The sequence below is a fragment of the Marinisporobacter balticus genome (assembly GCF_004345705.1).
Taxonomy (GTDB): Bacteria; Bacillota; Clostridia; order Peptostreptococcales; family Thermotaleaceae; genus Marinisporobacter; species Marinisporobacter balticus.
Window position 1 is genome coordinate 1 of sequence record NZ_SLWV01000016.1, and the last position, 57,671, is coordinate 57,671.

Here is a 57,671-nt window from a genome sequence, read left to right on the forward strand (position 1 = left end):
TACTGGTGTTGTGATATCATTTCCTAGTACCATATCTAAATTGGCTTCAATAAATTGCCCTGCTTTTACATTTTCAAGCCCTGCATGTGCTGCTAATATCTTTTGTGTCATCGTCATTCCCATTGTTTTCTCCTCCTTCACTTTCTTCTAAATCTTTTATCAATTTATATTCAATAGAATCAGCAAGAGCAATCATACTTGCCTCAACAATATTAGTAGATACCCCTACTGTACTCCATAATTCTTTCCCATCAGTAGATTCAATAAGTACCCTTACCTTTGCACCTGTAGCTTCCTCTGCATTTAGTACCCTAACCTTATAATCTGTCAAATGAACAGCTTTAAGACTTGGATAAAACACTTCTAATGCTTTTCTTAACGCCTTATCTAAGGCATTTACAGGTCCATTGCCTTCTGTAGCAGTCATTTCTTCTTTTCCATCAACTCTTACTTTTATTAGCGCAGAAGAACTAAATGCATTCCTTGCAGGTTCTTCTTCAATTACTTTATAATAATTTACTTCAAAGAACGGTTTATATTTCCCTAGATACTTGCGCATAACCAGTTCAAAAGAACTTTCTGCACCTTCAAATTGATAGCCTATATGTTCTAACCGCTTTAACTCATCGATCAGTTCTTGTGTTTGTGATGAATTTTTTGTTAAATCTTTATCTATTTTTTGTATCATCGGCAAAATAGTTGTTTTTCCTGAAACCTCAGACATCAAAAATCTTCTCTTATTTCCAACATCTTCAGGTTGCATATGTTCAAACGAATGAGATGCTTTTTTCACACCATCAATATGCATGCCACCCTTATGGGCAAAAGCACTATTTCCAATATAAGGAGTACTCGCTTCTACTGTAACGTTTGTGATTTCTGCTACATATCTAGCCGTAGCGGTAAGGTTCACTATATTTTCTTTTGGTATACAAAAAAAACCTTTTTTAATTTGTAAATTCGGTATTATGGTAGAAATATTTGTATTTCCACATCTTTCTCCAAGCCCAATATACGTTCCTTGAACATGGTTAGCTCCTCCTTCTACTGCCATAATTGAATTCGCAACCGCCATGCCACAATCATTGTGACAATGAATGCCTACTGATACTGCTGGAAATGTTTCTACTACTTTCTTTGTTACTTCATAGACTTCATTTGGAAATGCGCCTCCATTTGTATCGCACAGCGCAAGGCAATCTGCACCTCCATCTCTTGCAACCTTTAATACTGCCAATGCATAAGCAGGATTTTCTTTATATCCATCAAAAAAATGCTCTGCATCAAATATAACTTCTTTTCCTTTTTCTTTTAAAAATCTTATAGTTTCTTCGATCATTCTCAAATTTTCTTCCAAAGAAGTTTTAATAATATCTGTCACATGGAAATCCCAAGCTTTCCCGAAAATAGCTACTACTTCAGTATTGGCTGTTAACAAGGACTGTACGTTTTCATCTTCTTTAACGGAAATATTTTTTCTTCTAGTACTTCCAAATGCAGTTAATTTTGAAGTTTTTAAGTTTATTTCTTTCACTCTTTTAAAAAATTCTAAATCCTTAAAATTTGATCCTGGATTTCCTGCTTCAATATAGCTTACACCTAAACGGTCTAAAGATTTTACGATTTTCAACTTATCTTCGACAGAGAAAGAAACCCCTCCAGCCTGCGCGCCATCTCTCAACGAAGAATCAAATATTTTCACCTGATGAGACATTGTTATCCTCCTCTCTTTACGTTATTTGGGTAAAAAAACATCCCTGAACAATATTTTTATTCAGGGACTAAAATTTTTCCGCAATACCACCCTAGTTTACTTCCATTTAGAAGTCGCTCTCCAGATTCTATCAAATCCTAGCCTATAACGGAGCTTACCGTTCATATCCTACTCAATTTTCGGAAGAATTGCTCAGGAGGGATTCACTTTTTACCACAGTATCGATTTACACCAAGCACCGACTCTCTGAAACTGCCTCTGTAAAAAATCTGTCTCCTTCACAGCTTTTATCTGTATATATTTTTCATAAAAAATTCTACCGATACAGGTATATAAAATATTTGTAAACTATTCTAAAATAATATGATTAATAGGTTTTCCAGGTGGAACCATAGGAAATACATTATCATCCTTAGATAAAATACATTCTATTACAGTAGCTTTTCTCGTCTTTACAGCTTCTTTTAATGCATCTTCTAAATCACATATTTTGTCTACCTGTCTGCCTCTTAAGCCATAAGCTTCTACCAACTTCATATAGTTCACTTCTCCTGTAATATCTGTTTCTGAATAGCGTCCATTACAAAACATTTGCTGCCACTGGCGAACCATACCTAATGTAGCGTTATTAAATAGAAGGGTAATAATAGGTAATTTGTATTTTGATACAGTCGCTAATTCATTACAATTCATTCTAAAACTTCCATCTCCAGCTATATGCAGTACCTTTTTATTAGGATTACCAACTTGAACACCAATGGCTGCGCCTAATCCATACCCCATTGTCCCTAATCCCCCGGATGTTATAAATGTTCTAGGTTTTTTAAATGGGAAGTGTTGTGCTGTCCACATCTGATGCTGCCCTACTTCTGTTGTAACAACTGTATCTTCCCCTAAAATATTCCATGCACACTGAAGAATATCTTTGGCTTTAAATGTTTTCTCTTCTGCTATTTTCTTTACTTTCCAATCGTCAATCTGCGCGAGCCATTCGCTTCTATCTTTATTTACAATGATTTTACATAAATCAACTATAACTTTTTTCACATCTCCTAATATCCATAAATCTACATCTTTATTTTTTCCTATTTCAGATTGATCAATATCTATATGAATCACTTTTGCCTTAGCACCAAATTCTTCTGCTACACCGATCACACGATCACTAAACCGGGCACCAATTGCAATAATCAAATCACTACCACAAACAGCCATATTTGATTCTTTCATCCCATGCATACCAACAAGTCCGAGAGAAAGCGCATGCTCTCTTGGGAAATTTCCTAAACCCATTAAGGTATTTACTACAGGAATATTTCCCTTAGTAGCTAATTCGTATAATTCTTGTGAAGCCTCTGATAAGATAACCCCACCCCCAGCATAAATCACTGGTTTTGTTGACCCATTAATGAGGTTTGCCGCTCTCATTAGCATATTATTATTTGCTTCATTAGAAAAACTTTCATTTTCTTTTGTTCTTTGCTTTTTCACATAGGTTACTTTTTCTAAAAATACATTTTTAGGAATATCTATTAGTACAGGTCCAGGTCTACCACTTCTAGCTATTTCAAAAGCGTCTCTAATAACATCTGCTAATTTTCCAATATCTCTTACAAAATAATTTTGTTTTGTAATCGGTAGCGTAACCCCTGTAATGTCTATTTCTTGAAATGAATCCTTCCCTAGTAAATTAGCTGGCACTTGACCTGTAATTACCACTAAAGGGACTGAATCCAAATAAGCTGTCGCAATACCCGTTACCGTATTTGTAGCACCAGGGCCTGAAGTTGCAAAGCAAACGCCTACTTTACCTGTACTTCGTGCATATCCATCTGCACCATGAGATGCTCCTTGTTCATGGCAGGTCATTATATGCTGAAAATGATCCATTTGATCATATAGCGCATCATATAGGGGAATAACTGCTCCTCCTGGATATCCAAATATTTTGTCTACCTCTTGCTCTTTTAGACATGCTAATACAAGTTCTGCCCCAGTAAGTTTCATATTAATCCTGACCTCCTATTTTCTGCCTTTTATTTTTTCAACCAAGACATCATTGATCTTAACTCTTTTCCTACGTTTACAATCGGATGTGTTAATTCTGCTTGTTTCATTGCATTAAATACTGGACGATTTGCCATATTCTCTACAATCCAATCTTTTGCAAAGTTTCCTGTTTGGATTTCTTTTAATACTTTTTTCATTTCTTTTCTTGTTTCTTCATTCACAATTCTTCTACCAATCATGTAATCTCCATATTCAGCCGTATCGCTAACACTGTAGCGCATATTTTCAAATCCACCTTCGTATAATAGATCTACAATTAATTTCAATTCATGAAGACATTCAAAGTATGCAATCTCTGGTTGATATCCCGCTTCAACCAATGTATCAAATCCAGCTTTGATAAGTTCTGTAGCGCCACCACATAATACAGCCTGCTCACCGAATAAATCTGTTTCGGTTTCTTCTTTGAATGATGTCTCAAGTACACCTGCTCTTGCTGCTCCTATTCCTTTTGCATAAGCTAATGCAAAATCACGTGCTTTTCCTGTATAATCTTGATGTATTGCATATAATGCTGGAACTCCGCCACCTTCTTCGTATACACGTCTCACTAAATGTCCTGGTCCTTTTGGTGCTACCATGAATACGTCTACATTTTCAGGCGGAACAATTTGATTAAAATGAATATTAAATCCATGCGCAAAAGCGAGTGCGTCTCCATCATTTAGATAAGGTGCTACAGATTCTTTATAAAGATTTGCTTGTCTTTCATCTGGCACAAGCATCATCACCACATTACTTTCCTTTACTGCTTCATGAACCTCCATTACCTCTAGTCCGCTATTTTTCACTTTATCCCATGATTTGCTACCCTTATAAAGACCTACTACAACTTCTACACCACTTTCCTTTAAATTCAGTGCATGTGCATGTCCTTGGCTACCAAATCCTACCACTGCTACTTTTTTTCCTTCAAATAATTGTAAATCAGCATCTTTTTCATAATACATTTTTGCCATTTTCAATCTCTCCTTTATCTCTCTATAGTTATTTAAATTAATAAAATTAATTTACATGACTCTATACAAATCAGTTTCTTTTGTCACTGCATGTTCAGATAATGCTTCCTCCATCGTTTTTACATGATGCACATCAACAATCTTTTCTATTAAATACATAGCTCTCTCAATATTGTAGTCATCTTCTTTTGTTGTAATCATCAAATGTGCTAATGACGGATTTTCTGTTTCTACCATACTGATGGATTTCATATGGAATGCTCTTCGTCTCAAAAGACCTACAACACGCATCAAAACCTCTGGTTGATTATTCACTTCTACAAATAAAATTCTATTCACGGGGTTCACTCCTTCATTTATCCATTTTTTCAATATTTTTCCAATTTCAATTGTGAGAATTGTTCCTTTAAAATATTTGTCTTATGGCAAATAAGGATAAATAAAAAATCCCCCATCCCTAAGACACAAATCCTTGTATCCTAGGGACGAGAGATTTTCTCGTGTTACCACCCTAATTTACAATTCACTCACATGAATTGCCTCTTCAAGTCAAAGATAAATTTTTCTTTAACCCTAGCCATATAACGGTAGCACTTCTACAAATTGTAGAATCCCGGCCTTGTTTACTCCAACATGTGTTTCAACTCGGCAGTTCAGGAGTGATTATTATATACTACTTTAACACTGATTTTCAGCAACCATCAGCTCTCTGTAGTTAAAGAATTAGCATTTTTCTCTCCTTCGTAACTATTAGAAATATTCTGTTAAATAAGTTAAACATATTGTACTATCTATCAAAAGATTAGTCAACCTATTTTTCAATTTTTTTAAAAATTATTTTTTTTGTTTTATTGATAGTCATTTCAATACACGTGTGTATTTCAAAGTTGCAAACGTTATCACCAGAACAACCTTTTTGTTCATCATCCAAACCTCCTATTGATATTTAATTTCCTTTATATATTCGTCAAAAGATAAAAATTGGAGCAGTTTTTATCTTTTCCAATTCTTTATAACCCTATTTCATTAGCAATTTCTACCATTGCGTTTAAGGATAGTTCTGCAAATTCAGAGAATTCTATCCCCAAATGGTTAATAGATTTCATCGCTTGTCTATTTGCTCCTGCTGCAAATCTAGTATCTTTCATTCTTTTTATAATGGATTTTACTTTTACACTTTTTATCTTTTGATCAGGATAAACAAGTGTAATGGCTCTAATAAATCCTGTTATAGGATCAGCTGCATATAAAGCTCTGTCCATTATGCTTTCTATTTTTGAACCATTTGCTGGATTATGCGCACAAATTGCACTATACATAGCTTCATTTCCAAAACCTTCTTCTTTTAATACTTCGATGGCTTTAGGTCCATGTAAAGACATATCTGTTTGCCAATCTACTAAATCATTATCCAAATCATGAAGTAATCCTGCCATTCCCCATAGGTCTTCACTATCTGGTTCTAATTTTCTAGCCAATGCTCTCATTACATTTTCAACAGCATAAGAATGTGTAATAATATGCGGTGTTGTCACGTACTTATTTAGCATTGCTACTGCTTTCCTCCTATCCATATAAGGCCCCTCCAAAGTTATAATATATTCTAAAAAATTGTTTATTCCCTTTGTAAATACCTAAATTTGTAACTGACGCCGAAATATTATTTTTCAAATTTTCTTAATATATATAAATCGCAATAATACCTTTACATACCAAACATAACCAGCAAATAAATAACTCGCTCTATGGTATTATGTAAACAAATAATACTCTTAGAACAGATGGTGAATTATAATGAGTAAACTCACTAAACTTTTTGAACAAGATAACAATAATTCACAAATACAAGAAATAAAGAAAACTATGAAGCAAACTAAAGAAAAGCGGATGTATTTGAGATATTTGGTTATTTATTATCATCTCAAAGAGTATACAATTGTTGATATATCAAAAATAGTTGATCCTTGTGAACATACTGTAGGTAGTTATATTAAAAAATATAACTCTCAAGGAATTGAAGGTTTAGTCCCTGGTTGCAGTCCTGGTGCTCCACGTAAGCTTACACAGGAACAAGAACAACTTCTCAAGGAAATTATTATTACTAAAACGCCTGATGAAGTTGGATTTCCATCAAGAAAAAATTGGGATTTAAATATTGCCAGACAATGGATACAGAAAAAATTTGGAGTTGAGTATAGTTTACGTGGCATGCTTGAAGTATTACACCACCTAAATCTTAGCTATACAAGACCAACATATACCTTAGCAAAAGCCGATCCAGAAAAGCAGGAAATTTTCAAACAAGAGTTTGAACTTTTAAAAAAAGCTGATTGACGGAAAAATTAAATTGACCATCTTCTTTTTCAAGATGAATCTATGATTCGTGATTACCAAGCTATTGCAAAAACATGGTTTTTAAAAGGTAAACAGCGGATAATCCCTACTTATGGAAAACATCATGGGGTTAAACTTTTAGGCGTATTAAACTATGAAACCGGGCATATTTACTGCACTGAAGAAGAAAAATATGATGCGCAAATATTTTTGGAATTTCTCAAGAAAATTTTACAAGTATATTCAACAGGGAAAATTGTTATGGTGTTAGATAACGCGCGTATCCATCATGCAAAACTACTACAACCATTTTTACAGGAACATAAAGATCGATTAGAGTTTGCATTTCTACCACCATATAGTCCTCAACTAAATTTGATAGAAGGACTATGGGGATGGCTTAAAAGTGATGTCCTATATAATGTTTTTTATTCTACTGTCAATGATATTCGTACTGCTGTTGAAGGTTTTATTTCAAATATTAACGAATCACCTCAACAAATCATTAATCGGTTATGTGTACGCATGTAAAATGTTTGTTGCGTTATATATATCATTAATTCTAATATAAATTTCATCAAAAATCAATTAGATAATAAATATGAAGAACTTGATAAATATAGTAAGGCATTAGAACGTGTAAATGATGCATATGATATGGGTGATTATTCGAGAGATGAATGGACAGAAAGAAAAATAAAATGGGAATTAAAGATTCAAGATGCCGAAAATGAAATTAAAAAGTTTGAAAGAGAAATTAATAGTGTAAAACTTATTACAAATGAAGAAAGGATTTTTTATTTAAAAAGAGCATTGGATGAGTTAGATACTACATTAAACCCATCTGAAAGAAATAAAATTTATAAAGACGCAATAGAATGGATAAGATGGACAAGATTGAATGATGATAATCCTAAAATTAAAGTAAATTTTATATAAGGGGTTAAAAGTTGAAGATAAACTATTTTTTTAAGTTTATGAGTTATAAGTACAATGGTTTATTACACCAACATGGCACCAATGACAGGTACTGTAGCCTATTGATAAAAAGATAGGTTTATCTTCATTTTTTGCTTTTTCAAAAGCTTCGTCCCCCCAGGGGTACCAGTTAACCGGATTGTCGGCATGCTACAGAAGATAGGGTGATTTTTCATCTATTAGCTTATTTGTATTATTATAGGTCATAATAAAACCTCCAATTCATGCATCAGTTGATTTACATTTAATTTTAGTTTTAGTATACCAACAAATTTAATCATGTATTCAACACTATATCCTTTACTATTTTTTATTTTCAACATTATTTTATCGAATCCTTTATCTGAAACTAATAAAATTGTGAAGTAAGGATTATTTATATAATGTGGTGCGACAAGAAGTCGCTAATTAGTAGTATTTCGTAAGAAACTGCGTTAGTTACTAAGCGCATCCCCCCTTGAAACTGCACTCCGAGTAATTGGTTTGTAGGTTGCATGAGAGGTAAGTACCTAAGGTCATTGCTTTACGTAGACGCAATGCTGGGTTAGGGGAAAAATGGAAAGTATAAACGAAAGTTGAACCTTTGTAATCTTCGTTAAAGAAGATAAGCGTACTGCGGAGTAACAAGCTTAATATGGATAGGAAAGATTGAATCGCATTCCAATCGTGCAGTAACCCATATATCCATCGGAGTAAAGAAGGATGCTTACCCATTTGAATCTACTATTAGTGGAACTTGGTAAACCCTTTGTGTTCCTCGATAGAGGTAGGGCAATCGTAAGAAAGCTACAATACCAGAGGGTAAAGGATTGTGGAGAAAGCAAATGCCAGTAGGACGAAAGTTCAGGGGAAAAATAACCCGCTGGATAGAGTTTTATAGCTCACTCTAAAGAGGGCAGACTTCCACGTGGTCATCAACACGAAAGGAAACGTAAAGAAGAATCTTTTTAAGGAGATACATGTTTTGAAAACTATTACTAAAATTAATACGTCGGCTGTTTCTCCACATATACAGAGCTGGTCATTAATAGACTAGAAGAAAATATACAAATATGTGAAGAAACTTCGCCAACGGGTTTTTCGTGCCGAACAGTTGGGACAGAAAAGAAAAGTAAGAAAGCTTCAAAGGCTAATGATTAGAAGTAATGCTAATTTGCTACTGTCAATAAAGAGAGTTACGCAAATTAATAAAGGCAAAAAAACAGCTGGTGTTGATGGTCATATTGCACTCAATTCAAGTGATAGATTGAGATTGTATAACCTTCTCAAAGAATATAACATTAAACATATTAGACCAAAGCCAGCAAAAAGAGTATACATACCTAAGAAAAACGGTAAAATGCGTCCTTTAGGAATACCCGTTATAAAAGACAGGATATTTCAAAACATTGTTAAAAATGCACTGGAGCCACAATGGGAAGCGAGATTTGAAGCTTCTTCATATGGATTCAGACCTAAACGAAGCACTCAAGATGCCATTGTTAACCTATTTACCAAACTGTCATCAAGGAGTACACGGCAGTGGATATTCGAGGGAGACTTCAAGGGTTGCTTTGATAATCTCAATCATCAATACATTATGGAATGTTTAAAGGGGTTTCCTGCTAAAAAAACTATATACAAATGGTTAAAAGCAGGATATGGTGATAATAACTCATTTAATAATACAGATTCTGGAATTCCACAAGGAGGACTTGTCTCCCCTTTGTTAGCAAATATAGCCCTGCATGGTATGGAAGAAGAACTTGGAGTAAGATACTACCGAGATAGATGAAATCATATATTAGCTAGGAATTCAGTTGGAGTAGTAAAGTATGCTGATGATTTTGTAGTTGTATGTAAAACAAAAGAAGAAGCCATAAATATGTATGAAAAGCTTAAACCATACCTCAATAAAAGAGGACTAACACTTGCAGATGAGAAGACTAAAGTTTCGCATATTAGTGAAGGATTCAATCTAAGACAGTACAAAACTAATAATGGTATGCGATTATTAATAAAACCATCAAAGGCAAGTATAAAAAAAGCCAGAGAAACAATAAAGAATATGTTTATACAACTACGAGGGAGACCAGTCGGGGACTTAATAAAAAAATTAAATCCAATAATAAGAGGGATAGGAAACTGCTGGTCAAGTCAAGTTGCAAAGAAGATATTCGGCAATATTGACAGGTATATATGGATTAAGGTAAGAAAACATCTGGAAATTTTACACTCTAACAAGTCATTTAAATGGATATACAGAAAGTATTTCAGAGCAGACTATACAGGTGTAAGTAAAGATAAATGGATACTAACAAATTCTCATGATAACAAGACCCAGTTATTTAAAATGAGTTGGATACCAATAGTGAGGCATGCTGTAGTTAAGTACAGAAATAGCCCTGATGATGCCAGTTTAAAAGAGTATTTTGAGAAAAGAGATAAGAAGGAGTTCATAAAAGACAATGTTTTAAGCAAAAGGAAGTTAGCAAAATGTAGTAATTATAAATGTAGAGTATGTAAACAATCATTAGTGGGAGAAGAGTCTTTAAAAATTAATCAAATTGTACCTTATAAATTAGGCGGTGATGAATGCTATGACAACCTAGAATTATTACATCAAAGTTGTCAGCAATATCATCGAATACTCCTTGAAAAATATGGAGGAGGAAGAGATTTATCCAAAATCGTTACCCACTTCAAGAATAATCAAGTAGAACCTAACAGCAAAGAAGGATATGAGTTGATTAAGAAGGCTTTCAAAAAATTCAAATACCAATCTGTTTTAGATAAAAAGATGGCTTGAGCCGTATGTGTGGAAACATACAATTACGGTTCTTAGGGGGGGAAGGAGCCGAAAGGCTCCCTACCTACCCGACTATAAAGAAAACGGCTTAATATAAGCGTTGCAACTGATAGTTGCGAAATCGCAAGTGCTATTTGGTGGTATGCAACCATAAAAAATGTTAAACTTATTCCATAAAACAAAGGAGGTATTTTAATGTCATTAGGTGAAAAAATTCAAATATTGAGAAAATTAAAGGGCTTATCACAAGAGGAATTGGCTTCTGCTCTTGGCGTGTCCAGACAAGCTCTATCAAAATGGGAGTGTAATACTTCAATTCCTGATATTAGTAAAATCGTTGCATTAAGCAACTATTTTAGTGTTTCCACAGACTATCTGTTAAAAGATGAGTATATAGATGAAAATGTGGTCTTAAGTACGGAAACAAAGAAACAAAGTGGAAATATCCCTATTGCTATTTCTACCGCAATAATCACAATAGGTCTTATTATCGCATTCGCAATGGCTAATGATGGAACTCTGTTTTTCTATTGGGAATTCAGTTCTGCTGCATTAGGCATAGGCATCCAAATCATTGGAATATGTATTTATGAGGTTTTATATTTTAGTAAGCATTTTGAAATAAAAAACCAGTATTTATTTTGGGGCATCAATACTTGGCTATTATCCGCTATGCCGACTATTCTTTCATCAGGTGTATTATCAAAACTATTAAATGGATTTGAAGTTTTTCATTATTCCTTCAATATCATGTTATTTTACCTTATTTTTAATGGAGCACTGACATTCTATTTTTTTATTCTTTCAAAGAGATGGTACAATACAAAATGAGCAAAATCCGTACTTAGTCAAATACCACCGGCATAGCCGGTGGCTTGATTACGCCCTATAAGGGCACTGTTACTTGCAATCCTATAAGGATTTACAATAAACTATTTTAAAATCAGCCTTACTATATCATATCTTTTTCTATTTTGTTTATTTAACTTCTTTACATTTTGCCGTATTTACTTGCTCCCTTAAAAAGGGTTACTTTGGTTTTTGTTAACATATTTTTCTTCAGCTAAATCTTTATTTTCTTGATTTTTCATATAATTTCTTATAACCTGTTCATTTAGACCTACTGTACTAATGTAATATCCTCTTGCCCAAAAATGTTGTCCTTTAAAGTTCTGGCGCAATTTACTATGTCTCTCAAATATCATAATTGCACTCTTTCCTTTCAAATAACCTACTATTGATGATACAGAATATTTAGGTGGTATTTTTATACACATGTGTATATGATCAACGCACGCATGTGCTTCAAGTATCTCAATACCTTTATATTCGCATAGCGTGCGTAATATTTCCCCTATATCTCTCCTCAATTTCCCATATATTATTTTTCTTCTATACTTTGGTACAAATACTAAATGATATTTGCAATCCCATACTGTATGTGCTAATTTATTACTATACATTTTTAATCCTTTCCTATAGCATAGTAAGACCTTAACTATGTATTATAGGTGAGGATTTTTTATGTTCAATATTTCAGCATAGCTTTTGTTACTCTCCCCAGCATAGCTGGGGGTTTAGCGATTTTAATTAATACACTTTTTTATATACTATGAATTAGAATAAACATAGCCATACCCACTTTGCCGTGCACAGCAAAGTTAGGGTATAACACTCGTTCAAAATTGCTTATAAAAAATCTTATTACCCGAAAGATGCTTCTTGATGCAATGTTTTCCTAAATTCAACAATTACAAGACACATTGCCGTAATAAATACAATTATATCTGTAATAGGTATACTATACCAAACTCCTATTCCACCAAAAAATTTTGCTAATAGTAAAGTAAGTGGTATAAATAAAGCAATTTGTCTTAACATAATAATTAAACCCGCACTTCCTGCTTTTCCAATTGCCTGAAAAAATGTAATACTCATTATGAATATTCCAGATACAAAAAATGCCATGTTTCCTAATTTAAAATATTCAAAACCATATTCTATAAGCATTTGATCTTTTGTAAACAAGCTTAGAATCCACTTTGGTGCTAATTGCATTGGTATCCAGAAAACTAGACATAATCCAGTTGCTCCTATAGAGAACATTTTAACACTCTTTTTTACTCTATCAAATTTCTTAGCACCATAATTTATTCCAGCAATAGGCTGTAATCCTTGTGACATTCCCCAAATAGGAATAAAAGAAAACATCGTCACTCTCATTGTTATACCCATGATAACTAGTTGCTGATCATTTCCATATATTGTTATCATTCTATATAGAATCGTTTGTTGTACCAAGGTCATTACTTGCATCAGCATTGCTGAAAATCCTACTGATAAAACATCTGGAAGCACTTCCTTTTTAAATGCAGGTTTTTTAAGCTGAACCATATTGCTATATTTTTTAAAATATACTAAAGTCATTATCATTTGCATAATTTGAGATAACACTGTTGCATATGCAGCTCCACGAATACCTAAGTTGAGTACTTTTATAAAAATCGGGTCTAAAATGATATTCAGTATTGCACCTGCTCCCATAATAAGCATAGCTTCTTTCATCTTACCTTCTCCACGAATAATCATATTTGCACTTTGTACAAAATTAACAAATATTGACCCCACAAAAATAATTCTTAAATAGGCTTTAGCTAATGTAAATATATCCCCACTTAAACCTGTAAATCCTATTAAATAATCTGTAAATATTACGCCTATAACTGTCACTAACAATGATAATACAATATTACACATACTCATATTACTCATAATATCATCAATCTTTTTTATATCATTACTTCCAATTGCTCTAGACAGTACAGAAGCTGAACCTATTCCTATAAGCACTGCAATTCCATTATTTATAAGTGTCAGTGGATAAGTAACTGACACAGCAGCTAAAGCCTCTGATCCAACCAATCTACCTACAAATATCGCATCTACAAAGCTATATAAGCCTATTACAAGCATTCCAATAATTGCAGGTACAGATAACTTTATCATTAACTTAAAAATACTATCCTTCAATAACTCTTCTCTTTTTTCATCCATCTTAATTTCTCCTTACTTTATTTGTATAAAACTATCTTCTCTTTCATATGCAACACTTCTTTTAATCATTAAACGCCTTCTTAATCATCTTATTAAGAAGGCGTTTTTATACTTTTTAAATACGCTTTCCCTTCTTTAGAAACCATCCATACATGTAGCTCATTTTTTTTCATATCCTTTTTACTGCATCCCTTACAAATATTACAACCTGTATTATACCTTTGTAAATAGCCCATATTATAAAGCTGACCCACAGCTGTCTTAATAAGCATTTTATCTACATCTAATTTTCGCGCTAAATCTTCATAAGATAAAATTCTTCCTGTCTTTAATGCAACTAATATTTTATCTAATAACAATCGAATCACCTCTAAAAAATAATTGTTCCTATTCGATAAACAATGCCCCCTATAAAAAGTGCACTCACCATATAGTAACTTACAATTTTAATCGTCCATTTTAACGAATGTGTCTCAGCATTAACTGATACAATGGCTGCCATACATGGAATATTGAAATAATATGCAAACATAAAAGCAAGTGCAGAAGCCTTTGAAATAGATTCTAACATGACGGTTGATAAAGCAGATTGATCAAATTCAACAGCTCCTGAAATCATAATCCCTGAAAAGCTTGATATTCCTGTTCCTACTCCAAATAGCATGGATAGCACTCCTAAAGCACCTTCCTTGCTCATTATAGAAACAATCAATGCAATAAATAGTCTCCAATCTAATCCTAAAAGAGCTGCTACAGGCTCTACCGTTTTACCAATTGCATAAATTGGACTATTTTCAATATTTCCATCAGATGTATAGGACAAAGCCCATATTGTAACAGATACACCCACAATTACAACAAATGCTTTTTTCATAACATCTTTCATTTTACTCCAAACATGAAGAAAAATTCCTTTCCAGTTAGGTTTGTGATAAGGCGGAAGTTCCATAATCAGTCCCGTCCCCTCTTCTTCTTTTATAAACTTTGTTCTGAAAATCCAAGAGGTAAAAATAACATGGAAAATAGAACATATAAGTAACGCTACAATAACCCATATAGCATTTACACCAAAAAATAGACTTCCTACCAATCCTATCACTCCCCACATACTTGCACATGGCACAACCATACTAGTAGTAATTGTAAGAAGCCTTTGTTTCCATGAATCTATTACTCTAGATCCAGTGATCCCTGCCATATTACAACCAAAGCTCGTAACAAATGGCATAATAGACTTACCATGTAAACCAATCTTGCTCATAGTTGCATCAAATACATAAGCAACTCTTGCCATATATCCTATATCTTCCATAAAGCCGAAAACAAACACAACACCTGCAATAAATATTCCCATAAGCAATGCCATAGAGACTGAAGGGATAACAGCTTCTGTTACTAATGAAGCAATCCAATAAGAACCTGTCTTATTTAATAAAATATTTCGCAAGTTTAAACAAATCAGTGGAAGTATACTCCCTATCCCTATCATAAATGGCATAGCAATTGCCATACTGGCAATAAATCCTGCTAACATCATTAGAATTGCAATAGGTTTTCCAAAAATTCTATGTGTTGATAGTTTATCAAATCCAATTCTTTTTAAAGCATATCCTTCTTTTTTTGTCAAAACCCCATCTAAAACACTTTCTATCCATGCATATCTACAATTTGCTGCTTTTAAAGGTCCATCTATATTCCTTTTGATAATATGATGTATCACTTCCCATTGTTCTTTTGTAACATTTTCTTTAACAATCTCAACAATTTGTCTATCATTTTCAAGCAATCTTGCACTAATCCAATTACTACTACAATTTCCGATTCCTTCATCGGGTAGGATTTTTATAAGATCATTTAGTTCTTCTTTAAAAACATCCTCATATATTTTAAACAAAACATCTGTATGAAGAATCTTTTGATTTTCTTCTATTGTTTTGATTTTTCCTAATAGATTTTCAACGCCTTCTCCTTTTGCAGCAACCATAGGCACAATGGGTATTCCTAATTTTTCTTGTAGCTTTTCAATGTTAATCAGTTTGCCTTGTTCTTTCGCAATATCTATCATATTTAATACTGCAATTACGGGAACATTCATCCCTACCATCTCTGAAAGCAAATACATACTTCTCTCTAGCTGTGACGTATCCACCATTGTAATAATCATATCTACTTTATCAGAAATGATGAAGTCTCTAGCAATAAGCTCTTCTGCCGAATTAGCAGTCAAACTATATGTTCCAGGCAAATCTACAAGACTGTATTTTTTATGATTAAAATGAAATATACCACTTTTTTGCTCAACAGTTTTTCCAGGCCAATTTCCTACATGCTGTCTTGCACCAGTAAGTCTATTAAAAAGCGTTGATTTTCCTGTATTTGGCTGTCCTGCCAGCCCTATTTTTACAGGTCCTACTACAGCTACACTCTCCATTTATAATACCTCCTTTACAATTATTTTTTTAGCTTCTTCTTTACTTACAGCAATCATCGTGTCTCTAGCAAACAATAAAACTGGAGACTTTTTATCATTTTGAACAACTTCTATCATTGTTCCATTTGTCAACCCCATAGCTGTTATTTTACTTATAAACTTATTTGACCCTTCCAATTCTACGATTTGACATATGGTATTTTCCTTTTGTAAATTTAAACGAATCACCTGATCACCTCATATTTAATTAAATTAATTTTTTAAAATGTACCTTTAATCAATTTTCATATTTAAATAATAATCATTTTCTATATCTGAATAGGAAGTTACTTCATCAAGTATGACAATAGAACTATCCTTCAATATGGCTCTTGCAATAGATATTCTTTGCTCTTCTCCTCCACTAAGTTTGATACCATCTTCTCCAAGTAATGTATTATATCCCTCCGGTAGACTCATTATAAAATCATGGATTTATGGATTCAATAATTTCTTTCATGCTTTTATCTGAACCCATTCTAATATTTTCTGCTATACTATCATGTAACATAAAAACATTTTGAAATACAAAGGATACTTTATCCATCAATTGACCGAGTGTCGTTTTTCCTAATCCTGAAGGGCCTACAAGTGCAACTATATTTTTAGATTCTACCGTTAAGGGTAGATTTTTTATTACTTCTTTTTTATCATATTTAAATGTTATATGATGAAATGCTATTTCCCCTTCAATGTCTCCATCTAACCTTTTATTTCCTTCTCCTTGCTCTTCTTGTTCGATAATCTCTCTGACTTTTCCAGCTTCTTCTAGCAATAATGAAAAGTTTGATCCAAATTCTAATATAACTTTCCCCTTTCCTTATTGTTATGTTTATTTATTCTCTACAACTATTATATTGATAATGATTATCATTTTCTACTCCAAAGCAAATAAAAAATGCTCCGAAAAATAAAAAATCAAATTTGATTTTTATTTGGAACATTTTATCCTTCTATTATTAGATTTTTTAAAAAATATATCTAACCTAATCATTTTGATTTCCTATATTTTAGTGGTGTTATATCATTATATCTTTTGAATAAATTTGAAAATTTACTAGGATTTTCATAGCCTATTTCATTTGTAATCTCTAATATGGACATATCTGTATTTTTCAGTAAATATTTTGCTTTTTCGATCTTTACCTTTTTTATATATGCATACACAGTATCCCCTGTAATATCTTTAAATCCTTTTTGTAATTTATATACACTTGTATTTAATTTAACTGCCAATTCTTTCACAGAAGGTGTATTTTCAATGTTTTCATCAATAATTTCTTTCGCTTTCGTGATTCTTTGTACTTCTTTATTTTTAATATGTTTAAAATTTCCCTTTGCTTTTTCTTCAAGAAAAGTAGCTAAAAACTCAATTGTTTTTAATTTTAGCTTCATATAGCCTATCATATTATCACTAGAAATTGCATCTATCTGTTGTGCTATTTTTCTTAAATCATAACTAGCTTTTTCAATTATCAATATATTTTCATTAAATATACTTTTTATATTTTTTTGCCAATCGGTTATGAGTTGATCTTCCCGAATTGAATTTATAGCATTTTTAATGATATTAAAATTCATATGAATAGATATAGCTTTACAATTTATATATTTAAATTTAAAATAATCTAACTTATTCAATGTTTTATAAATGAAAAGATCTCCTTCTTTAAATCTATATTCTTTATAGTCTGGTAAGGATAAAATTTTTGTATCTCCACTATAACAATATCCTACTTCTAAAATATCATCATCTGATGCTCTATTATCAAAATCCATCTCCATTTTTAAGATATTAAATCCCGATATTTCTAATCCATCTTCTATTTTTATTCTAAAAAAATTTCCTTCCCCTAATTGATCTTTGATAACATATTTTTTTCCCAGCAATTCATCTAATGTTTTATAGCAGTATTTATCTTCAATATATTTGTAATAGTCATCCATTATATTTTTTTTGATTTTCATTTTAATCTAACACCCCCTTTTTAAAATCTATTTACTCTTCATTACTCATTATTTTTTTTATAATGATCTTGTCTACGCTATCTTTAATGAACTATAGCATTAACTTAATTGGCTCCAAAACGCATCGTCTCCTCTCTTTAAATCCACTTAATATGTTTATTCGATAAAATACAATATTTACATTTTAGCAATTATCATATATTTTTAAATATATAATATGTGGGCTTTTCGGAACATTCCATGTTTTTTTATGCGTCTTTTGTCATTACTACCTGTTTTATAGCTTACATACTTCGTCAGCTTTTATTGATTCTATTTCTTTTAATATTTTCATAAAAGCTGTAGGAAAAACATATTTTTCTATCTCATCGTGTAAAATCCATTTTATTTCTGGATCATCTATAGGACTTTCTTCAATAAGTTTAAAGAAATAAATTTTCATCTTCCATTTTAAATGGGTAAATATATGTTTCTTTTCAAACTGAAATTTCCCTTCTGTTACCTTCATACCATAGTTTTCTTCTAATTCTAATCGTATGCTTTTTCCATTTTCAAAATTCAATTCCCGTTCTGTAGCAGGTACGGCCCAAAGATTGGCAAGAAGGCCTTGTGTAGATCTTTTCATAATCAGTAATTTCTTCTTTTTATATACAATCGCCATTTCCACTTCAACTGTTTTTACTTTTGGTTTTTTCTTTTTTATAGGTAACGTTTCCTGTACCCCTAAGCTTTTTGCACTACATTCTAAAAAAAGAGGACAAGCAATACATTTTGGTGAAGTAGGTGTACAAATCAATGCACCTAATTCCATAAGTCCTTGGTTAAAAAAAGAAGGATTTTGGGGAGATACTACATGTCCTCCAATCTTCTCCATCTCTTTTCGTGTTTTACTTTCCGCTATATCTTCTTTTATATAGAATAACCTTGAAAAAACCCGCATTACATTTCCATCTACTGCAGCTGCCCTCTTTCCATAAGCAATACTTAAAATAGCCCCTGCCGTATAAGGGCCAATCCCTGGTATTTTTTTTATCTCTTCTAAAGTATCTGGCATATTTCCATTAAAATCTTCTACAATTACCTTTGCTCCTCTATGAAGATTTTTAGCTCTGGAATAATATCCTAATCCTTCCCACATCTTTAGTACTTCTTCTTCATGTGCATATGCCAAACTTTCAATATTGGGGAATTTATTGATAAAATTCAAGAAATACGGAATCACTGTATCTACTCTTGTCTGTTGTAACATGACCTCTGAAATCCATATATAGTAAGGATTATTTGTTTCTCTCCAAGGCAACTTCCTATGATTTTTTTCATACCACAAATTTAAATGTTTTTGTATATTTTCTATTTTTATTTTATTTATATTTTTCCAAGCCCCTAGTGTATAGCAAGTCATAATAATTGTCCCCTTCGCATAATTTTTACTTATTATATCATGTAAAAAGGATTTTAAAATTTCCAAGTATGAGATTTTATAAAATTCAGTAGAAAAAAAGTACAATACGCCTAAAAATGTATTGTACTTATCCTAAAACCACTTCCACTTCATGATCTTTCTGATCATTGATCAAAGAAATATACTTTTCTTCTTTTCGTTGCCCATCTATGATCACATAATCTACATTTCTATTTACGCTATTCGGATTTTTAATAAGAATATAATAATAAGTATCTTTATGTCTATACTTGATTCTATACTCCATCCATTCTTTTGGTATACACGGCTTTATAATCAATTTATTATCTTTTTTCTTCAACCCTAAAATATGTTCTAATCCTACTTTATACATCCAACCAGCAGCTCCTGTATACCAAGTCCATCCCCCTCTTCCTGTATGAGGGTTTACTGCATATACATCTGCTGCCATTACATAAGGTTCTACTTTATAGGTAGCACACTCTATAGATGTTCTTGTATGATTGATTGGATTAATCATGTTATAAAGCTCCCATGCGCGATCTCCTTCACCCATCATTGCAAAAGCATTGATTACCCACGTTGCTGCATGGGTATACTGTCCACCATTTTCTCTTACCCCTGGTACATAACCTTTTATGTATCCTGGGTGTAAATCACTTTGGTCAAAGGGTGGTGTAAATAAAAGAATCATCCCTTCTTCTTTTTTAATCAGATACCGCTGTACCGAAGCCATCGCTATATTTTTTCTGTCATTTCTTCCTGCACCCGATATAACGGCCCAAGATTGTGCAAGAGAATCAATCATGCATTCTGTATTCTCAATCGATCCTAAAGGCTTTCCATCATCAAAGTAAGCCCTTCTATACCACTCACCATCCCAAGCATTTTCTTCTATTGCATCTGCAATTTCTTTTGCAACATTTATGTATCTTTTGCCACGTTCAAACTCTTTCATTTTATTACAAACAATTGAAAACTTATTCAATATATCATACAAAAACCATCCCAGCCAAATACTTTCTCCTTTTCCTTTATTTCCAACTGTATTCATCCCATCGTTCCAATCTCCAGAGCCCATAAGCGGAATACCATGTTCACCAAACTTCAGACCTCTTTCTATGGCCCTTATACAATGTTCATATACAGAAGCCCTTTCTTCTGAAACCTTAGGTATGCCATATCTTTCATCTTCTTCCTCCCCTAAGGGTTCATCTTCTAGAAAATAAACTTCTTCCGTCAATATGGAGTCATCTCCTGTATAGTTTATATACTCTGCTGTCACCAGAGGTAACCATAATAAGTCATCAGAAAACCTGGTCCGTATTCCCTTATCTCCAGCCCCTGCATGCCACCAGTGCTGTACATCGCCTTCAACAAATTGATGGGCGCAGTGAAGTATAATCTGTTTTCTTGTAGCTTCTGGCATTACAGATATCGCATTCATTGCATCCTGAAGCTGATCTCTAAAACCATAGGCCCCTCCTGACTGATAAAATGCCGACCTTGCCCAAAGTCTACAAGATATGTTCTGATACATTAGCCAATAATTTAGTAGTAAATCCATTGACAAATCTGGTGTTTTTACTTGAACCGTTCCTAAAATATATTTCCAGTAATCTTTTACTCCTTCCAACGCATTTTTACATGTATTCATATTTTTATATTTTTTTACAATAGGGTCGATTCCATCCACTTCTTTTTCATGTCCAAATATAAACACAAATTCTTTTTCTTCATGAGGTTCTAGTTCAATAAAATTTTGTACTACAGCACAAGGATCATATCCGCCACCCACACGATTCGAAAAACCTTCTCTCATGAAAGATTCTGGTGTGCTTAAATCCCCCTTTTCTCCTATAAACTCTTTTCGATCGCCGGTGTAGCTTACAATCTTCTGTGATGAAGTGATATACACTATCCTATCTGGAAAATCAGAACTATATCCATTTTTAATAAAAAATGTTCCTTTCTTTTCATCCATTTCACTCGTGATATATGGCTGTGTAATTTGATCACTAACGCCTAGTACAGGTCTAATAAAATAAGTAGCAGATAGCTTTCTTTTTACATTTGAATGATTCTTCAACTGAATCAAGTTAATTTTTATGGATTCATCCTTTGGCACAAACATCGTAAGGTTTTGTGCTATGCCATGACTCTCATGCATAAAAGTAGTATACCCAATCCCATGATGAATCGTATAGCTTTCTTTTTCTCGTATAGGTAGTGGCGTAATCGACCAATATGCACCACAATCTTCATCTCTTAAATAGATGATTTCTCCTTGTAAATCTGTTACAGGATCGTTCGACCATGGTGTTAGTTTATTTTCTCGACTATTTTCAGCCCATGTAAATCCTGATCCATTTTCTGTTACTAAAAATCCAAACTTGTCATTGGCAATTACATTTGTCCATGGTGCAGGTGTATTGGCTTCATCCTTCAATCTTATAATATACGCCATGCCATCTTTACTAAAACCACCATACCCATTAAAATAATCTACATCAATCGGTTCATCCTTGCTCGCATAGCTTATATTATCGCCTTTAAATTGCTTTTTCTCTGGTAATTTTACTTTTTCTTTTATTTTTATCTGTGTTCTTAGCGAACCTTCTTCTCCCTTTAACACAATTTTTGCTGCTGTATAAAGAAGCGTGCGATCTGCTTCAGACATAACATGTGCATTTCTTATATACACACCGCCTAATTGATTCATCCTATCATGACCATATTTTGCAAATACGATATCGTTTAATTGTTCTTGTAATGGCTGTAAATAACTACTTTCATCTTCATTCAATATTACTAAATCTACTACTAAACCTTTCATTTTCCAGTATTCATGCGCTTTAAGTACCTCACGAACAATTTCTATATCCTCTATACGCTTAATACTGATTAAAACAATCGGAAGATCTCCTGATATGCCATAAGCCCAAAGTCCTGATTGTCCTTTTCTATTTTCTTTGAGTAGTGCTTCATTTCTTCTTCTATTTGGACTTAAGAAAATAATATGCCCAATCATATCCTGATAAACTTCAATTTCATCCGATTTTAAGTTAAGATAAGAGGCTTCCACAACACTTCTTGTATAAGCTAAATTAAACGTTCGAAGAATCGAAGCATGTTCATGATATTTTTTCGCCATATTTATGGCTTCTTTTCGGTTGCTTACGACTGAAATGATAAAAGAAACGGAAACAGTTTTTCCAGGCTCTATCTTCACTCTTCTTCTCAAACTCATAATTGGATCAAGTACGGGTCCTACTGTATTCGTAAGAGAATTTGTAATAGCCGATGGATTAGATATATTTCTTCCTCTACCAATAAAATTTGCTCTATTTGTTTCATATTCTAAATTACCAATTGTTTCACCTTCTACTACTACCGTATGACACATCCATACAGGGTCTTTTTCTTCAAGCCTTGGTCTTCTCGAAGCAATAATGCTATCATGTTCAAGAATTGCCTCTGTTCTTATAAATAAATTACTAAATGCTGGGTGTGCTATATCTGCTGCTTGCTGTGCTAACACAATTTCAAAATAGCTAGTAAGTTCTATTATGGTTGCCTTATCTTCATGATTTGTTAAAGAAATTCTTCTAATTTCTGCGTTGTCTTCAGAGGATACAACGATTTCTGCATGCGTATCTATATTATCATCTGTTCTCATATATTCTGCTTTATCAAGAGAAAACTTTATGTTATAGCCATCTGGCTCATGATTGATTGGTGCAAAGGTAGATGACCATACTTTATTTGAATGTATATTTTTTAAGAAAACAAAATTTCCATATATTCCTGTAAGTGAATCCTCTCTCCATCTGCTAACCTGCAAATTTTCATTTTTGCTATAGCCAATGCCACAATCCGTAACTACAACGGAATATTTTCCATTTGAAAGGATATGGCATCTAGGCAATTCTTTTTCTAATTCACTATAGGTTCTAACAACATAAATATCTTCTTTTTTTAATACTTCTAAAGGTTCTATTCGCTCCTTATATGCTTTTGTAATAATTACTCTTACAGGTATCTTTTCTTGCAGTAGAATTTCAGCTGATTTTATAACAGGATCAGCATGAAATCTTTCTTGAATAATATTTTCATTCAAATAGTTATTAAGAGATATCAAACTCATTCCTTGATGATGCGCCATAAAGCTTTTAATTACGCCTTTTTCCTTTCCAAAGGTCAACCGATCAGGTGTATAATCAATGGCTTCATAAAAACCATATTCTCCCTCTACTCCATCAGATATAAGCTCTCTTATATTACGCATGGCTCCTTTCGTATCAAAAGGAAGTGCTAGAAGGGTTGAATAAGGAGATATAACCATATCATTAATTAACCCCCGCTTAAGTCCAAGGTCTGGTACACCAAAAGCTTTATACTGATAATTTAAATTTATATCAAAAGCATAATAACCAGATTCTGACGTTCCCCATGGGACATTTCTCTTTTCACCATACCGTCTCTGTGCTTTTATAACGGTCCCATAAGTTTCATCCAAAAGGGTATTCTTATAATTTTTCATAAGAAGTGGCGGCATTAAGTATTCAAACATGGTTCCTGTCCATGAAACCAATCCTCTATATCCATCCACAACGGATAAGGCTCTTCCTAACTTTTCCCAATGCTTTTTGGGCACTTCTTTTCTTGCAATGGCGATATAACTTGTAAGTCTTGCCTCTGATGCGAATAAATCATAGTAGGAGTTTGTAAGCTTTTCATCATCTACACTATACCCTATTGAAAATAAATTTTGTTTCTTATCATATAATTGCGTAAAATCTGTAGCATCTACAACCTTTTGTATTCTATCTGTAAGATCATTTATTTTTTCTAAAATTTCTTTCACATGATTGTTTGCTACAACAATTTTTTCTTTTATTGCTAACCAATATGCGTCATCATCTTCCTTTTTTAAAATTTTTTCTATAGAAAAGATCATATTTTTATAAAGATTATTTAATGCAACTAAAGATACATCCCCTTCTATTTGATTTAACTGTTCATTTAATTTTTTATAGCCATCTTCTCTTATTTCTATATCTATAAAAAGTGTATTTATTTCTTTATGAAATCCATCCAACATCCTATCGAATTTTTCATGCCAATTCGATGATTCATCAGAAATAGTGAAACTTTTTAATAATTTTTTTAATGCTTTTAAACTTATTTCTTCTTTTTCTATAAAAGAATCTAATATTTGCATATATGCGCTATTTTTTTTATCTAACAAGCCTATGGTATCTTTTAATCCTAACAAATGTCTTTTATCAAAAATAGGTGCCTTTACCGTTTCTAAAAGTCCTTGTTTTAATGTAATCATGTATCCAATGAAATTCCCACTATCAACAGTTGATACATAAAAAGGTCTTAATACTTCTAAAGTTTTTGTGTCATACCAGTTATATAAATGCCCTTTCCAATTTTCCAATTTTTCAATCGTAGATAATGTATTTTCAATCCGATCTATCATTTCTATGATTGACATATACCCTAAATCTCTCGCAGAAAGAGTGGCAAGTAACAAAAAACCAATATTCGTTGGCGATGTTCTATGTGCTATACCATTTGGTGGATCTTCTTGATAATTATCTGAAGGTAAATAATTTTCTTCTTCTGTTGCAAAATCTTCATAATAGGCCCATGTCTTTCTTGCTAATCTTCTCAATATCTTTTCATCTTTATCTTCTAATACATTTTTATGTATATCTTCTTTACTTACTTTGTATGCAATTACAGGTGATATTGCCCATACAAATCCAATCAAAAGGACAACTACCAAATTTCCAGGTGCTTTTACAAGCACCAATATAACCAAGATGAACGAAATAGATATTGCTGCCTTCATTCGCTTAATAAAGCTATAGGTATCATTTTCAAGCCTCTTTTCAACATCTGCAGCAGTAATCCATTCTAGTAAATTCTTTTTTGAAATATACACACGGTATAAGGTTCTTCCTATACCATCTATCATCATATAGGCTTGATAGGGTAAAAATATAAACATTAATAAAGTTTGATAAAAAACTGCTTTTAGGCCATACATACAATTTCCATTTTTTTTCTCTCCTAGCGTTCTATAATATCTGTTTACGATACAATGAAAAAACTCCATAAAAACAGGAAAAGTTATGGTGAGAATTGAAAATCCTACCCATACAAAAGATTTCCCTGGAAAAATTGTTAATCCCAAAATAAGAAGCATCAAAATACTTACAGAAACAAGACTTCTCCTTAAATTATCAACTATTTTCCATTTTGATAGGTTTGAAAGAGGATTTTTAATCACCTCCCCCTCTCTATTTTTTATCCTCGGGAATAACCATCTAATAATTTGCCAATCTCCTCGAATCCATCTATGTAATCTCATCATATATGAATTATACTTTGCTGGATAGCCATCAACCAATTCTATATCTGTAGCAAGACCTGTTCTTACATAACTTCCTTCTAATAAATCATGACTAAGTACCGTATTGTCTGGTACAGCGTTATTTAATACTTCATTAAATATTTGTAAATCATAAATTCCCTTCCCTGTAAAAATTCCCTCTCCAAATAAATCCTGATATATATCAGAAGTAGCAGTGACATAAGGATCTACGCCTCCTTGCCCTGCGAAAACTCTTGTAAATGTAGATTTACTGGCACTTTCAACATCTATACCGATTCTCGGTTGAATTAGTCCATATCCCTCTTTTACAATTCCTTTTTCTTTATGGAATATGGCTTTATTTAAAGGATGTGAGATTGTACCAATTAGTTTTTTTGCAGTATCTAACGGAAGATTAGTATCTGCATCCAGTGTAATAACATAGGTAATATTTTTTACAATATTTGATATGTCTCCTGAAACAATCATATAAGATGTGTCTTTCGATCCTGTGAGTAGCATATTTAGTTCAACGAGTGCTCCTCTTTTTCTTTCCCAGCCCATCCATTTTTGCTGTTTTTCGCAAAACTGTCTATCCCTATGAAAATAAAAGAATAGGTCTTCTTCATTAGCATATTTTTTATTTAATCCTTTTATTTTGTCTCGTGCATAATCTATAATCTTTTTATCCTGTGCCATACTTTTACTATCAGCATCTTTAAAATCTCCTGCTACTGCAAAGTATAAGTTTTCGCTACGATTTGCTAAAAAATATACTTCTAATTTTTCCAATAATGATTCTACCGTTTTTTCATTTTGAATAAGTGTTGGAATCACAACCATTGTAGTGGCTTCTTTGGTAACGCCTTCTTTGTATTCTAACTTTGGCAAAGATATAGTTGGAAATTTATGTGTAACAATCCAGTTAACAATAGTTACCCCAATATCACTAGCTGGTATCAGCACAGTTACACATACTATCAAACTCAATAAGATGCTTAGTGATATACTATACGCATACATGCCTAGCAATAAGGATATTCCTCCCGTGAGTAAGATCACTGGCATTAAGTATATAGCAATAGGATAATCATGAAAATATTGATTGATCCCTTTACACCCTAATTCTTTTAGTAATTTTTTTCTACCTTTATCAATAAGGTAATACCCTACATGTTTTGCTTTATCTTCATCATTTTCAATCATCGCATTTTTTGCATATTCTATTGCTTTTCTTGCAATCTGCGTTTCAGAAACTTTGCATTTTTTAGATATCTTTTCAATTTGATTACGATAATAATCTCTTGATGCAAAATCCATTTTTGAATAAATGTCCAAAGGGTCTTTCCTCAATATTTCTTCCACGATAGACAAAGATTCAAATAATTCATTCCATTCCAACTTTGAAACAATATTCAAGCTAATAATTGCATTTCCTATTGAATTTTTTCTTGCTGCTTGTTCTTTATGTTCCAAATCAATTACCTTATTAATCGATGTATCAAATTCTATTAATTTTTTTTCTATAGAATCTATCAACTGTCCAGATTCTACCCCTTCTTGTCTAAGCTTTTTTAATAGATATTCAATATAAGAAGTACTTAGCATATCCATACTTCCCAAATCATCTTTTATATCATCCAATAATGCTTGTGGATCTTTTCTTTTTAATCTTTCAACTTTTTCCCATTCTTGTTGATTTTCATCGATCGCGTCACTAATATTTCGTATTTTTTCAATCAGCGCAAATCGAATCATGAGAGAAAGTGCCCAAATCTCTCCAATCGTAAGTATTTTATGATATTGATAATCTTTTACAAAATTTACAAGTAAATCTTCATCTATTCTCCCATCCGTATGTGAAACCAACTCAAGCGCTATCGCATAAACTCTTGGATATCCCTTCAAAAATCCACTCTTTAAAATATGAAGTTTTAAGGACCTATCTTGTGTAAATGTATGTTTCATTACTTGATATTGTTCTTCAATTTTATAAAAATTGTCAAGTAACCATTCAGAAGCTGGAGATAACTCTTTTCCATCTTTCATTGTGTTATTTAAATTTTTATAGATGGCATGAATCATTTTAAAGTTATGATTGAGCCTATTCATAAGAGATTGAATACTTCTTGTTTTTTTGTATACCCTATGATTTTTTGCAATTTCTATCGCATGATCATGTAGTCCTTCATGATTTAAGTAAACATCTTTCATTTCTATCTTTTCATATTTATTGATGAGATCATTATTTTTGAGGAACATAATGGATTTCATCCCTCCATCATTATTATTTTATTATTCATGCTTATTCTTTAATATCTGTTCTACTTTTTCGCTAAATTGTATTGAAAGTTCCTGCGCATATTCTTCTGAAAACCCTTCCGTATAAACATTAAATATAGCTTTTTCCTTATCCGGAAGTATTAAAGCCCATCCCTTATCATCATGAATCTTTACCCCTTCAAACAACTCTATATCTCTATCTCTATGATTGATAATAATCTCTTTAATGACTCTTCCCTTTTCCTGCCAATCACAGGCAATTTCTTTTTTGATTAAATAAAAATCAGGTATTTCATCTACTAAATTACTTAATTTTAAATCCTGATCAATCATAAAATCAACAATTTTCCCTACTGCCCAAATGGCATCATAATTAAGAATATATTGTAAACATATACCATTAGCTCCTTTACTCTTTAACATTTCATTCATAATAGCATCAGAAGAAGTTTTTGTTCTTACGACTTGTGCATCATAAGATTCTGCCATCTTATCAATAATCTTCGGCGCTGTATACGGTACAACAATTTTGTTATCCTTACCTATTTTAAGTAAAATCAGTGTAATAAATACCAAATACATTTCTCGGTCAATGATTCTCCCTTTTTCATCAATTAAAATCATTTTCTCTCCATCACTACTTAAAATGATGCCCATATGCCCTTTATTTTTTAGTACTTGTTCAGATATATGCGCTACATATGTATCAGCAGACTTATGTTTATCGCTAGCATATTCGCACTGGATTTGGCAACCAATATATTTAAGAAACATTACTGCCAAATCTAAAAGATTGTTACATCTAGAACTTATAATAATTTTAGGGTTTTTTCTTTTAATTTTAGATAGATCTGTAATTATTTTTGCTCCATTTTGGATATATAATGATGAAAAATTATCAATTTTCACAGCACTTTTTACTTTTTCTCCATTACATCTTTGAAAATCATCTCTGTTAAATAAGTTTTCTATCTTTCTCTCTGTATTTCTATCTATATTTGCACCATTTTCATCTACAAACTCAATATGCGCTCGGTTTTTATTAAAAGGATCGATTCGAATATGAATCCCTCCATTTGCGCCATAATTTTTTACTGCAAATCGATTTATAGACATGACAGCATCTTTCATATGAATAACGCCTGCCCCTGTAGAAAGAATTCCGGATATAAAAGAATTTTTTATAATATGGCATGCATTGGATCTATCACTACTTACAACAATGGTCGCTTCTTCTTTTAAATTAGATGTATATGCTGAACCTAATCGTGAAGCAAATTCTGGTGTAATATCCATATTGATATCTCCTGAAATACCCTTATATCCAAAAATAGTCTTTGATATTTTTGTTCCCCATACAAGATTTTGATTGACAATACTATCTTCACCAATCTTTTTATCAGGCCAAATCTTCGTATTTGGTTTAACCATCACTCTATTGGATAAAATACTTCCACTGCCTACAGCAGAATGTTCATATATATTTACACCACTTTTTACTTGCGCGTTGCTACATATAGTTGTTCCACTAGAATGACTATTTTCTCCGATCCTTACATTTTTCCATAATATGCTTCTTTTTAAAACAGCTGTTTCTCCTATTTCACAATTCTCACCAATAATTGTATAAGCATCTAGATTGGCGCGATTGTGGATGGTACAATTTTTTCCAATATAGAGTGGCGGTGTCAACTTTATATTTTCACCTAATTTTGTTCCTTCTTTTATCCAGATTCCTTTTTTGACTTCTTCGCAGTTCATAGATATTTTCACTTTTCTATCTAATATATCAAATTGGGTTTGCATATAAGAAGGTAAATCTCCAATATCATTCCAATAATCTTCCATAATATAACCATACATAGGTATTTGATCTCTTAATAGTTTTGGGAAGAGATCTTTGCTAAAATCAAAATTTTCTCCTCGTTTGTAATAATTAAGTACCTCAGGTTCTAGTATATATATCCCTGTATTTACAGTGTCACTAAATACTTCTCCCCAACTTGGCTTCTCTAAAAAACGGATAATTCTTCCTTCTTCATCTGTAATGATTACACCATATTCAAGAGGTACAGGCTCTTTCTTAAGAACCAATGTAGCTTTTGACTTTTTCTCTTTGTGATATGCAATTGCTTTCTGAAGATTTAAATCTGTTAACGCATCTCCACTAATTACAATAAATGTGTCATCTAAAAATGCTTCTGCATTTTTTACACTTCCACCCGTTCCTAAAGGTAAATCTTCCGTAAAATAATTCAGATCAATCCCCCATACTTCTCCATTTCCAAAATGATCCGTTATTACTGAAGGTAGATATGCCATTGTAACAGCAATCTGATCTATTCCATATTTTTTTAATAGTTCAATTGAATATTCCATTACAGGCTTCTCCAAAATTGGAACCATCGGTTTAGGCATCCCACAAGTAAGAGGTCTTAATCTTGTTCCTTTTCCACCTGCCATAATTACTGCTTTTATAATAATCACTCCTTTTTTTCTCAAACTTCTATTTTAAACGCTTGTTTTGCGGTTAAAGCAAGATAGTACTTCAGCATACCCTTACAAATTCTTAGAATGTAAGCCAAGTACTATCTGTATTTTCATGATCGCCTGCACGCCTTAAGACATTCTAATTATTATATTCAATTGCTATAAGGAATATGCGCCTGATTTTCAACGATTCACCATTTTTAAAATATAATCACATTGTTTTAAAATTCAATACTTTATTATATTATTTCCCAAGCACCTCTCCATCTATTCTTTCTCTTATGCACAAAAAAAGATCCTATACATAAAAGTATAAGATCCATCTATCTATTTCACCCAAGGAATTGGGTCCGTATATTGTCCATTTTTTCTAACTTCAAAGTGTAGATGAGGACCTGTAGACATTCCTGTACTACCTGATTTTGAAATAACTTGACCTTTTTTCACTTGTTGACCTTCCTTTACAATGAGGCTAGAATTATGTGCATATAAAGTTACAATGCCACCGCCATGGTCAACCATTACTACTTTCCCATATCCGCCTAACCAATCAGCATGAATAACTTTACCATTTCCTGCTGCTACAATACTTTTTCCCGCTGGAACCCCTATATCAATTCCTGTATGTAGCTTCTTTCTCTTAAGAATCGGATGAATTCTATATCCATAAGGGGATGTAATTCTTGTATAACCAGGAGCTGGCCAAGCCAGTTTTCCACCTGTGTATTTTCCACCGGATTGTTTTTTTCTGATCTCTGCAGCAATTTTTTCTGCATAAGTGTTCAATTCATCAATTTGATTTTCAAGGGCCTTACTATCTTTTTTCAATTCTTGTTTGATCCTATCCATTTTCCCCCTGCTCGTAGCTAACTCTTTTTGCTTTACTTTCATGTTTTTAAGCATAGCATCCATTTGATTCTTATGACTTTCTAACGTCTTTTTCTTTGTATTGATTTCGTCCCTTTGTTCTTTCATATATTCTAATAAATCCATATCTTGGTTAAGAATTTTTTTAACCATATCTAAATTTGATAAAAGATCCACAATACTCTCTGAATCAAACAAAACTTCCGCATATCCAACATTTCCATTTTTATACATTGCTCTTAATCTATTATTTAATACATCATTCTTGTCTCCAATATTTTTCTCTTTTTCTTGTAATGCTTGCTTTGCTGTATCAATTTTCTTTTGGGTTATATTGATTTGGTGATCAATTTCACCTAGCTCTTGTTCTGTCTTATCAATTTTTCTGTCTAATTCCTTAATTTGAGACGATAGATTTTTTTCTTTCTTTTTGTTTTCATTCAATTTACTCTGTACGTTCTTAATATTACTGTTTACTTGATTCAATTTTTTCTGATTACTTGTCACATCCTGTGCAAAAGTATTCCCTGTAATCATCAAAGAAAATATAATCATAAAAAAAAGTACAATTCTTTTGTTCAATTTCAGCATTTTCTCCCCCCCTAAATCAATTTTTATACTTTTAAAAATTTCCTCATAGAAAAAATACTTCCTAAAGCCCCAATCCCCATACCTAATACAATAAAAATAATAGCTAAATTCCCCATAACTACAGATGCTGGAATCATATATGCTGCAATCATAACGTATAATTTTTGTGTAACTAAATCAAATATACGTTTATAACCCAATCCAACAATACCTAATGCAATCAATGATCCCAATAGTCCCAATAGCATTCCCTCTACCAAAAAAGGCCATCTGATAAACCAATTGGTCGCACCTACATATTTCATAATATTAATTTCTTTTGATCTTGCAATAACAGTAAGTTTAATAGTATTTCCTACTACAAACATTGAAATGAATATTAAAATACCAATAATAATCACCCCTGCTATACGTATGAAGTTTGTAATGTTAAGCAATTTTTCTACCACATCTTTATAATACTTAATCTCTTCTAACCCTTGTAACCCTTTTATTCTACTAACTACAGCATCTGCATCAGAAATATCTTTTAGCTTAATCACATATGAATTTGGAAGAGGATTTTTTTCTAACCCCTCTAAAAGATATCCATTTTCTCCCCAACTCTTTTTCATATTTTCTAAAGCTTGTTCCTTAGATAAAAAATCCACATAGTCTATTCCGTCTATTCTCTTAATAATATTTCCTATATTATCCATTTGACTCTCTGTTAAATCTTTTTCTAAATACACTTGTATAGAATCAAACTGTCCTTTGGCTGTTTCTGCCAAGCCATTTACATTTAATATAATCATAAATACAATTCCTAAAATCATTAAAACAGAAGCAATAGATCCAACTGAAGCCATCCCCATCATACGATTACGCCATAATCCTTTAAACCCTTCTTTTATCATATATATAAACGTTTTAACTTTCATATCCATACACACCCTTCTTGTCATCTCTGACAATTTTTCCTCCTTCTATTGCAATAACCCGTTGCTGCATCATATCTACAATTTCTTTGGCATGTGTAGCCATAACAATCGTTGTACCCCTTCGATTAATTTGTTTCATAAGCTTCATAATTTCCCATGCTGTATCTGGATCTAAATTTCCAGTAGGTTCGTCCGCAATTAAAACATCTGGACTATTTACAATAGCACGAGCTATAGCTACTCTTTGTTGTTCTCCTCCAGAAAGTTCATGAGGATACATCTTCGCCTTACCACTTAATCCAACCATAGCAAGTATTGTTGGCACTTGCCTTCTAATTTCCTTCGGTTTTGCGCCAATAATCTCCATTGCAAAGGCTATATTTTCGTAGACTGTTTTATTTGGGAGCAGTCTAAAATCTTGAAAAACCACGCCTATTTTTCTTCTTAAATAAGGAATCTTTCTCGTGCTTAAATTGGTTATATCTAGCCCAGCTATCGTGATTTTTCCGTTTGTTGGTTCTATTTCTTTTAATAATAGCTTAATAAAAGTCGATTTACCCGCGCCACTAGATCCTACAATAAAAGCAAAATCTCCTTTCTCGATTTTAACATTAATATTAGAAAGTGCCACTGCACCCTTAGCATACTGTTTTGTTATATTGAAAAAATTTATCATATTATCAACCCCTAAGTTTGTATAATTCTACATATCCATCTAATTTTCCTCTATCATTTTACCATGAATTTTTTATTTATTTGTCTTATTTCTTCAAAAAATAGCAAACGATACTATATATCTATTATATTATGATTCTTTAAAATTTCCAAATACTATTACGCGTTCCTGCTTTGAATTTTTTTCCACTTTCTTATATAATTGTTTTAATATAAAAATTGAGAGAAGGATTTATAAATGAAAAAAAATATTCGCCAAGAAATATTAAAGAAAAGGGAAGTACTTTCTTTAGATCAGGTAGATGCTAAAAGTCAAACGATCTTCCATCAATTAACCACGCTTGATTTCTATAAAAGCGCAAAAACTGTTATGATTTATATTGATTTTCGCAATGAAGTAAAAACCCACTGCATCATTGAAGATTTACTTAAATCAAATAAAAATGTTATCATTCCTATTAGTGTCCCTACAACAAAAGAAATGATTTTATCTCAATTATTAGATCCTAAAGAAGAACTAGTAAAAGGAACTTATGGCATTTTAGAACCGAAGGAAAGATATATTCGAAAAGTAGATCCAGCTATTTTGGATTTAATCATTATACCAGGCGTAGCTTTTGATCGAAAAGGTTATCGAATTGGTTATGGCGGTGGGTACTATGACCGATTTTTAGATAAGATTTCAGAAGCTACCCCATCTATTGCGCTTTCTTTTGATTTACAAATAGTAGACAAAGTACCTAATGATTCTTTTGATTATCCTGTTGATTATATTATTACAGAAACACAAATACTTACATGCAAATAGGGCAGAATCTTTCTGCCCTATTTATGCTTTTTATCTTTTTTTTCTTTGCTTTTGTTCGTTTTTATTTTCTTTAGAAAATGCTTCTAGTTTTTTATTTACAAGATCATATACAGTTTCTTCTATATATGCTCCTGTTTCATTTCTTACGCCTGCTTTTTTATCCGTTAAAACTGCAATACCTTCTTCGATTGTTTTTACAGCATAGATATGAAACATTTCATTTTCTACGGCTTTGATAACTTCATCATTCAACATAAGGTTTTTTACATTTTGATGTGGAATCATTACCCCTTGTTTTCCTGTTAGTCCTTTCGATTTACATACTTTGAAAAATCCTTCTATTTTTTCGTTGACCCCACCAATAGGCTGTATTTTCCCTTTCTGATTCACTGAACCCGTTACAGCAATAGCTTGTTTTATGGGTATACCTGAAAGGCTTGAAAGTAATGCATATAATTCTGTACTCGATGCACTATCTCCATCTACACCTGAATATAATTGTTCAAACACAATGCTAGCAGATAGTGATAATGGTCTTTCTTGTGCAAATTTTTCTCCCATATATCCATTTAATATTAGTACGCCTTTATCATGGCTACTGCCACTCTTTTTGACTTCTCTTTCTATATTGATAATACCCGCCTTCCCTTTGTAAGTAGTCACTGTAATTTTACTTGGTTTTCCAAAGGAATATTCTCCTGTACCTGTAACAGCCAATCCATTTATTTCCCCTATTTTTTTGGCTTCTACATCAAGAAGTAAAGTCTCATCATCAAACATCTCTAGTACTTTCTCTTCATATTTGTTATTTCTATGGTTCTTCTTACTTATGGCTTTTTCAATATGTTCTAGTTTTACAACACTTGATCCCATCATTTCTGCAAAGTGATCTGCTTCATACAAAAGTTCGACTACTTGATTAAATCTAGAACTAAGTTTTTCTTGATGATCCGCAAGTCTTGCACTATATTCTACAATTCTGCCCACAGCACTTTTATCAAAATGCTTAAGATTCTCTTTTTCACAGTGCGTTGCAATAAATCTTGCCATTTTATAAACATTTTCCTGATCTCGATTCATTTCAACTTCAAAATCAGCCATAATTTTAAATAATTTTTTAAAATCTTCATCATACTGATAAAGCATGGCATAAGTATAGGGATCTCCAATAATAATTACTTTTATATCAAGTGGAATTGATTCTGGTTTCAATGTAGATGTTACCACATATCCAACCTGTTTGTCTAAACCTTCAATGGTAATTTTATTATTTTTCAATGCTCTTTTTAGAGCATTCCATGTAAATGGATTGGTAAGTAAGTCTTTTGCCTGAAGGATCAAATATCCACCATTGGCTTGATGAATGGCTCCTGGTTTTATTTGTGTAAAATCTGTTTTCATAGCCCCTAATTCGTTTTTATACTCGACTCTACCCATTAAATTATAATAACTTGGGTTTGTTTCATTGATAATCGGTGCTCCTAATTTATTACTATTGTCAATGAAAAGATTGACTTCATATTTATCAAAAAAAGTCTCGGAAGATTTCATCTGAAGCATAGCAAGAGGATTATTCATTTCTTGCTTCTTATCCCCTTTAAATTTATCAATATGCTCTATGATATCGCTTTTGAATGTGTCTAAATAGTCTATAACACATAGATGCTCTTTAAATCTTTTTTTTAATCCATTTATGTGGAAATCCACAAGATCCAGTACCATTTTTTGATCTAAATCTTTTACTTGATTCCTATATTCTTCTTCTAGCTTTCTAAGTTTATTAAAAATATCAACCGTTTCTAAACTCAGCGCACTAGAATTTTTTCTTATTACTTCTAATTCCTCTGTAGCAAGGTCTTGGTATTCTTCTTCTGATATAGATTGTCCATCTCTTAATGGAACCGTAATGAGTCCACGCTCTGTTTGCTTAAATAAAAATCCATACTTTTTGCCCATTTCATTTAAAACATCAATGGTTTGTTGGGTATAACTTTGAAATTGTTGCACCAATACGCTCTTTTGGTTTTCATATTCTTTACTAGTAAAAACGTTTGGGATTTCCTTTTTAAAGGATTCAATCATGTTTTCCATATCTTTTTTGAAAACCTTTCCCGTACCTGCTTTTACATGTAGTGCAATAGGACTGTCTGGATTTTTAAAATTGTTCACATAGAGCCAATCATCTGGTACCTCTTTTATTTCAGCTTTCTTCTCCGCAATAGACAATGTATAGCTATTTCTTCCTGTACCACTTTGTCCTGACACAAATATATTATATCCCTTTTTTTTCATATCCAGCCCAAATTCTAATGCCTCTGCTGCCCGCCTTTGGCCAATAATCCCTTGTAAAGGATATAAATCAGCTGTTGTATGAAAATCAAAACCACTCGTTTCACATTTTTTTTTCAGTTTTTCTACTGGAACTCTATAATTTTCTAACATGCATATGCCCTCCTAATTTTATTGACAAGTCAACTTGAGTTCATGTGTCTTATAATTATTCATCCAAATTAATTGTTAGGCTATCTATACCCTTTATCCATAAATATAAAAGTTACCTTCGTATTTTTTCTTCATCCTTTTAACGAACACTTTCCTTAAGTCTATAAAAAAGTTCCTCTACTATATCATACTTGCCTTTTCGTGCTGACAAAACCATCCTGAATGCTATTTTTTTTGCTTCTACAATCTCTAATTCCTCTGCAATGTGTTTTATATCACTTACGAACTTCTCAATTAGTCTAGAATCTTTTTGTTCTAATGCCCCCTTCAATTTTTTCATCGTAATTATTAATTCTTCTTTCAATACAGATATGCTTTCCTGTGTCTGCATCACGCGATATATTGAATCTATTTCCTCGGATAAATTTTGTTTTTTATACTTTAAAAGTTTTTCAATCTCATTAAATAATTTTTCTATTTGAATAGGCTTTGATACATATCCATCTAGGCCCATCGAAATAAATTTTTCTCGATCTCCTTTGAGTGCATGTGCTGTGAGCGCAATAATAGGTGTATATACACCTGCTAATTTCTCGTGATTTCGAATCATTCTTGTCGCTTCTATTCCATCCATTTTAGGCATTTGAATATCCATAAGGATCATATCAAAATCTTTTTTTTGTGTTATCAGTATTGCTTCTTTTCCATTGTTTGCAATTTCACTCCCATATCCTTTTTTATTCAACATAGCAGTAATCACAATCTGATTTAGTTCATCATCTTCCACAACCAAAACCCTTTTCGTTTTTAAATCTTTCTTAAATACATTTCCGCTAACTGTTAAAACAGGATTATATACTTCCTCACCAATTCCTACACCTATTGTAAAATAAAATCTACTCCCTTTTCCACTTTCACTTACTACCCATAAATCCCCACCCATTAGTTCGACCAATTCTTTTGAAATAGCAAGACCTAAACCTGTTCCTGTATATTTTCTTGTATAAGAACTATCTACTTGACTAAAACTCTTAAATAATCTGGCTCTGTCCTCATCTGCAATACCTATACCCGTATCCTGAATCATCACTTTTAAACTACATTCTTTCGTTAAGTCTTTCTCTTTTTCAAAACAAATCTCGACAAAACCTTCATCTGTAAATTTAATCGCATTGCCAATGAGGTTATTCAAAATTTGAGTCAACCTTATTGGATCTGAAATAATGATATTTGGAATATCTGGCGCAATATTATAATTTAATACTATTTTTTTTTCCAACGCTTTTGCTAAAAAAGATTTTGTCACACGATCAACTAATTGTTGAAGATTAAAAGGAATTTCTTCAATAGACATTTTCCCTGCTTCAATTTTAGAAAAATCTAAAATATTATTAATAATATTTAATAAAACATCAGCACTATCCTTTATAATCAATAAATTTTCTCTTTGTTCCTTTGAAAGCTTTGTCATCAATGTCAAATCAACCATTCCAATAATTCCATTCATAGGGGTTCGAATTTCATGACTCATATTCGCTAAAAATTGACTCTTTATATGATTTGCTGTTTCAGCCTCTTTTCTTGACCATTTAAGTGCTTCTTCCATTTTCTTTCGTTCCGTAATATTTTCTTTTATAGCAATATAATGGGTTATTTCTCCTTCTATATTCTTAATCGGTGAAATCACTGCATGTTCCCAATAAGGTTCTCCATTTTTCTTCCTGTTGTGAAATTCTCCTCTCCAATCTTTTCCACTCAATAAAGTTTCCCACATTTTTTTATAGAATCCTTTATCCGCATTGCCTAATTTAAAAATTCTAGGGTTTTTTCCTATTACTTCATCCGATGTATACCCAGTCATTTCTGTAAACCTAGCATTTACATAATCAATATTCCCGCTCTTATTCGCGATCACAACGACACTTGCACTATGTTCTATTGCTCTAAAGAGCATACTCAATTTTTCCTCTACCAAACGAATTCTTGTAATATCTCTAAATACGATCACCACACCAGTAATTTTGCCTTCATTATTTAAAATAGGTGCACTACTAGCAGAAATAAATTTTTCTTCATTTGTTATCATTCTTAGAACCGTATAATTTTTCAGTCCAACTGTTTTTCGATATTTTATTGCTTTTTTTACTGGATCTTCTGCTAAATGATCATTTCTTTTATTAATGATTCTAAAAACTTTTATAAAAGGTTTTCCTTTGGCTTTTGCAAATGTCCATCCAGTAATCTTCTCTGCTTGATTGTTCATCATCAAAATATTCCCATAGATATCTGTCGTCATTACCCCATCACCCATACTACTTAATGTAAGAGATAATTTTTTGTTTTTTTCTTTTAATCTATGGTTCTCTATTTCTTTACTTTTTAAAATACGATCATTCAAAATTTCTCTACGTACAACAGGCCCTAATCGTTTTAAGTTACATTTTTCGATACAGTCCCTTACTCCTTTTTCCATTGCAGACATCATAAAATCTTCCGTTATATGCTCCCCTAAAATAATAACAGGCATCAATATTTTTGATTCAAGGACTACCGTATGCACTTTTAATACATCTAAACCATTAAAATGATCATTTACAATAACAATATCCCAAAACTTTTTGGTTAAAGCTAACCTGATCTCACCTACATTGTTTATGCATTCATGCGTAACAATTAATCCATTTTTTATTATTTCAAAAAGAATGGTTTCTACATCTTCTATGCCAAATCCCACAAGTAATAGATTTATTTTTTCTTTCATGGTAATCCCTCATTTATATTTTAAATGGATATAAAATCAGCTTCGATGTTCTTATTTCAACATCCATTTCTAAAGTCCTGAATAATCATACGAATAGCTTCCTTTTACCAAACTATACATTAAATGGGGTATACGATTTAATGCAACCTGTCTTTCAACCGCTCCTCGTTCATAAGCAACTTTTGGCATTCCGTAGATAATGCAGGTTTCCTGATTTTGTCCAATCGTATGCGCACCAGCTTGTCTCATCTTTAATAATCCACGCGCACCATCCGCTCCCATCCCTGTAAGAATTACACCTATTGCATTATTTTTTGCCACTTCTGCCACAGATGTAAATAGGACATCTACTGATGGACAATGTCCATTTACTTTATCTCCTTTTTTACATTTTACTGCATAATAATTTCCTTTTCTAATCAGTATCATATGGTAATCTCCTGGTGCCAAAAGTACTCTTCCCGGATATAAAATATCTCCATCCTCAGCTTCTTTCACTTCAAGCATACACGAATTATTCAATCGATTTGCATACATTTTTGTGAAAACAGGAGGCATATGTTGCGTAATAACGATTCCGGGAATTTGTTTTGGAATTGCTTTAAGTATCTCAAATATCGCCTCTGTCCCTCCTGTAGAAGCACCTATCGCAATCACTTTTTCGCTAAAATCACTCCTTAATTTCCCCTTAATCAACCCTGCTGATGGTTGTCTTTTCCAATGTGAAACCTTTGATATCGATGCAATTTTTATTTTTACAATCAATTCAGAGATAAATATATCCTTGCTCCTATGATTTTCAGCGTTAGGCTTTTCTACAAAATCTACCGCACCATATTTTAACGCATCTAATACATTATCCTTCACCGCACTTACCACAATAACAGGAATAGGGTATTGAGGCATCAATTTTTTAAGGAATTCTATGCCATTCATTTTAGGCATTTCAACATCTAATAGCATTACATTCGGTTCATATTCAATAATTCTATCGCGTGCCATATAAGGATCTGTTGCAGTAGCCACAACTTCTATGTTCGAATCATTCGCCACTCCTGTCGTCATTATCTCTCTAAAAATTAAAGAATCGTCTACGATCAATACGCGAATTCTCTTTTTAATCATTTTTCTTTATTCCTTTCTATAGACAGCAGGCATAATATATTTATATGCAGTTTCTTCTCGATTTATAGACTCAGAATGTCCTATAAAAAGATATCCTCCTGATTCTGTAAATTCATAAAACCTATTGATTAATGCTTTTTTTGTTGCTGCATCAAAATAGATCATTACATTTCTGCAAAAAATAACATGGAATTTTTTTTTAAATGGGAAAATTTTATTCATTAAATTGAACCGTCTAAATATCACTTCATTTCTAATCGCATCTATCACTTTACTATTTTCATAATCTATTTTCTCAAAATAATTTTTTTTCCACTTTTCTGGTAAATGGACCAATTTTTCATTCAAATAAATACCATTGACTGCAGCTGTAAGCACTTTATCTGAAATATCCGTAGCTAGTATTTTAGCATCCCATAATTTTTTTTGATCTCCTAAAAAATCATTTTGAATCATTGCTAATGTGTAGGCTTCTTCACCAGAAGAACACCCTGCACTCCATATTCTTAAATCTTTCGTTTTTCTTTCTTTCACAAATAGTTCAGGTAAAATTATTTTTTTATAATAATCAAAATGTTCTGTTTCTCGCATAAAATAGGTATGATTTGTCGTAAGTTTGTTCAAAAGATTTTTTACTGCTGCTCCTGTATGATCTATCATGATATATTCAATATATTGAGAAAAATTTTGAAATTGATTCTGTATTAGATGATTTTGTAGCCGACCTAGAATTAATGCTTTTTTATGCATTAAATTGATTCCAAAATTTTCTTTCACATAAACTACAAACCGCATAAATTCGCTGTGTGTAATTTTCATACACATCCCCTCAACTTACTTTTTCTTTTCATCAATTAATTTCAATTTTTCTAATACCTCTATAAGTCTATTTGTATCAATAGGTTTCGCTGCATAACCTTCACAGCCAATTTGAAATGCTTCATGCACGTTTTTTGTATCATTTAAAGCGGTTGTCATAATAATTTTTACCCGTTGATTTTGTGGTATCCCTTTTTCAATTTCTAAACTGCGAATTGTTTTCAGTGCAACGATGCCATCCACCTTTGGCATCATAATATCAAGGCATATTAGATCGTAAGGTTCTTCATCCTCCCACGCTAACAAAAATGCATCAATCGCTTCAATTCCATCTACTGTAATATCACATTCTCCATACTTTGATAAAAATTTCGAAAGGAATTTTCTACTGATTAAATCATCTTCTACAATCAATATCTTCATTTTTTTCATCCCTTCACTTATGTTAATTCTTGGATCATATTGATTTCATCATCGCCTAGTAACTTTGCACAATCTAAAAGAAGTTTTATTTTTTCTTCAGATTTTCCTATTCCTTTTATATATTTATTTTCTGTATTCTTATTGATCTTTGGAGGGAGTGCTATGTCTGTATCTGCTATAGAAGCTACTTCAACGACTCTGTCTACAATAAGTCCTATAAAAACTTCTTTCACTTCAATCACAACAATACATGTCCTGTCATCATATACTCTTTCTTCTTTTTTAAATCGATGGCGTACATCCATGACAGGTATAATTTTCCCTCTCAAGTTGATCACGCCTTTAATATATTCTAATGTATCTGGTATAGGCGTAATCTCTTGTATCCTTATAATTTCAATCACATATTTAATTTCTATTCCATACTCACCTTCGCCTAATGAGAATATAAGAAATTTTCCTCTTTGTGTATCTTCTTCAGATTCTAAATCTTCCATTCTCACTATATCTTCAATATCTTTCGTCATTCATCATCCCTTCCTTTCTGCTTATACTCATAAATTAATCCTGCAACATCTAATATCAAGCTTATGCTTCCATCTCCAAGCAGCGTACATCCTGACAAACTCTTTGATGCATTTACATATTTCGGCAAAGGTTTAACAACCACCTGTTGTTCTCCAAGTAATGTATCTGCGAAGATACAAATACTCCCTTCATCACATTCAACCATAATCAGTATGCCTTCACTTATTTTTTTTATCTTTGTATTTACATGATATCGTTCATGAATCCTTACGATCGGATAAGATTGTCCTCGAATTAGAATCATTTCATTGCCTTGCAGATCAACGATGATTTCTTCTTCTTTAGGTCTAAACGATTCTCTGATAGACACAATCGGTATGGTATAGGTTGAGCCCCCTACGCTTATAATCATGCCCTCTATAATCGCTAAAGTCAGTGGAATCTTTATAGTAATCGTAGTTCCTTGTCCTGCTATGCTATCTACAGATATCTTCCCCTTTATTCTTTCGATGTTTTTTGTTACCACATCCATCCCTACGCCTCTACCTGAATATTCTGTGATTTCCTCGTTTGTTGAAAATCCTGGAAGAAAAATAAGTGAATATATTTCTTTGTCTGTCATTTCCTTAGGTTCTTTATCAATCAATCCTTTTTCGAAAGCTTTATTAATTATTTTTTCCTTACTTAACCCCTGACCATCATCCTTGACGATAATCAGTACATCTCCTCCCGAATTCTTAGCTTGAAGAATAATTTTACCCTTCTTAGGTTTATGATTTTGCACTCTCTTTTCTGATGATTCAATTCCATGATCCATTGCATTTCGAATCAAATGCATGAGTGGATCAGAAATATTTTCGATAATATTTTTATCCACTTCTGTTTCTTCTCCAATGATTTTCAACTCTACTTCTTTATTTATTTTTTTGCTCATATCTCTTACTAATCTATTCATCTTTTGAAATGTAAGCGACAAAGGAACCATTCTAATTGACATCACGACATCCTGGAGGTCATTCGTAATCTTATGTAATTGTCTTGCCGCCTTGTTGAAGTTATCCAAATTTAACCCTTGTAATTCTGGATTTTGCGTTACCATTGCCTCTGAAATTACCAGTTCCCCCACTAAGTCCATTAGCATATCTAATTTATTTACTTTCACATTAATGCTACTTTGTTTTGTCATCTTAGAAGATGCACTACTATTAAAATCATTACACTTCGTGTTAACCTCTTGTAATTCTAAACTTGAATCCTCTAACAGAATCTCTAATTTTGGTTTATATGTATAAATATCGCATTCATTTGGCAAACGCATCAATTCATATTCTTTTAAAAACACTGTGTTCTGAAATATTTTATCTAATGCTTCCTCTGAAACATCTGTTTTAAATAAAAGTGTAAAACCTTCTTTTTTTATAACTTCTGAACTTTTATCATTTTCAAGAATATCTGCTGGTATAAATTGTACATTCATTGCAATTTCATTTATACTTCTAACTACCGTGTATGCTCTCATGTTTTCCATTTGACATGCTTCTTCAAAATAAATAACTGCTTTATAGTTTATACAAATATCTTGTATATGTTTTTCTATTTTATTACCTGAACTTTTACTTGAACTGATATAATATTGCTGTTTTTCAGGATAATTTGATTGTTTTTTTTCGTGATTTGTTTCACCCTCCGTATTATTTTCTTTCAGATCCAATAGATACTCCTTGATGTGTTGCATCAGCACCTCGGGGTCTGCATCTGCTTCTTTTTCATCCTCGATCTTGAACAATTCGCCTTTTATAAAATCTACCACTGAAAACACCCGATCAATTAATTTTTCAGAATCCACATCTTTGAATTCTCCTTGTCTTAAAAAATCAAATAAATCTTCTAGCGCATGTGCTAATGTTGCAATATTGTTAAAAAGCATCATCGCTGAATTTCCTTTGATTGTATGCATAATCCTAAAAATCTCATTAATTGATTCTTCGGAAACGATAGACTTTTCACTACTCAATATTACTTGCTCTAGTTGCTCTAACAACTGATTGCTCTCAAAAATATACATTTCCAACATAGGATCTCTTTCTGTATTTCCGCTCAAGTCATTCACCCCCTCTTTTTTTATCCTATTTTTATATTTTTAATATTTTCCAAATTCACTATCATCTAATGTGATTTTTATTTTTGATGTATCGGTTGCTGCTACGCTCCCAAATACATGCTCCATTTCTTCACTCTTAAACGAATTCATTTTTTGTACATTACTATTTAATCTAGCCTCATTATTTTTATGATTGTTTTTTTCATAATCTTTTAACTTAAATATCATCACTCTATCTTTTAACAATTCGGATTGACTAGATAATTCTTCACTTGCTGCCGCACTTTCTTCCGCTGTAGCCGTGTTCATTTGTATTACCTTTGAAACCTGATCGATTGCCTGATTTACTTGCATAACACCTGTCGCTTGTTCATTCGATGCGGATGCAATATCTCCTACGATATTTGCAACGTTTCCAATGACTTTTACAATATTCTCTAAAGCCACTGCTGTATCATCTGTAATTTTTGTTCCAATATCTGCTTTTTTAATCGATCCTTCTATTAATCCTGTGGTTTCTTTCGCTGCATTTGCACTTCGTGCTGCTAAATTTCTCACTTCTTCTGCTACAACTGCAAAGCCTTTTCCATGTTGCCCTGCTCTTGCTGCTTCTACTGCTGCATTTAAAGCTAAAATATTTGTTTGAAAAGCGATTTCATCTATTACTTTAATAATCTTTGAAATGTTTGCAGAAGATTCATTGATCTCTTCCATTGCTTTTAGCATTTGTTTCATTTGATGGTTCCCATTTTCTGCATCTACTTTTGCTGTAAGTGCAAGTTCATTCGCTTTATTTGAATTTAGCGCATTTTGCTTTGTCTGTGCTGCAATCTGAGTAATAGATGCTGTTATTTCTTCAATCGAACTTGCTTGTTCTGCTGAACCTTGAGACAACGCTTGACTAGAATCAGATACTTGTTTTGATCCTGCTGCTACTTGTTCTGATGCAGCATTAATATCTCCTAGTACTTCGTTTAATGAAACAATAATTTCATTGAGTGAATCTTTGATTTCAATAAAATCCCCTTTGTAATCTGCATTAATCCCCACATTTAAATTTCCTTGTGCCATTTGTGTAAGTATCTCTGAAATTTCATTGATATATGTTACAATCGTACTGATTGTATTATTTAAAGCATGCTTGATTTCAGCATGATCTCCAAGATAATTTCCAACCATATGCACCTTAAGATTTCCTTTTGACATTTCTTTTAATACATCCGATGCCTCTTTTACTGGTTCTATGACAGCATCTAGCGTTTTATTAATTCCTTGTACAATTCTACCAAAATCGCCACCATGTTTAGATGCATCTGCTCTTGTATTTAATCGTCCTTCTGTTCCTACTTCCACAAGCATCGCTGTATCGTCAATCAAAGCATTGATTGCATCTATGCACTGATTTAAACTATCGTTAATTTTTTTAAAATCTCCATTGGGATTATCTGTGATTTTAGGTGGGATATCCCCTTTACTAATTCTCTCAATATATTCTGATGTAATATTTATGGGTGCTACAAATTCATAGATTAAATTGTTAATGCCACTTACAATTTCTGCCCATTGTCCATTAAATTTATCAATATTTCCTCTTTTATCTAGCTTTCCTTGGTTTATTGCTTCCGTTAACAGATTCACCTCTTCAAATAATCCTTCTATTGTTTGAATCATTACATTAAGTCCTTTATTTAATATATCTTTTTCTGATTTTATGACAATTCTCTCTACTTTTTCTCCTTTAGCAATTTTATTTACAACATTTTCTTGATTCTTAATATTTTCAACCATTTTTTTAAATGATATTGCTAAATTTCCGATCTCATCTTTTGTATCCATATCAATTTTTACATCAACATCCCCCACTGCAAGTTTTTCGGATGCTTCTGTTAGCTTTTTAACTGGATTACTGATTATTCTTGCAATCATAAATCCTAATGCAACCGCAAAAAACATTCCGATCCCAATAAATATATATACTGTTAAAATCGCTTTATTTGCCATAGCTGTATTCTCTAATGCTTGATTCTTAGCAGCTTCTGTTTTCATAGCAACTAATTTTTCAATCGCTGCGTTTTCTTTTGTTACTAAAATTGCGCCTTCTTCTGACTTCAAAATAGTCATAAACTCTTCACGTTTATTTTCTTGAACAAAAAGAATTATTTTATCTAAAAGCGTCACATACTCCTTATGTATATTTATGAATTCATTATAAGCACTTCTCATTTCATCTGATAAAATCAGTTTTTCAAAGTCCACGGCATTTTGCTCAATGGTCAATTTTTTCTGTTTTATGCTTTCTACTTCATTTATAACTTCTTCTTGTGTATCTGCGAGAATAAGATCTCGTGTATCTACACGAAGCAATTGGAAATTCGTTGAAATATTCCCTAAATAACCAATCGGTACGGTCATTTTCTCATACAAAACGGTACCATTATCATCTATTTCTCTCATATTTTTTATACCTATAAACCCGATGATACCAGAAATCAATGCTACAATAATAAAGCTTGATATTAATTTTGTACTAATCTTTAAATCATAAAACCATTTCATAAAAACACCCCTTTTCTTTTTTTAAATGACATAGTTACAGTACAATCCGTTGATCTTAACTATTTAATTACTTTACATTTTTTCAACGGTGAAATATTTTTCTTGTACAGTACCTAAGAATTATAATTTAGATAAAATCTCCATTACATGTGGTTCTTTGTAAGGTTTTACAATAAAATTATTTGCACCTAAAATCATAGCTTCTCTAACATGAGACTCTTGTCCTAAAGCAGAAATTATAATAATTTTTGATTTACAACCCACTTCTTTCAAAGTCTTTAGTGCAGTAATTCCATCCATCTCTGGCATTGTAATATCCATCGTAATAATATCTGGATTCAATTTTTTTGCCTTTTGCACAGCAACTTTTCCGTTTTCTGCTTCCCCCACTACTTGGTATCCATTTTTCTCTAACATCATCTTCAAAGACATTCTCATAAATGCTGCATCATCTACCACCATAATTCTTTTCATCTGTACTTACTCCTTTCAAAATAAATGTTTTATTTTAACAAATTTATTTCTTTGTGTAAAAAAATATAGTATCCCATATTCTTCATACCCATTATTTCCATTATAAATCATTTTTTTAAAAACTTTCTTTTTTTTTGTATTTATTTAGCAAAAAAGAGAAAAACAATTCTTCTTAATGAAAGAATTGTTTTTCTCGCTCCTACACAATCACTTATAATTTTTTATTTGATACCTGCAGCAATCTTAATGTTTTTTTGATGTTCCCAATCGATTTCTCCATCCTTATGTCTTGTGCTGTTGGCAAAATGAATATCCATATGTCCATTAAAATTATTATCGGTTATATATTGAATATCATGAGGCATAGATGCTACGGATGCTGCAATCTTTCTTCCATTGTATTCAATGACAGAAGGTCTTTTGTCCCAACTAAATGTGCCTCCCCACACTTCTTTCATAATAGCCGCATCAGACGCCGTTAATGGCTCACAATCTGCATGGTTCGCACCTATGGTTCTTTTCATATTCCATCTCTTCCCTGTTGCAAAATCAACGAGTGTAAATTTAGTGCCAATAGGAACAACATACTGTGCCTCTGTCCACCAATCCAAATACTCTCCATATTTACTCCCTGGTGTAGCTTTTATAGGTACATGATGTACAGGAATTTTTAAAACATCTCCAATATTTAGCCAGGTACTTTCTGCCATATTGTTTGCACTTAAGATTTCATTCATAGGAATGCCATATTGAAGTGATAATTTCCAAGGGTCATCTCCTTGCTTGACCGTATAGGTCATATATGTAACATATGCTTCTTGAGCAGTATTAATTTTATCAACTTGTTCTCCCGTATTCATATTATTTTCATCATTACTTATATTTTCTGTAACCTTCATAGGTATTTTTACCGCTTGTCCAATAGAAAGCCAGCTACTTTCATTCGCTCCATTGTATGTTAATAATTCTTTAAAATTAATACCATATTTTTGACTAATAATCCAATAAGTATCACCTGATTGTACGATGTGTATGCTTTCTTTACCCGGAATTATTAAATTTTGGCCAGGATAAATCATTGTATTTTCATCTGCATTGTTTGCTTCCATTAAAGCTTTTGTAGATATTTCATATTTTTGAGCAATCTTCCAAAATACATCTCCACTCTGCACTGTATATGTTAAATTCTGCCCATACGTAGTCCCCATACTCCCTAAAAATAAACTTGTTCCTAAAACACTCGAAATCAAAATATTCTTTAATTTCATTCATTATTCCTCCTATTATATTATGTTAACTTTTATACTATTTCTACATTTCCTTTTAAAATCATCTATGTAAAAATTGGAAATAGCCTGTATCCAAGGATACAGGCTATTTCCAATTTTTACATCAATCATTATATTTTATTTTCAATTCAATTTTATCGGGTAATTCTTTTAAATCTGTCTTTACTACCACATAGGGATATGTAATTACTTGGGTAACAATATCACCAGGTTTTGGATCCTTAAAAGTGGTATAAACAATCATTTTTGTTTTATCATCTTCTTTAAATTTCTCAATGCGATCTATTTGAATCGTATATCCACCAGTGGGTTTTTCTCCTCGCGTTGTAATCACAAATATTTCGCCATCGACTTTACAAGCCAATGCTCTTTCTAAATTTTTGTATCTTGGCAAAATTTCCTGAATCTTTTGTGGAATCTGATCTTCACTTAACATTTCAAAAGGCACGCTATCATCATCTCCTACAAAATATTTCACAGCGTAAAAAGCTGCTATAATTAACATTATAACAATGACTGCAATTAGTATTTTTTCCCAATTTAGAGCCTTCATATTAAATTTCAATTTTCCTTTCACCTTTTGCCCCCCCTTTACCTTCATATATACTAAAGCTTATTCGAAAAGGGGTACAAATATTCTAATGGAAATATAAAAAAATGATACTATTTTTAAACATAGCATCATTTTTTTATTCATACTTTATTTCATCTTCACAACTTCTTTTACAGCTTTCACAATATACACTGCTGTTAAACCATACTTTTCCATCAATTCATCCGGTTTTCCAGATTCTCCAAAGGTATCCTTCGTTCCAATTCTTTTCATTGGTACAGGTTTATTTTCTACTAAAACTTCAGCAACTGCTGAACCAAGTCCCCCAATAATATTGTGCTCTTCTGCTGTAACAATTGCACCTGTATCGGTAGCTGCCTTTATGATGATATCTTGATCAATCGGCTTAATGGTATGCATGTCTATTACGCTGACTTCAATATTCTCTTCTTTTAATAACGCTCTAGCCTCTAAAGCTTGTGCAACCATAATTCCTGTTGCAATGATTGTCGCATCTTTTCCTGTCTCTACTTGGATTGCTTTTCCTATTTCGAATTGTAAATCTTCATCATATATAACAGGAACACTCGCTCTACCAAATCTTGCATATACTGGACCATTATACGCTGCCATTGCAAAAACAGCTTTTTCCGCTGATACCCCATCAGCAGGATTTAGTACGACCATATTTGGAATTGCGCGCATACATGCAAGGTCTTCTAATGCTTGATGAGATGCGCCATCTTCTCCTACAGTAATCCCAGCATGTGTTGCGCATACCTTTACATTTAACTTTGGATAACATACGGAGTTTCTTATGATTTCAAAAGCTCTACCTGATGCAAACATTGCAAAAGTACTTGCAAATGGAATTTTCCCACTTGTTGCAAGCCCTGCTGCAGTTCCAATTAAATTTTGTTCTGCAATTCCCATATTAAAGAATCTTTCTGGAAATTCTTTTTTGAAATCAGCAGTCTTTGTAGATTTTGATAAATCTGCATCTAATACAATCACATTTTCATTTGCTTTTCCCAAACTTACTAATGCTTTTCCATAGGATTCTCTTGTCGCTATTTTTTTACTCATTACCTGGCACCTCCTAATTCTTCCAGTGCTTTTTGGGCTTCTTCATCCTTCGGCGCACTACCATGCCAACCTGCTTGATTTTCCATGTAAGATACCCCTTTTCCTTTGATTGTTTTCGCAATAATCATAGTAGGTTGATCTTTCACTTCCTCCGCCTTGTCAAGTGCACCAATAATTTCTTCTAAATTGTGTCCATCTATTTCAATGACAACCCATCCAAAACTTTCCCATTTCTCCTTGATCGGATGAATATTCATTACTTCCTCATTTTTCCCATCTATTTGTAAACCATTAAAATCAAGTATCGCTGTCAAATTATCTAGCTTATAATGGCTCGCTGACATCGCTGCTTCCCAAACCAGTCCTTCTTGTACTTCTCCATCTCCTAAAAGGACATAGGTTCTATTTTCTTTTTTATCAATCTTTGAGGCTATGGCCATACCAATTGTAGATGAGAATCCTTGTCCTAAAGATCCTGTGGACATTTCAACCCCTGGTATTCCTTTCATATCTGGATGGCCTTGTAGCATAGCACCCATCTGTCTAAGTTTTAATAATTCCTCTTTAGCAAAAAATCCTTTTTCTGCCAAAGTTGCATAAAGAACTGGTGCTGCATGTCCTTTAGACAATACAAATCGATCCCTACCTTCCCATTTAGGATTTTTAGGATCTACTTTCATCTTATGAAAATATAATGCTGTTAAAATATCTGCGGCGGATAATGACCCACCAGGATGACCTGAACCTGCGCTATGGACTGCTTTGATAATTCCTTTTCGAATTTCTGTGGCAGTTTTTTGTAATTGTTCATAATCTACATTTGCCAATCTAAAACCCTCCTCATATGTATTTTTATTTTCTAAAGCCTTCTCCTAATACCTCATGTACTGTGGTAACCATCATAAAAGCATGTTCATCTATCGCATGCACAATATTTTTTAATTTTATTACTTGTGATCTATCAACAATACACAAAAGTACATCTTTATCATTTCCTGTATACATGCCTTTCCCATTGAGTACTGTAACACCTCTATCAAGAGTAGCCATGATTTCTCCTCCTATTTTTTTAGGATCATTAGAAATAATAAAAAAAGCCTTTGCATAATTTAGCCCCTCAATGATAAAATCTGCAATTTTCACAATTATATACAGCGTAATAATAGAATATAGCGCTGTTTCTAGCTTTCTATTTACAACTCCTGCAGTTACTACTACCATTAAATCGATTGTCATCATTAGTTTTGGAATACTCAAGCTAGGTATATATTTATTAAGTACTGCACCTACTAGATCAGTACCACCTGTAGTTCCTCCTGATTTAAAGACTAATCCAATACCAACACCCATTAATACGCCACCATATAAGGTAGATAATAATAGATCATTTGTACCAATAATATTTTTCCCTAATAGCGTTATAATTAATCTAATAAATAGAGATAAGATAAGTGTTCCATAAGCAGTTTTTAATCCAAATTTTTTTCCTAAAGTCATAAGCCCTATGATAAATAACGGAATATTTATTACTAAGTTTGTCAAATCAATAGGCACACCAGTTAATTTTCGTATAATAATAGCTATTCCTGTAACACCACCTGGTGCAATGGTATTCGGCTCTAAAAAAAATAAGAGTGCAAAAGCCATGATAAAAGTTCCTATCGTAATCAATAAATAATCCAAAATAACTGAAGTTTTTAGTTTATTCGTCATAATTTTCACCTCACCTATTATATCACAGTAATTTATTTAATCCATTTTCTTTTTTAAATTTATACATTTAAACTAAGAAAAGATACGGATTCCAGCCATTGAACCCTTATCATCTATGATTATTGCTTACACAATAAAACTTTTATCATAAACTTTGGTAAAGCCAACATTCTTTTGTATCTCCAAGGCTCTTTTGCTAGTCTATAAAACCACTCAAGTCCTAATTTTTGATAAATCTCAGGTGCTCTTTTAGCTGTTCCTGCCCAAATATCCACACTGCCTCCAACACCCATTACAAGCTTTACTTGCAGTTTTTCTTTATATTTTCCCATCCAAAGTTCTTGCTTTGGAGCCCCTAATGCCAAAAATAAAATATCCGGTTTGCATGCATTAATATTTTCTATAATTTTCATTTCATCTTCTGTTTTAAAATACCCATCGCGAAAACCTTTGATTCCTATCATTGAGAATTTCTCTTTAATATTTTTACATGCAGCTTCTGCTACTCCAGGTTTTCCCCCTAAAATATAAATACTCTTTTTATGGTCATTGCAATGTTTTAAAATCTTATGCATCAAATCAACACCAGTGACTCTTTCCTCAAGACCTTTGCCCCGAATTTTAGAGGCGTATATTAACCCAATGCCATCTGGTATCACTAAATCTGCTTCATTGATTGTTTTAAATAATGCTAAATCTTTTTGTGCCTCCATTACAATTTCTGTATTAGGTGTAATAACAATATTGCATTTTTGTGTACCTAAAAATGCTACACAACGCTTAAGGGCATCTTCTAAATTCCCTTTATCGATTAATACACCCATAATATCTGCTCTATTCCTCACGTTGATGCCTTCCTTTCTTTAGAAGCTCAATCACCAATTTTTCATTGATTCTTGCTTTTTCTTGAAGCTTTTTTACTCTTTGGGTTAGTATATTTTTATACGCTTCGTGCTTTTTTTGTATCAATTCTATTTCTAAAATTAAATCTACATAATTTAACCCTTCTGTACTACATAGTGTTTTTAATTGTAGCGATTTCATAAAACTATCAATTTTAGGATCATATGAAATAGCGATAATAGGCACATTCATGATCGCTGCAAATATTAAAGAATGTAATCTTACACCCACAAGCAAATCTAGATTTCCTACAATCCCTAGCATTTCCTCTATATCATATTTATTTTTAATAAAAAATGCTTTTTGCTCCATCTTATGCGCTATTTCTTCCAAAATTTTTATATCTTCTCCAAAATGGAAGGGGATAAATACCACATCCACATTTGAATGTTCAATCAGTTTATCTGCTGTCTTGCAAATATTTGATAAAAATTCATCATTATCACGCCATCCTCTAATCGCAAATCCTATTAATGGCTTTTCACTTTGATGATCCATTCCTTCTTTTGTTAAAATCTCTCTTCCTGTTTTCTTATTTCCTTGCTTCAAACTAATTACAGGATCAGCTGTTACATAAATATCTGGTGTATAAACCCCAATCTTTTTTAATAATTCTTTGGATTTTTCATCTCTTACACTAATACAATCCACTTTATTAAGAACCCATTGCACCATATATTTATTGAACCATTTGTTAATAGGTCCTATCCCTTGACTATAGATTAATACTTTTTTTCTTAAAATGATAGCCATAAATATAATCACTAGATAATACGTGATACTTCTACCACTTGTAACATCTTGTAATAAGCTTCCACCTCCACTAATAAATACTTCACAATTTTTGATCGCTTTATATATTTGAAAAATGTTTTTTCTATCAATTGCATTTATTTTATGTTTTTGTGAAGTACTTTCAGGATTTACAGATAATACGGTTATTTCAATATCTTTTATAGAATCTTTTAAATTGTTTACAATAGCAGTTAATATAGATTCATCCCCCACATTATTGAAGCCATAATACCCTGAAATTACGATCTTACCCATCAAGTTTTTCTCCTCTCAAACGCCTAAACATCTTCATAATACCATATATTACCAAAACATAAATTATTCCAAGTAATATACCAAATATTAAGGAGTATCCAGTTCTTAGAAGAGATAAGACCATCGGAGTTCTTAGATGGCAAAAAGTATTTACAATAGAAGTTTGTCCAATTACTGTAGCTAATCCAAATATGAAAACAAGATGCTTATATCCATATTTTGCTACAGCAACACCCATTATTAGTGCCGGAAAAGCAAATAAAAATTCTTTATTTCTTGGTCTAGCAAATAATTTTTCCTCTAATGTGTTTCTAAAAATCATTTCTAAATCTGATGGTGTTATATTTGTTTCATGCCCCGTTCTAGCCATGTATATATATCCAATAACACCTAGCACAACCCCTACAATTACATATACAATCTTTACATTATCAAACAATATTCCTTTTATATCTTCCCATTTTATTGCCGTAGATTCACCTGGAGCTTTATGATTCTTATAACCAAAGTATCCAAGATATAGTATCATAAAAATGGAAATTGGAACTAATTGACTAAACTTGACCCCTCTAAAAATACTCATTTCCAGTAAATATTCAATATCTGACAGAATTGTTCCTACCATCAATGCTCCTATAGCTGAAATTCCAGAACATATGATTAAATCTTTGATTCCTAATCCAATAATTTTAAAAATATGTTCTTTCTTTATTTGTTGATTATAGTAATCTCTACATCGTTTGCAAAAATACGCCATAGAAAGAGAAGGAAATATAATGGCTGCACTTAAAGCCAATAGCATCGTTGCTAAAGAAGGTTTTACAACCACGATGCCCGTTACACCTAATAATCCTAGTCCCAATAATATATGCTTATATTTTTCTTTTAACTGAAGCATCGCATTAAGTAATAAAATCCCCGCTGCTACAATTCCCCATCCGATCAAAATTTTATAACGATTTCTTACTTTATTTGATTCCATTACACTAGCCTGTCCTAGCGTCATCTCATGTTCACGAATCCTCGTTTTGAATCCATCAAACATTTTTACATATTCTGATCTATCTGTTACATAAATATTTTCTTCATATTTGAAAGGTTTAAAATAAATCACCCGTATATTTCTTTCTGTTACTGCTCTAAACAAAGTATTTTCTATTTCCTCTGCACCTTTATAATTATAATACTGAAACCTTTTTTGAATATAATCTGCCATACTAAAAACTCTTACCGCATTATATCCTAAATTTCTTGTCAACTCATATAATCCATCTTGCTCAATATGTTCTCTTTGAACCCCCGATTCAATCATTCCAACCTTTATGTCATTTTTTTTCATATAATCTTCTAAAATATTTAATCCATCAGGATACCCTAAAACTTCTGACCCACCAAATATAAAATAAGCAGGTTTTATATTGAATTTTTTATAATCATCAATGGTTGCTTTTACAAGCTTATTGCCACTAAATCTTTTATAATTATTCGGTCTTGGAACTACATTAAGCCCACTGTTCTTTATTAAATTCACCTTTTTTTGATCTAATCCTAACCCGACCCTTATCAATTTGGAAGAATAAAGACTTGAAACTTCTTTAAAGCCTTTCTCTTTTGCATCAAATATCTTCTCCATTTGTGTATATAATCCATCTTCTACCGTTCCATCTAGTAAAAACATATATTTATCTTTTGAATTGATTATTTTAAATTTATTTTCATCATATCGACTCTCTAGTCCTTCTTTTATAAAATTGTAAAGTTCTTTTGAATTTGTAGTAGCTAAAAGATCATACGCATCAATTTCATTTGTATTTAGGTAATCTACCAATGGTTTAGGATATTTTTTCTCCCACTCCATATCTTTTATGATGTTTCCAATCATTTCTACCTTCAAAGGCTTATTTTCATCCATCATAGACTCAAAGTTTTCTTCATTTAATGCTACAGCACGAACCCCTTGTCCTTTTAATTTATGAAACCACCACCCTAAGTCATGCTCTGATTGTTTTGCCATTTTTTCAAATTCATTATAATCTAAAACCACATCTACTGTCTTATTATTTGATTCTACAGTCATTCTTTTATAAGCTACCATAGAAGAAATCAATACTGCAAAAGCTACAATCAATAATAAAATATAATTTTTTTTCATTCTCTCACATCCTTTGTTATTATATAGATCCTTTATTTATTTCCTTTTAATTTTATTGTTATTGGTTTTATAAAATAGTTATATATCGTAAAAGCTTCTTCTATTTTTAGCTTCATGGTTACAAAAGCATATACAACACCACCTAAAACACTTGGAATCATTACTGTAATGATCTTTCCTATTAAATTTTTATCATAAAAATATATATTTAATAGGCTAACGCTTGGAATAACCACTACACCCATCATACAACAACTGATGCAAACTTTTGAAAATGTATACAATAGCTTTTTCATATCAAGATAACCCATTTTTCGCTTAAATGCTATAAGTAATAAAGCAGCCCCTATAGTAGAGGCGGTTGCTGTTCCTATGGCTAATCCCGCAACATCAAACTTTCCGACCAATAGCCAATTCAATAGCATATTTAAGCCAATAATGATTATACCATATAAGACAGGTGTTTTTTTATCATTTCGTGCATACAAGGCTTTATTAATTACATCTAAAACACCAAAGCTCATCATCCCTAAAGCATAACAAGCAAATATCAACCCTGTAATATTGGTAGCGTGGTGACTAAATTGTCCTCTTTCAAACACCAAACCAATAATTGGATTTCTTAGCATAACAATTCCTGCTGTCATTGGTAATAAGATAAAGATCATTAATTTTATAATAGAAGTAATAAACGCTGCATATTGTTTTGGTTTTAAGTTTACTGCTTTTTCTGCAAACTTTGGAAACATCACTGTATTAATGCCTAAAACAGTCGTAGTAGTAATTGCTTGATATAAAATATTTGCATAATGCAAAAATGATATTTTTCCATTTCCTAGAAAAGATGCTTGTTTTTCATCTAATAAAATATTCATTTGACTAATAGATGTAACAATCATAATAGATACAATCA

41 protein-coding genes, 3 pseudogenes and 2 other annotated features (1 of these 46 running past the window's edge) are annotated in these 57,671 nt (G+C 32.1%); of the genes and pseudogenes, 6 read left to right on the forward strand and 38 right to left on the reverse strand.

What is annotated here, in order from left to right:
- Window positions 1–73 precede the first annotated feature (73 nt).
- The 5 genes from cimA to EV214_RS11460 all read right to left on the reverse strand — a co-directional run bounded on the left by cimA (window position 74) and on the right by EV214_RS11460 (window position 6,317).
- Window positions 74–1,714 carry a citramalate synthase gene (gene cimA / locus EV214_RS11440; protein WP_132245890.1) on the reverse strand — a complete coding sequence of 547 codons (1,641 nt, stop codon included), beginning with the start codon at window positions 1,712–1,714 and terminating at the stop codon, window positions 74–76.
- A gap of 59 nt (window positions 1,715–1,773) precedes the next feature.
- Window positions 1,774–2,005, reverse strand: a binding site (T-box leader).
- A gap of 57 nt (window positions 2,006–2,062) precedes the next feature.
- A complete protein-coding gene (ilvB, locus tag EV214_RS11445) occupies window positions 2,063–3,721 on the reverse strand; it encodes a biosynthetic-type acetolactate synthase large subunit (RefSeq protein WP_132245892.1) in 1,659 nt (552 codons plus the stop codon).
- A gap of 29 nt (window positions 3,722–3,750) precedes the next feature.
- On the reverse strand, window positions 3,751–4,743 hold the full coding sequence (gene ilvC / locus EV214_RS11450; protein WP_132245894.1) for a ketol-acid reductoisomerase: 993 nt from the start codon (window positions 4,741–4,743) through the stop codon (window positions 3,751–3,753).
- Window positions 4,744–4,794: 51 nt separating this feature from the next.
- Window positions 4,795–5,082, reverse strand: a complete 288-nt coding sequence (gene ilvN, locus EV214_RS11455) for an acetolactate synthase small subunit (protein WP_132245896.1) — start codon at window positions 5,080–5,082, stop codon at window positions 4,795–4,797.
- A gap of 139 nt (window positions 5,083–5,221) precedes the next feature.
- Window positions 5,222–5,497: a binding site (T-box leader), on the reverse strand.
- A 256-nt stretch (window positions 5,498–5,753) separates the two neighbouring features.
- A complete protein-coding gene (locus EV214_RS11460) occupies window positions 5,754–6,317 on the reverse strand; it encodes an HD domain-containing protein (RefSeq protein ID WP_132245898.1) in 564 nt (187 codons plus the stop codon).
- Between the two features lie 220 nt (window positions 6,318–6,537).
- Here EV214_RS11460 and EV214_RS11465 point away from each other — a divergent pair.
- Window positions 6,538–7,608: pseudogene (locus EV214_RS11465) on the forward strand (IS630 family transposase).
- A 126-nt stretch (window positions 7,609–7,734) separates the two neighbouring features.
- Entirely contained in the window at window positions 7,735–8,016 is a 282-nt protein-coding gene (locus EV214_RS11470) for a hypothetical protein (RefSeq protein WP_132245900.1), read from the forward strand.
- 36 nt (window positions 8,017–8,052) lie between these two features.
- Here the strand turns inward: EV214_RS11470 and EV214_RS19490 are convergent.
- A pseudogene (locus EV214_RS19490) lies at window positions 8,053–8,193 on the reverse strand (DUF255 domain-containing protein); the annotation flags it as partial.
- 904 nt (window positions 8,194–9,097) lie between these two features.
- Between EV214_RS19490 and ltrA the strand changes: the two are divergent.
- The 3 genes and pseudogenes from ltrA to EV214_RS11490 all read left to right on the forward strand — a co-directional run.
- Window positions 9,098–10,297, forward strand: a pseudogene (ltrA, locus tag EV214_RS19125) (group II intron reverse transcriptase/maturase); the annotation flags it as partial.
- A gap of 90 nt (window positions 10,298–10,387) precedes the next feature.
- Window positions 10,388–10,843, forward strand: coding sequence for an HNH endonuclease (locus EV214_RS19130; protein ID WP_243116637.1), 456 nt, complete (start codon window positions 10,388–10,390; stop codon window positions 10,841–10,843).
- A gap of 195 nt (window positions 10,844–11,038) precedes the next feature.
- Complete coding sequence (locus EV214_RS11490; RefSeq protein WP_132245906.1) at window positions 11,039–11,674, forward strand: helix-turn-helix domain-containing protein; 636 nt, start codon at window positions 11,039–11,041, stop codon at window positions 11,672–11,674.
- Window positions 11,675–11,862: 188 nt separating this feature from the next.
- On the opposite strand, the gene tnpA is transcribed toward EV214_RS11490, so the two are convergent.
- From tnpA to ftsE, 14 genes are all read right to left on the reverse strand, one after another.
- Window positions 11,863–12,306 (reverse strand): IS200/IS605 family transposase, encoded by a 444-nt coding sequence (tnpA, locus tag EV214_RS11495; protein WP_132245908.1) that lies wholly within the window; start codon window positions 12,304–12,306, stop codon window positions 11,863–11,865.
- A 241-nt stretch (window positions 12,307–12,547) separates the two neighbouring features.
- On the reverse strand, window positions 12,548–13,897 hold the full coding sequence (locus tag EV214_RS11500; RefSeq protein ID WP_132245910.1) for an MATE family efflux transporter: 1,350 nt from the start codon (window positions 13,895–13,897) through the stop codon (window positions 12,548–12,550).
- A 92-nt stretch (window positions 13,898–13,989) separates the two neighbouring features.
- Window positions 13,990–14,256 carry a hypothetical protein gene (locus EV214_RS11505; RefSeq protein WP_165916344.1) on the reverse strand — a complete coding sequence of 89 codons (267 nt, stop codon included), beginning with the start codon at window positions 14,254–14,256 and terminating at the stop codon, window positions 13,990–13,992.
- Between the two features lie 11 nt (window positions 14,257–14,267).
- Complete coding sequence (gene feoB / locus EV214_RS11510) at window positions 14,268–16,328, reverse strand: ferrous iron transport protein B (protein WP_132245914.1); 2,061 nt, start codon at window positions 16,326–16,328, stop codon at window positions 14,268–14,270.
- A complete protein-coding gene (locus EV214_RS11515) occupies window positions 16,329–16,556 on the reverse strand; it encodes a FeoA family protein (protein WP_132245916.1) in 228 nt (75 codons plus the stop codon).
- 45 nt (window positions 16,557–16,601) lie between these two features.
- A complete protein-coding gene (locus tag EV214_RS19495; RefSeq protein ID WP_132245918.1) occupies window positions 16,602–16,787 on the reverse strand; it encodes an ATP-binding cassette domain-containing protein in 186 nt (61 codons plus the stop codon).
- Between the two features lie 7 nt (window positions 16,788–16,794).
- Window positions 16,795–17,142: a hypothetical protein gene (locus tag EV214_RS19500; RefSeq protein ID WP_132245920.1), complete on the reverse strand. Its 348-nt coding sequence runs from the start codon at window positions 17,140–17,142 to the stop codon at window positions 16,795–16,797.
- A 215-nt stretch (window positions 17,143–17,357) separates the two neighbouring features.
- The gene (locus EV214_RS11530) at window positions 17,358–18,335 is read right to left on the reverse strand and encodes a helix-turn-helix domain-containing protein (RefSeq protein WP_132245922.1); all 978 of its coding nucleotides are present in this window, start codon (window positions 18,333–18,335) and stop codon (window positions 17,358–17,360) included.
- Between the two features lie 277 nt (window positions 18,336–18,612).
- Entirely contained in the window at window positions 18,613–19,737 is a 1,125-nt protein-coding gene (gene mutY / locus EV214_RS11535; RefSeq protein WP_132245924.1) for an A/G-specific adenine glycosylase, read from the reverse strand.
- Window positions 19,738–19,864: 127 nt separating this feature from the next.
- On the reverse strand, window positions 19,865–28,411 hold the full coding sequence (locus EV214_RS11540; protein ID WP_243116631.1) for a GH36-type glycosyl hydrolase domain-containing protein: 8,547 nt from the start codon (window positions 28,409–28,411) through the stop codon (window positions 19,865–19,867).
- Between the two features lie 33 nt (window positions 28,412–28,444).
- A complete protein-coding gene (locus EV214_RS11545; protein WP_243116632.1) occupies window positions 28,445–30,934 on the reverse strand; it encodes a sugar phosphate nucleotidyltransferase in 2,490 nt (829 codons plus the stop codon).
- Window positions 30,935–31,249: 315 nt separating this feature from the next.
- On the reverse strand, window positions 31,250–32,380 hold the full coding sequence (locus tag EV214_RS11550) for a murein hydrolase activator EnvC family protein (RefSeq protein WP_132245928.1): 1,131 nt from the start codon (window positions 32,378–32,380) through the stop codon (window positions 31,250–31,252).
- A 23-nt stretch (window positions 32,381–32,403) separates the two neighbouring features.
- Window positions 32,404–33,306 (reverse strand): permease-like cell division protein FtsX, encoded by a 903-nt coding sequence (ftsX, locus tag EV214_RS11555; RefSeq protein ID WP_243116633.1) that lies wholly within the window; start codon window positions 33,304–33,306, stop codon window positions 32,404–32,406.
- On the reverse strand, window positions 33,290–33,976 hold the full coding sequence (gene ftsE / locus EV214_RS11560) for a cell division ATP-binding protein FtsE (RefSeq protein WP_132245932.1): 687 nt from the start codon (window positions 33,974–33,976) through the stop codon (window positions 33,290–33,292). Before ftsE ends, ftsX begins: the two co-directional genes overlap by 17 nt.
- Before the next feature lie 237 nt (window positions 33,977–34,213).
- Between ftsE and EV214_RS11565 the strand changes: the two genes are divergently transcribed.
- Window positions 34,214–34,783: a 5-formyltetrahydrofolate cyclo-ligase gene (locus EV214_RS11565; protein WP_132245934.1), complete on the forward strand. Its 570-nt coding sequence runs from the start codon at window positions 34,214–34,216 to the stop codon at window positions 34,781–34,783.
- Between the two features lie 30 nt (window positions 34,784–34,813).
- Here the strand turns inward: EV214_RS11565 and EV214_RS11570 are convergent, their stop codons facing one another.
- The 18 genes from EV214_RS11570 to murJ form a co-directional block, all read right to left on the reverse strand.
- Window positions 34,814–37,225: a Lon protease family protein gene (locus tag EV214_RS11570; RefSeq protein WP_132245936.1), complete on the reverse strand. Its 2,412-nt coding sequence runs from the start codon at window positions 37,223–37,225 to the stop codon at window positions 34,814–34,816.
- A 139-nt stretch (window positions 37,226–37,364) separates the two neighbouring features.
- Complete coding sequence (locus EV214_RS11575) at window positions 37,365–39,986, reverse strand: PAS domain S-box protein (protein ID WP_132245938.1); 2,622 nt, start codon at window positions 39,984–39,986, stop codon at window positions 37,365–37,367.
- Window positions 39,987–40,055: 69 nt separating this feature from the next.
- Window positions 40,056–41,111 (reverse strand): protein-glutamate methylesterase/protein-glutamine glutaminase, encoded by a 1,056-nt coding sequence (locus tag EV214_RS11580; RefSeq protein WP_132245940.1) that lies wholly within the window; start codon window positions 41,109–41,111, stop codon window positions 40,056–40,058.
- Between the two features lie 6 nt (window positions 41,112–41,117).
- Window positions 41,118–41,930 carry a CheR family methyltransferase gene (locus tag EV214_RS11585; protein WP_132245942.1) on the reverse strand — a complete coding sequence of 271 codons (813 nt, stop codon included), beginning with the start codon at window positions 41,928–41,930 and terminating at the stop codon, window positions 41,118–41,120.
- A gap of 15 nt (window positions 41,931–41,945) precedes the next feature.
- Window positions 41,946–42,353 (reverse strand): response regulator, encoded by a 408-nt coding sequence (locus tag EV214_RS11590; protein ID WP_132245944.1) that lies wholly within the window; start codon window positions 42,351–42,353, stop codon window positions 41,946–41,948.
- Window positions 42,354–42,370: 17 nt separating this feature from the next.
- Window positions 42,371–42,880: a chemotaxis protein CheW gene (locus EV214_RS11595; protein WP_243116634.1), complete on the reverse strand. Its 510-nt coding sequence runs from the start codon at window positions 42,878–42,880 to the stop codon at window positions 42,371–42,373.
- A complete protein-coding gene (locus tag EV214_RS11600; RefSeq protein ID WP_132245946.1) occupies window positions 42,877–44,982 on the reverse strand; it encodes a chemotaxis protein CheA in 2,106 nt (701 codons plus the stop codon). The genes EV214_RS11595 and EV214_RS11600 overlap by 4 nt, the downstream gene beginning before the upstream one ends.
- 39 nt (window positions 44,983–45,021) lie before the next feature.
- Window positions 45,022–47,538, reverse strand: a complete 2,517-nt coding sequence (locus EV214_RS11605; protein ID WP_132245948.1) for a methyl-accepting chemotaxis protein — start codon at window positions 47,536–47,538, stop codon at window positions 45,022–45,024.
- Between the two features lie 120 nt (window positions 47,539–47,658).
- Window positions 47,659–48,012, reverse strand: coding sequence for a response regulator (locus EV214_RS11610; protein WP_132245950.1), 354 nt, complete (start codon window positions 48,010–48,012; stop codon window positions 47,659–47,661).
- 221 nt (window positions 48,013–48,233) lie between these two features.
- Window positions 48,234–49,280 (reverse strand): LysM peptidoglycan-binding domain-containing protein, encoded by a 1,047-nt coding sequence (locus EV214_RS11615; protein ID WP_132245952.1) that lies wholly within the window; start codon window positions 49,278–49,280, stop codon window positions 48,234–48,236.
- 124 nt (window positions 49,281–49,404) lie between these two features.
- Entirely contained in the window at window positions 49,405–49,878 is a 474-nt protein-coding gene (locus EV214_RS11620) for a protease complex subunit PrcB family protein (RefSeq protein WP_243116635.1), read from the reverse strand.
- A 123-nt stretch (window positions 49,879–50,001) separates the two neighbouring features.
- On the reverse strand, window positions 50,002–50,940 hold the full coding sequence (locus tag EV214_RS11625) for a transketolase family protein (RefSeq protein ID WP_132245954.1): 939 nt from the start codon (window positions 50,938–50,940) through the stop codon (window positions 50,002–50,004).
- Window positions 50,940–51,767: a transketolase gene (locus tag EV214_RS11630; RefSeq protein ID WP_132245956.1), complete on the reverse strand. Its 828-nt coding sequence runs from the start codon at window positions 51,765–51,767 to the stop codon at window positions 50,940–50,942. The genes EV214_RS11625 and EV214_RS11630 overlap by 1 nt, the downstream gene beginning before the upstream one ends.
- Before the next feature lie 25 nt (window positions 51,768–51,792).
- Window positions 51,793–52,653, reverse strand: coding sequence for a YitT family protein (locus tag EV214_RS11635; RefSeq protein ID WP_132245958.1), 861 nt, complete (start codon window positions 52,651–52,653; stop codon window positions 51,793–51,795).
- Between the two features lie 119 nt (window positions 52,654–52,772).
- A complete protein-coding gene (locus EV214_RS11640; RefSeq protein ID WP_243116636.1) occupies window positions 52,773–53,498 on the reverse strand; it encodes a WecB/TagA/CpsF family glycosyltransferase in 726 nt (241 codons plus the stop codon).
- Entirely contained in the window at window positions 53,488–54,606 is a 1,119-nt protein-coding gene (gene csaB, locus EV214_RS11645) for a polysaccharide pyruvyl transferase CsaB (protein ID WP_132245960.1), read from the reverse strand. The genes EV214_RS11640 and csaB overlap by 11 nt, the downstream gene beginning before the upstream one ends.
- Entirely contained in the window at window positions 54,599–56,758 is a 2,160-nt protein-coding gene (locus tag EV214_RS11650; RefSeq protein WP_132245962.1) for a DUF5693 family protein, read from the reverse strand. The genes csaB and EV214_RS11650 overlap by 8 nt, the downstream gene beginning before the upstream one ends.
- 32 nt (window positions 56,759–56,790) lie before the next feature.
- A protein-coding gene (murJ, locus tag EV214_RS11655) for a murein biosynthesis integral membrane protein MurJ (protein WP_165916345.1) crosses the window boundary here: on the reverse strand, window positions 56,791–57,671 show its 3' portion. Its footprint extends 691 nt past the window's final position; the window shows 881 of its 1,572 coding nt (coding positions 692–1,572); its start codon lies beyond the right edge, outside the window — the gene reads right to left on this strand; it ends in the stop codon at window positions 56,791–56,793.

Bases quoted from the DNA above. Each gene is read 5' to 3' on its own strand.
- cimA (WP_132245890.1), bottom strand. From the start codon at position 1,714: ATGTCTCATCAGGTGAAAATATTTGATTCTTCGTTGAGAGATGGCGCG.
- ilvB (WP_132245892.1), bottom strand. From the start codon at position 3,721: ATGAAACTTACTGGGGCAGAACTTGTATTAGCATGTCTAAAAGAGCAA.
- ilvC (WP_132245894.1), bottom strand. From the start codon at position 4,743: ATGGCAAAAATGTATTATGAAAAAGATGCTGATTTACAATTATTTGAA.
- EV214_RS11460 (WP_132245898.1), bottom strand. From the start codon at position 6,317: ATGGATAGGAGGAAAGCAGTAGCAATGCTAAATAAGTACGTGACAACA.
- EV214_RS11470 (WP_132245900.1), top strand. From the start codon at position 7,735: ATGGGTGATTATTCGAGAGATGAATGGACAGAAAGAAAAATAAAATGG.
- EV214_RS19130 (WP_243116637.1), top strand. From the start codon at position 10,388: ATGAGTTGGATACCAATAGTGAGGCATGCTGTAGTTAAGTACAGAAAT.
- EV214_RS11490 (WP_132245906.1), top strand. From the start codon at position 11,039: ATGTCATTAGGTGAAAAAATTCAAATATTGAGAAAATTAAAGGGCTTA.
- tnpA (WP_132245908.1), bottom strand. From the start codon at position 12,306: ATGTATAGTAATAAATTAGCACATACAGTATGGGATTGCAAATATCAT.
- EV214_RS11500 (WP_132245910.1), bottom strand. From the start codon at position 13,897: ATGGATGAAAAAAGAGAAGAGTTATTGAAGGATAGTATTTTTAAGTTA.
- feoB (WP_132245914.1), bottom strand. From the start codon at position 16,328: ATGGAGAGTGTAGCTGTAGTAGGACCTGTAAAAATAGGGCTGGCAGGA.
- EV214_RS19495 (WP_132245918.1), bottom strand. From the start codon at position 16,787: ATGAGTCTACCGGAGGGATATAATACATTACTTGGAGAAGATGGTATC.
- EV214_RS11530 (WP_132245922.1), bottom strand. From the start codon at position 18,335: ATGAAAATCAAAAAAAATATAATGGATGACTATTACAAATATATTGAA.
- mutY (WP_132245924.1), bottom strand. From the start codon at position 19,737: ATGACTTGCTATACACTAGGGGCTTGGAAAAATATAAATAAAATAAAA.
- EV214_RS11540 (WP_243116631.1), bottom strand. From the start codon at position 28,411: ATGTTCCTCAAAAATAATGATCTCATCAATAAATATGAAAAGATAGAA.
- EV214_RS11550 (WP_132245928.1), bottom strand. From the start codon at position 32,380: ATGCTGAAATTGAACAAAAGAATTGTACTTTTTTTTATGATTATATTT.
- ftsX (WP_243116633.1), bottom strand. From the start codon at position 33,306: ATGGATATGAAAGTTAAAACGTTTATATATATGATAAAAGAAGGGTTT.
- ftsE (WP_132245932.1), bottom strand. From the start codon at position 33,976: ATGATAAATTTTTTCAATATAACAAAACAGTATGCTAAGGGTGCAGTG.
- EV214_RS11565 (WP_132245934.1), top strand. From the start codon at position 34,214: ATGAAAAAAAATATTCGCCAAGAAATATTAAAGAAAAGGGAAGTACTT.
- EV214_RS11570 (WP_132245936.1), bottom strand. From the start codon at position 37,225: ATGTTAGAAAATTATAGAGTTCCAGTAGAAAAACTGAAAAAAAAATGT.
- EV214_RS11575 (WP_132245938.1), bottom strand. From the start codon at position 39,986: ATGAAAGAAAAAATAAATCTATTACTTGTGGGATTTGGCATAGAAGAT.
- EV214_RS11580 (WP_132245940.1), bottom strand. From the start codon at position 41,111: ATGATTAAAAAGAGAATTCGCGTATTGATCGTAGACGATTCTTTAATT.
- EV214_RS11585 (WP_132245942.1), bottom strand. From the start codon at position 41,930: ATGAAAATTACACACAGCGAATTTATGCGGTTTGTAGTTTATGTGAAA.
- EV214_RS11590 (WP_132245944.1), bottom strand. From the start codon at position 42,353: ATGAAGATATTGATTGTAGAAGATGATTTAATCAGTAGAAAATTCCTT.
- EV214_RS11595 (WP_243116634.1), bottom strand. From the start codon at position 42,880: ATGACGAAAGATATTGAAGATATAGTGAGAATGGAAGATTTAGAATCT.
- EV214_RS11605 (WP_132245948.1), bottom strand. From the start codon at position 47,538: ATGAAATGGTTTTATGATTTAAAGATTAGTACAAAATTAATATCAAGC.
- EV214_RS11610 (WP_132245950.1), bottom strand. From the start codon at position 48,012: ATGAAAAGAATTATGGTGGTAGATGATGCAGCATTTATGAGAATGTCT.
- EV214_RS11615 (WP_132245952.1), bottom strand. From the start codon at position 49,280: ATGAAATTAAAGAATATTTTGATTTCGAGTGTTTTAGGAACAAGTTTA.
- EV214_RS11625 (WP_132245954.1), bottom strand. From the start codon at position 50,940: ATGAGTAAAAAAATAGCGACAAGAGAATCCTATGGAAAAGCATTAGTA.
- EV214_RS11635 (WP_132245958.1), bottom strand. From the start codon at position 52,653: ATGACGAATAAACTAAAAACTTCAGTTATTTTGGATTATTTATTGATT.
- csaB (WP_132245960.1), bottom strand. From the start codon at position 54,606: ATGGGTAAGATCGTAATTTCAGGGTATTATGGCTTCAATAATGTGGGG.
- EV214_RS11650 (WP_132245962.1), bottom strand. From the start codon at position 56,758: ATGAAAAAAAATTATATTTTATTATTGATTGTAGCTTTTGCAGTATTG.